Origin of the sequence: Stieleria mannarensis (assembly GCF_014154935.1) — a bacterium.
GTDB classification, from domain to species: domain Bacteria; phylum Planctomycetota; class Planctomycetia; order Pirellulales; family Pirellulaceae; genus Stieleria; species Stieleria mannarensis.
Genome location: NZ_JACEHH010000033.1, coordinates 57,672 through 100,635, shown reverse-complemented (window position 1 = coordinate 100,635; position 42,964 = coordinate 57,672). Strand labels below are relative to the sequence as shown.

The following is a 42,964-nucleotide window of genomic DNA, read 5'->3' as shown; positions in this document are numbered from 1 at the left end:
ACTTCACCATCAGAATCATTTTCCAGCAAAATCTTTGCGGAATTCTTCTCGTTGACAAATGTACTTGGCAACTGCACCGTGTAGCTACTGCCGCCAGACCATTTTATTGTAGCTATCGCGCCCTGCTCGGACTCGCCGATTACAAGGCAAAGTAGTGCAAAAACACCAGTGATCATTGGTCAAACTCCTTGGGCAACGCCCAGTTGTTTTTTGCACGGCTGAGGATTCGATTTCCGGAATATGTATCGAAGTCAAATCCAAACATCTCCCCCAAGGTGCTTAGCGGATCTGGGTTGTCGAATCGAAAGCAGCCCTCAGGCACCTGGTTTCCTATCTTCCAATCAAGGACTAAATCCGATTCCCAGATGGATCCGTTTGTGACCGGGCGACTGAACTCAATCCGACTTGGAAGCCATATCCCCTGTTGCTTCTGCCAGGTGTATCTTCCATTGCAAAAGTAGTGCTTGTCAAAAGCAACTTCGGAGTTTTGTACGGTAATATGCACCTCGACGGGCATTCCGCCGTGAGCCCTGCTGAAAACTATCTCGTATTTGTGCGAGCGTTGCGGGTGCCATATTTCGAAGGTCGCCTCAATTTTTCCCGATCCGAGTTCCTTCACGGATGTCAATGTTGCCTTGGCAATGAAGTCTTGCGTTTCGTCTGCCGGCAATCTGACTGAGTCGATCCTTGTTGGAAATAGATAGTCATGAAACGGGTCATGCTTCTTTACCATTGACGTCCGCTGCTTTACAAGCTTCGCACGAGTCGACTCAATCACGGGAGCTTCTAGTCCGGTGGAAAGTTTTACTCGGTTGCCATCGAAGATTTCGTACTGCCATGTTGTCCTGGGGACAACGGCTGGGAAAAGCTCTCCTCTCGGATTGCGAGCAAATGTGTTAGCCGAAGTGTGGTACGACATGGCGTACGTTGTGAATTCTCGGCGTTTGCAAGTAATACTTAGCGCCGGGATAATCACTCCGTCTGTATTTGTTCGAGTTGACGGGGATTCAGTTTTCAAACCCCTTGCCATGCACGCAAATCCATCTCGGGTAATTGCTTCCTGCGATGCTTGGTAGTCAGCGAGTGCGCTGTAAACGATGGATTCTAGGTTTTGGGGGGCATCGCCAAAAGCTATCGACGGGGCTATCAATGCACATAAAATCAACGCTTTGTATTGCACGGCATGACCTCTCTTAATCGCAGCTAAGAAGTGTTGCGATTGTTTGCCTCGATTTCTCGGATCGTACTGGTGAGCCCTGCGACTGAATAGAGTTCGATCACAGCGGCGTGAGCAGTATAGTAACACCCCCCGAGGGCCACGTGTAGCTGAACACGTGTATTTTTGATTTTCATTTGCGCGGCGGAGACAAGCAAAAAGATTGGGGACAGAAAATGATTGGAAAAAGATTGGGGACAGAGCACTTCGCTGAAGCAGCCAACGGTGAACGCATGAGCTGGGGCCGCCAAATTAAGACGCGCTGTTTCGGTGTTTGGGGGCGGCTGATCGAGGATGCGAGGAAGCATCAAAGGGGTCAGGCCCAATACTGTTCGGCACTCTGCTTGCTCCGCACCTTGAGCGGACAGAGTTTGAGTAATCGATGACGGTTCGGGTTGCAGTCGCAAGCAGTGGCTGGCAAGCGGAGCGATTATCGTTTTGGTGACCGCGCAGCATCAATCGCAGGCAACATCAATTGCGATGCTCCCGAATCGAGTTTTATTGGTTGGTTGCAGTGTAACCGTACACCAGAACCAGTTAGCGACGTCTGGTTGACTTGTTGAGGAGGCGGCGACGGGCTCGGCGGGTGCGTTTGCGATCGGCCGCTTGGCGACGCTCGTCCTGACGGTACTCGCGAATCGATTCAGGGTGCTCCGCTTTCCAGGCGTGGGGAGTCATTGCGGACCAGTCTGTCTCGCCGACGAGCGCTCGCCGTAGGACATCGTCCAAGTACGCTCGCACGTCCAAGTTGTTGCGGATCGCACTGCCGATGATCGTTAGCAGGTTCGCCGCTCGCTCTCCCGCCGCCACTGAGCCTTTAAACAGCCAGTTCTTCCTTCCTGTGGCGACACGTTTCATCAACTGCTCGGAATCGTTGTTGTCTAGCGGAATTGTTGCGTCCTCGGTGAACCGGCACAGCGGCTCCCAGTGACGTCGCACATAGCCAGCCGCCACACCGAGATTGCTCTTGGGAAGAACCGACGGTGACTGCATCGCTTCGCTGTCGAGGTACTGCGCGATCTGATCGAGAACATGGCGCGATAAGCTTTGGCGTCGCGCAAGACGCGCTGCATCGTCAAGCCCCTTGATCTGATCCTCTACGTCGTAGAGCATCCGAATCAACGACTCCAACTTCGCCACTTGCACCGGGAATGCAGTGCGACACTCATCGATCTTGCGGCGCGCATGCGCCCAACATGCCGCGAACGTGATTCGCGAGTCACTACGCACGTCAATCTTTTGAAATCCCGACCAGCAGTCTCCTAATATGTTGCCCGTAAAATCACTCAGCACATCATCCGGTCCATCGCGGTGACGACTGACCGTGAAGTCGAACGCCACCACCGGAAGGCGTGAGGCGTAGTAGCCCCACATGTTCGCGTTGATGCTTGGCTTGCCGGACGCGATCGCGTTTTCAAGCACTTCACCGATCCGCTTGCCGCGGGGATGTTCCGATAGGTCAGGCATGGCCTTCGGTGTGATCAACAACACCCCGGTGTCATCACAGCCGACCGTGCGATCGTGCTTCAAAACGCTTCGCAAGTAATCAGCAAGTGGACGCAGCGCGAACTCAACGGCCGTTTCGATGTTCCCCAGCGTGCTGCGACTGGGCGTCCAGCCACTGCCGGCGAACAGATCTTGCTGACGATAAAACGGCAGGTGATAGAAGTATTTCCAGGCCACAACTTCGACTCCAATCGAGGCGTCAAAGCGATCGCCTTCGACCAGACCGGTGGGACGCTCGGGAGTGACGATTCCTTGTGATTTGTCGGACGGGTGAGCGTACTTGGCATACTTGGTCACCCGGACTTTCAGTTCACCGGCGGTGCTTTCGAGCGTCTCGACTTCGTCATAGCCGATCAGGATGAGGCCTTTGCGCTGGGCTTCGGGCAGGTCGACGATCTTTTCGTATCGCGGCAAGTGTTCGGGGAACTTGCGGTCGCTTGGTTCGGGGCGTTTCTTTCTGCGTTTCTTGTTTGCCTCTTCGGCGTCGTCGGCGATCTGCTCGGCCTCGCGGATGGCTTCTTCCAGTGCGCTGACCACCTCGGGCGTGGGCTCTTCGCCGAGATCCAAAAACAACTGGCCTTCGCCATCGACGCGTCGTTCACTCTTGCGCCCGTAGAGTTGCTTGAGCAGCTTTTCGATCTTCAGGTTTAGCTCGATGTTCTTTTCTTCGAGCTTGTCCGACTCGGCCTTAAGCTCCAAAACGCTGTGAGCTTGTTCCTCGATCAGTTTGTCTTTGAGCGACAGTTCTGTGGCTTGTTCGCCGACTTGCGATTGCAGTTCCGAAATCAGCTGATGGCAAGCGTCGAGATCGTTTGGAAGAGGCTTCGAATTCATGATGGCGACATTATAAAACGCACTCCAAATCGCGCAAGACAAAGCGCAAAGAAAACCGGCTCCACGAAGCAATTTTCGTGGAGCCGGTCCGTTTCGATTCGATTCGATTGGCTGATGAGCTACGCTGCCATTCGCTTGCGTCGAGTCTTGGCCGCCTTCAGCGACACTCCGGCAATCCACATGGCCAGTTCGACGTTATCGATCACGATGTGCGATGAGCCGTCATCGGTCTTCGGTATTTCGACGGTGCCCTGTTCGAGCCTTCGATACCAGAGCGTCAGTCCGCCGGTTTCCCACCACAGGGCTTTGATGCGATCGCGTCTGCGATTGACAAACAGGAACAGCGAGCCATCGGTCACGCTGTGATTCATCGCTGTGCTGACGATGCCGGTCAGTCCGTCGAAGCCTTTGCGAAAATCGACCGGTTCGGTGCAAAGATAGATTGGCACACCGGAGGGCAACCCGATCATGGCCGGGCCTCCGGCCGTTGGCCTGGCTGCCGATCCGTGGGGACCTCCACGCGGATTCGAATACCGCCGGGAAGTTCGATGGTGGTGCAGGCAGTCGCCGGGCCGACGTCCCGACCAGGCTCGCCAGCCTGATCGCCGGGCAGGCCAGGAAGACGGATCGGCATAAAATGGACGTTCGGCTCGCCTGACTCTGGCTCGAGGAGTGCTGGCGACTGGCGCAGCTTTTTCTTCCATTGATAGAAAGACGGCTGCGAAACGCCTTCATTTCGACAGAACTGGGCGACTGACATTCGCGAGCGATCAAATCGACGCAACCGTTCCTGCCAAAGCTTGGCAGTTTTGGACCGGGGCATGGGTTTTCTCCGTTTGGTGAAACGAAACAAAACCCACCACGGTAAACCCCGCGCCTACAACGGTTCTGGTGTACGGTTACGTTGCAGTCGCGTCGTAGTGCCGCTTGAGTTTCTCTAAATGAGCGATCAATTCCTCTTCGCTCGCCAGACCCATGAAGTAGTAGCTGATCATCTCAAACGTACGCTTGGTTGGCTTGCGCCCCGTCCAGATGTTGATCAGCAGGCAGGCGATCAATGCACAATAGCACTGAATCTCAATTCCATTCTGGCTGTGGAATATCAAGTGGCTACAGCCCATCAACTGCTTGAAGAATCGAAAAAAGATCTCGATGATCCAGCGTTGAGAATAGATCAATGCGATGATTTCGGCGGGAACATCCAGCATGTTCGTCACGATTCGTAAGATGCCATCGCTGCTCGGTCCCGTCGAAGTCCCGTGGTACTTTCCACGGCTGGTATGGGCGCTACAACGAACGCAGATCAACCGAACAGGATGCCCTGGCCGTTCTCGGTTTCCGCCCTGGTGTCTGCCAAGATCTACAATCTCATCGCTTAAGACTCCTGCGGCGACGGCTTTTTCGGAAAGCACTCGCTGCTCCAGGACATCGTAAACACTGTTGTCGCGAACGCGGCACACATAGCTGCTTTTGGCTTGGACGATCTTGTTGAACAGCGAGAACTTTGCATAACCGCGATCCATGACATACAAACGATCTCGCTGGATCGTCTGCTCGAGCACCGATCGTTCGTCGTGCTGGCCACCTGCGTCGGGCGTCACGTCGATTCGCGTCGGGACGTACCGATCCACCTCGAAGTGCGTATGCAATCGCCACTTGACCAAGTGACTGTTGCTTTGCCCTTTGAAGATCGATGCATCGATCAAGCGAGGCAGGCAAGAGACCAATGAGCCATCGACAAGGGTGATCGTCTGGTTGATGCCGTGCAGGCTCTTTTGGCCATGTACCGACTGTGCGTGCTGGCCGAGCTCGGCAATGACTTCTTTGAGACGGTCGGCGTCGAACACGCGCGAAGCTTCGCTCAGTGAGCCAAGGGATGTTCGTCCGCAACCGAGTCGTTTCTTGACTTTCGCAAGTTCCGTGGCTTGAGGAATTGACCGCAACGCGGTAATCGCCGGATTAAATAGATATAGCAGTACCAGCATGCAGAGTTGGTCGTAGTGCAGGTCTCGATTGCCAGCTTTGTCGCGTTCGCATTGGTCGTCATGAAGTCGCTCCAGCAGAGGAGCGATCATATCGAGATACTTCAGACCTTGAATGTCTTTGCTCTTGAATTTTCGATCTGAGGCATCGGTGGTCGCCTCTTGCTGTGCCTGATCGACCGACAGATCATCTGGAGTACCAGGAGTGACAACTGGTTTCCCACGTTTTGGAACTATTTTGGGCTTGGTTTGCTTGGCGGGCATGACGAATCGTCAGCGACAATGACACTATGGCAGCCGTCCTCTGTGAGCGTGTCCATGGCGCAAACCGCGTGCCAAAATATGCTAAAACTTCGTGCGCAAATCTTGTGCCGAACAGTATTGCCCCCGTCCCCTTTGATTCGCGCGTCCCCTTTGATTCGCGCGTTGCGAAATCTCAACGCCGGAATACAACGCGGCGTGGTAATTTGTCAACACGCCGACCGGTAGGGCCCTGGAATGTCGCCAAATCACGTGTTAATCGGCATCGGCACGACGGTTGCAAATGCGATCGGGCATGAAACTGCCCTCCACCGATCGTGTCGATACGCCGCCCCGCACCCCCGGGATCCTGCTGCCCGGTTCCGTTTCGCTTGGACTGCTGCTGAACAGTTTGCTGCTGACCAGTCTGCTTTCGCTGGCCGGCTGCTCCCCTCCGGCACGGTTTGAAAACGAGTACGGGTCGGTGTTCGCGGCGAACGATTCGGAGGCTGCGATTCCCCGTGGGATGCGGCGGACCAAATACGGCTGGGAAGACGCCTCGTTGTGGCACATCTCGACCGACATTCGTTCGCGATCGATCCAGTCATGGATCGACGGCCAACGACAGCGTGAACCGAGCTGGGTGGTGGCGGTTTTTGAACGGATTCGACGCACACCGCCGTTGATGATCGCCGTGATTCAAATCACCGCGATCGCAGCGATTGTTCACATCAGCAACGTTTATCACGCCGAACATCCCCGTTCTTCAGCTAATAAACCCTCCGCCGGTTTGTCCTGATCTATGATGCAGTGCCTCACCAACTGTCTTCGATCCGCCACTTGCCTCGGACGACCGCTACCGTGACTCGTATCCTCATCACCGCCTTTGAGCCCTATGATCGCTGGAAGGAGAACTCCAGCTGGTTGGCGCTGGTCGATCTGACGAGCTGGTACGACGGTGCGTTGGAGATCGCGACGCGCCGCTACCCGGTCGATTTGCCGAAGCTACGCGAATCGCTGGAAGCCGACTTGGCCCGCAACTACGACTATGCGATCCACCTGGGCCAGTCACCGGGATCGGCCGTGATCAAATTGGAATCGGTCGGATTGAACCTCCGTACCAACGGCGAACCGTTGCTGGTCGATGCGCCGACCGCTTACCGATCAACGCTTGACTTAGACGGTTGTCTGCAACGGCTGACCGGCGCGGGGATTCCGGCCCAGATCTCTCACCACGCCGGCACGTATCTGTGTAACGCGGCGCTGTTTCTCAGTCAGCACTATGGCGAGATGATGGGCCGCCGAACGCAAAGTCTGTTCATCCACTTGCCGCTGACACCGGGGCAAGTCGCCGCCGACGAATCGGCATTGGCCAGCATGAGCACTCCGATGCAAAGCGCGGCGATCGCACTGGTCGCCGAGCACCTGGCCCAATCCGATTCCTAGCAGTCGACCACAGATCTAATTGTGTAGCTGAAAGTGCGTTCGGACAGTCGCCGTGTTCTCCGAACTCGGCGTGCGCAAAAACGCGAAGCGTTGCCCCGCGCCGACCTCGGAGAGGACGGCGACTGTCCAGACGAAGCACTAAAACGAACTTGAATACGTCCCTTGCGATTGCTCTTGGCCCGGTCGTGCGGTCGGCAGATTCTTGTGGCTGAATGGCGTCAATGCGCCGGCGGGAAAGAAGAAGGCCTTGATATCGGGGTGGCGTGAATCAGCCATCGCGCCGACGCGAACGACCGTTCCGTCCGACAATTCAAGCGTATAGTCGCAGTCTTTCATTGCTTTCCTACATGCGTGCTCATGAACACAAACTCACTTGCCCCTCAATCTCACCAACCTTCCGATCGATCGCGGTCGCTTGGCCATTGAAGTAACGCGGCAGTCTGCAACAAGTCCGCACTGAAGTGCCAGGAAATTTAGGAAATGCCAAAATCGTGCGTCCCCCCGACGCGTCGGCAGCTGCGATGTCATGCGAATTTGGCAATCGCAATCGCGCCGATGACACGCTTCCAATCGGGACACGAGCGAACTGTGCCTTAGAAGTTAGCCCATGGGCGGGCCGGCCCGGCGATCAATCGCACGATGTGGCGGTCAACCGTCAAGCCCGTACTCTTTGATCTTCTTGTGCAGCGTGTTGCGATTCATGCCCAGACGCGTGGCTGCTTTGGTTTGCACACCGCCACAGGCACTGAGGACTTGGGCGATTAATTCGCGTTCGACGACATCGACCACGCCGCGATGGACATCCGTCGAGTCGCGACCGACTTGGTCCAGCCCCAGCTGCACGACCGACTTGGTCATGGTCGCAAAGTCGACCGGGCCGGCGGCTTCCAAATCCTCCGCGGGGATCGGTCGCCGATTGATCACGCAGTCGGGCAACAGGTCCACCAATAGCTCGTCGGTTTCCGCCATCACCACGGCACGCTCGACATAGTTTTGAAGCTCGCGCACGTTTCCCGGCCAGTGATAATCCCGCAGCGCTTCCATCGTGCCGGGACCGATGTGCGCGACGTAACGATCGTTCAGTTCGTTGTAGTAGTCCAAAAAATGAGACACCAAGGCCGGGATGTCCTCACGTCGATCGCGCAGCGGCGGAATCTCGATTGGCACCACGTTCAACCGCCAGTAAAGGTCCTCGCGAAAGTGACCGGCGCGAACCTCGCCCATCAGATCGCGGTTGCTGGCCGCGATGATGCGAACATCGGTTCGCAGCGTGGTGGTATCGCCGACACGTTCGAATTCCTTTTCCTGAAGGACGCGGAGCAGTTTGACTTGCAGGGTCAACGAGGTGCTGTTGATTTCATCCAAGAAGATCGTTCCGCCCTGGGCCGCTTCGAATCGCCCCGTGCGATTGCTGACCGCACCGGTAAACGCGCCGCGGACGTGTCCGAACAACTCGCTTTCCAGCAGGCTCTCGCTGAGCGCCCCGCAATTGACTCGGACAAACGGACGGCCGCTGCGATGGCTGAGTTCGTGAACCGCGCTGGCGATCAATTCCTTGCCGACGCCGGTCTCGCCCAGCACCAGCACCGAGGCGTTGCTGACCGCGACACGCCGCGTGATACGATAGACCTCCCGCATCGCCGAGCCATTTCCAATGATTCCCGGCAAGGGAGCATTCTGAAGATTCGTTGCGGAGTCGCCGAGCATCGCCTTGCCGAGCATTGCCATGAAACGTACACGGTGATCCCAGCCCCGACGATTGGAGCCGTCATCACCGCGGGCCTATTGCCTGATTCAGGAAGTCGTAAAGATTCCGCCCGTTCCGCCGACGCATCGGACCGCCCCGATGCCAACGAGCAAAAGTGCTACACCTGCACTGCCGCGAAAGTAGCGTTTTGCGGCGGATCCCGATACCGGGCGTGTCCTAACGAGGCGCCGAATCACCTTGCAGGGCTTCAGCGCCGATGTCACGGAAACGGGCACGGTCGCTGATCGAAAGCGGGGGCAAACGCCGTTTCGACTCGATTTCTGCGAGCACCTCCGAAAACGCCGCCGGACTGCCCGGCAACGCGACCAGGTAGACCGCAGGAGCATTATCACTGACCCACCGATTGGAGGTGGTCTCGTACTCGGTCCGGCGGACACTTTTTTCGTTGGTCTCGGCGTCGCTGTAAAACACGATCGGAATCCGGCCGCCCTTTGGTTGTCGCCGAACGCGATCGACCAGCTCGGCCGGAACCGCGTCGGCAATCCTGATCTTGCTGACCACCATTCGCAAATCGCCGCCGCGCTGAATCTCACGCTCGGCATCGATCGCCGACGTCACCTTCTGTACCGCATAGCCCAACTGATTGAGATTGGATTCCTGACGCAGTGCGACCACCGGCCGTGTTTCCAACAAGATCACCAGCGGACGCGAATCCAGTGACGCCATTTCCGCCAGCGTCTTGCGGACGTAGCTCGACCCGGGAAACGAAAATCCGCTCCCCAGTGCGGACACCAGTTGCGACACACAGCTTGCCGCTTCGTAGCGAACCAGCGGCTCGGGATCGCGAGCGGCGTCGACGAGTTCGGAGAACCCGCCGCCACGGCCGACGAGCAATTCTGCACTCGGGCTGTCCGCGTTGACCGAGTCGGACATCAGCCGCAACGTTCCCACGGCCGCCGGTGTATCGCCGAACTCACGTTGCTGGGCGAGCGTCGCCAGCAATGCCGGAGCGGTCAATTGCCCCGCGTACGAGCGACCGATGACCTGGATTTGCTCGGGATCGCCCCAGTCGACGTCCACCATCACCCGATAGGCCAAGTCGGCCGACAGCACACTGCGGGCTACCCTCGGCGGCAAATCGCCCAGTCGACGAAGCCGCTGGGCGGCGTCATAGGCATTGCGATACCGCAGGAATACCTCGGTGCTGCGATTGGCCTGGACTCCCGTGCGATCGGCATCGACCGACCACATCGTGGCCGGCGTCAGATCGTTGGGGGTTCGCATCGCGACGGCACGCAGTGTCGACAACCGATCGGCCAACACCGCGATGGCATCCAGTTTTTCAAACCCCGCGGGAAACGACGCGGACGCCCGCGCAATTTGAGTTTCCGCTGCGGTCGCATCGTCGGCCAGGGCGGCCGAGATCAACGTGTCGGTTGCCGAGGGTGGGTCCAGGATCCTTAGCGCATCCAGCGCGGCCGATCGCACGCCGGCGTCGCCATACAGGGCGAGCTGATTGAGTGCCTGGCCGCCGCCGTCGCCAAGGGCTTCGAGTACGCCGAGCAACTTGGCACGATGGCGGTCCGAGATCGCCTTGCCCGAACGCCCCTCGCCCGAATCCTCCCGCACGATTGCCGCAACCATCTCTTGGATCGCCGCATCGCCGCCCGCCATCAAGGTTCGATTGGCCGCCAGATTGGCGTCAACGTCCTGGCCGGCCAGCCCAGCGATCGCAGCGCGGAGACGTTCGGTCGACTGCTGTTCCGCCTTGGCCGCGGCCGTCATTTTTTTGATCGCCGACCGGCTGTCGTCGCTCAGCTCGCTGCGCAACGAAATCCGCAGCAACAATTCATTGCCGATCACCGCGGCCGAACGAGCGAGTTCGGATGGGTCGCCGACGCCATTGATCCGCCCCAACCAGCGATCCACCTGGGGCCACGCACCGATCCGGGCCAGAGAGCGAATCGCCTGGGCGCGGTAGGTCCCGCCGCGGCCGGCGGTCGACTCCAACTGGCGGACCAATTCGTCCCTGTCTGACGGTGAATCCGCCGGATCCACCGTGACCGCATCCCCCTGGCCGAACTGTCCCCGCGTCCCGGCAGCGAGGAGTGTCACTGAGGCGAGAAAGACGGAAATCGTCAAAAAGTGAAACCGCATGATGGCCAAACGGGGGAGAAGAGGGGTAAATGGTGGCAAAGGAGACCCGGTCGTATCTTAATCACCGGTCCGAGAAAGTGCGCCGATGCCGCTCGCGTTTGACCGAGATCCATTCAGGTCGCCGTTGAGGTGACCAATCAGGCCTCGCCGGGGGCGTCACGGATGATCTTTTCCAGATCCTGCAGCGTTTGCCATTCAATCGTGCCCTCTTTGAACGATTCTTCGCCCGAATCCTTGAGCATCTGGCGGAGTTGCTGCTTACGTTTTTCCACGCCTTCACGCCACTTTTGATGCAGCTCGGGTTTGGTCAGCCCGGAGTTGGTGGGTCGATTTTTATCGCGAACCCGACTGAGCAGGCGACGATCCAGGTCGCGGGAGTAGCTGACGTACTCCTGGGCAGTCAGCCGAGCCTCGTACTCCAGATCGGCGAGCGTCGCCTGGGTCGCCCCCAGGCCCCTGCCATCGCCCCGTCCGGCTCCAGAGCGAAACGGCAGCGTGAAGGCCCAGGCGATCAGCCCGGTCGAGAACAGGAACGAGCAGACCATGGCATACTTTGCGAAATTGGAGCGTGGCAGTGCGGCGGCCCGATCGGCTTTGCGACGACCGCCGGCTTGAACACCGTGCTGCCGTCCCGTTCGATCACTTTCGCGGCGATTGAATTTCGGCTCCGCCCCCGACTCCGATTGGCGTTTCTGTGACATGGTCTCTTCCCCGTGGGTTGGACGTTTTACTTGGTCAAGATGGTGGGCAAGTTGTTGGCGATCTCCTGGAAGATCCGCACCAAGTCCTCGCCGGTCGCGGCGTGATAGTGTTTGCCGCCACCGATCGCGGCGACTTCACGCATGTCCTGTTGGTTGGCGCCATCGCCGAAGGTCACCGTGTGGATGGTCAACAGGTACTCGTTGACCAGCGATTGAGCCACGTTTTCCGCCCAGGGCGTTTGGTTTTGGTTGCCGTCGGTCATCACGACCATCGTCTTTGCCGCAAACGGTCGTGCCCGACTGTGAATCAGACCTTCGATCCCCTCCTGCATCCCCTTTCCGATCGCAGTGTTGCCGCCGGTGTTGAGCTGGGCGACTTTATCACGCACGACCTGCAGGTCTTTTTCCAGCAAGGTGTCCAGGGTCGCGCTGCTGGAGTAGCTGGCCAACGAAACCTGTTCTTCTTGGCTGGTTTCCTCCAGGACGTCCAAGAATGCGTTGACGGCGACCTCCAGATCCTGCCAGGCGTTGGTCGGCGGGGTGCCCTTGTTGAAGTAGTTCTCGTACATGTACTGCTGGTAGGTCACCGAATCATGGCCGTTGGCGTAGGAGTAGCGCCAGCGTCCGCCGGAATACCATCGATTGAGTTGACCTTGGCTGGCGGCCCAGTCCTTGGCATCGGTGGAGAACGGGTTTTCGTTGTAGTCCCAATCGAAATCGATGTCATCCATCGACCCCGATCGGTCCAAGATCAATGAGATGTCCCGGTCGACCTGCATGGCCACCGAGTCTTGTTGGGTCTCAAACTCGTTGGTGCTTAGCAAACCGGGAATGATCAGCGGGACGTTGCCCGACAACGACCCGTCGAGACGTTTCCCGTGAACGCGGACGGCACTGGCAACGGTCCCGTTTCGGACATCCGAGGTCGGGATTTTGATGAAGTGGTAACGACTGCCATAGCCGCCGTATTGTTGGGTCCGCCCGAATTCGATTTCACCGTCGTTGTCACCGGTGCGCAAACGCAGCGGATCACCGTTGACGGTGTTCAACGCGGCGGTGGCAACAGCCGCATCAACCGCGGCGTCGACCGTTTGCACTTCGCTAAAGGCCCGTCCGGCCGAGCGTGCGGCCGCATCGGTCGCGATCGTCAATTCGGTCCGGGTCAGTTGCATGTGTGCCGCGTTGATCGCGAACGCCGCCAAGATGGCCAGGACGGGCAACACGACTGCGGTGATCGCCATCACCGTCCCCCGGCGACGCTGGAATCGAGTCTGAATCGCGTGTCCGTTTCGAGGGCGATTGACGTTCATGGTGTAACTCATAGAAGTGGGACGAGAACTGAGCAGTGAAGAGAATCGTGGGTGATGTGCAACGCGGGTTACTGTTCGTAGAACCCTTCGTAACGTTCGGTGCGGATGCGGGCGGTGGTTTCGATCGTTGCGTTGGGCAAAAACATCGGGGCGAACAACGCGATCTGATCAAAGTCGACGGTCACGGTCACGACGACGTTCGGCGAGTTTTCGTCGATCGGCTCGACGTCGACCTCGTACCCGCTGGCGGTCATCATGTTCATCACTTGATCCGCGGCGGCTTCGGCTTCGGCGACCGTCGCCCCCGGCACCATCGCTTGGCGTGCGGCAAAGTAGGCCGCATCTTGCGCCAGGTTGCGGATCATGTTCATCCGTGCGAATTCCATGCAGGTAAAGATCAACACGAAGAAGATGTTCGCGCAGATGGCAAACTCCACCGCCGCTGCCCCGCGTCGGCGCCGGCCGGAACGCCGGATCCTTGATCGTCGCTTTCGTGGTGGAGTCGATTTCATGGCTTCGGTCCGCAGCGGATACTTTGGGCAATCATCTGACAAGGGGATTGGATGCATCAATTGATCGGCAGGTTCTTGTACTCTTTCCGCAGCGTCACGTCCGCCGAAAGCTCGATGCCGGCGAACAGGACCGAGGGGATCAATAAGTTGCCATCACAGGGAACGGTGACCGTCGTGGTCACGTTTTCCAAGGTGTCCGCATCGGTGAAATCCGGCGAACTGAAGGTGCACGGGTTGCCGCTGTACTGAATGTTCCGCTCGTCTAAGAACTCTTGCACTCTGGCGATCACATCCGCATTGGTGCGGCCGCGCGCGACGCCTCGGCGGGCGCCCTCATAGGCCGCCAGCGTGATCGACTCTTTCAGGAACAACATCGAACACAGGTCGATCGTCCCGATGGTCAACGCGATCAGTGCCGGCAGGCAGATGGCGAATTCGACGGTGGCGGCGCCTCGGCGCTGCCGTCGCCGCCGTGATCGACACGAATTCTCGGTGCGACGCTTGGAAAGAAACATGACGATAGATTGTGCGTGGACGAACTGGTGGCTTCCCGTTGTCGGAAACCTAGCTCGCAAACCTGTCGCATGTCGGACACTTCGTGTCCTCCCGGATGCAAAAAAAAACGCCTGCCTTGGGTCATCACGTCGCTTCCCCCGCCGCGTGGTGGAAGCGGGTTGAAAAAAATCAACACGATGCTACTCGAGACGACCGGCGCATTACAGACAATCGGTGCGACCGGTCTCTTTCAATCGCTTGACCGCCTCACGCACCCGTTCCTCGGCCGACTTCGGGGCGACCAACGTCGCATCCTCGGTCTGAACCACGATCAAGTCCTCGACGCCGATGGTGACGATCGTGTGTCCCGGCTGGCCAAAGAGGATCGATCCGGACGTGTCGATCCCCAAATGGTCGCCGACGACGGTGTTGCCGTCCGCGTCTGCTTCATGCAATCGCCCCAGTGACTGCCAACTGCCGACATCGTCCCAGCTGAACGGAGCCTCGATCACCGCGACGTTGGCATACGATTCCATCACCGCGTAATCGATCGACGTCCCTTCGATCGCACAGAACTCTTCCTCCAGAACGCTTTCATAGTCCGCTGAACCGATCGCCGCGGCGATTTTTTCGATTCTCGCGTACATCGCCGGCTGGTTGGTCTTGATCGCGTCCAAGATGACCGACGCACGCCACAGGAAGATCCCGCTGTTCCAGTAGTAGTCGCCCGATTGCAGGTACTGCGTCGCGGTCTCCCGATCGGGCTTTTCGCGAAACTGGTCGACCTGGAACGCCTTGATCTCGGTCGCCCCACCGGTAGCGTCGCCACCTTCGATCGCCGGTCCCCGCTGGATGTACCCGAAGGATTCGGCCGGATACGTCGGCCGGATGCCGAAGGTGACGATCCGGGTGGGATCTTCCATCACCAAACGCTCCCCGGCGGCGATCGCACTGCAGAACTGTTCGTCGGTCGCGATCACATGGTCCGACGGCATCACCGCCATGATCGCCTCGGGATCCTGATCGGCGATCAACGCGGCCGCCAAGGCGATGCAGGGCGCGGTGTCGCGTTTGGCCGGCTCGCCGATCAAATTCTCTCGCGGGTGCTCGGGCAGTTGCTCGGCGATCGGATCGACCAAGATTTTGTTGGTCACGATCAACTGACGCTCGGCCGGGACCAGTCCGGCCAATCGATCGCTGGTCGACTGGATCATCGTCCGTTGCCCGGACAGGGCCAACAACTGTTTCGGCCGCAACGTTCGGCTTGCCGGCCAAAACCGCGTTCCACTTCCGCCAGCCATGATCACTGCGTACAACATCTTCGAGTCTTTTTGAATCGTGGAATGGAGTGTCCGCGGCAATCGTAGCGGATCGTCGGCGGCAGGGTTAGCCGCCAACCTAACGGCGAAGCACCACCGGGTCAGGGCGTCTTGCCCCAGAAATCCAACACGCGGACTTTGTCCAGCACCGGCTTCAAGACCTCGACGAACGCCAGGTGTTCGGCATGCGGCAGATAGGCTTCGCGTCCCGCTTCACTGTCAAACGTGACCAGGAAACAGTGGGTGAAGCCGTCATCGTGTTTCTCGGGGCTGTTGTTGGTCGACCATTCAAACGCTTTGATTGCGTCGATCTTCTCCGGCAGCGCCGCGAATGCTTGCTCGACTTTCGCGACTTCTTCACGCGAGGCCGAGTCCTTGAACTTGAAAAACACCGCATGCTGAAGTGGTTTCTCAGGATGCACCTGGTTCGCGTCGCCCCAGTAATCCAGCACGAACACGTCCTTCATATGAGGCCGCAACACATCGCCAAATGCCTTGTGCGCCGGATGGGGCAGGTATTCCTGGCGTCCCGCATCGTCGGCAAACGTCAATAAAAAGCAATGCGTAAATCCGTCGTCCAAGCCTTCGGGGCTGTTGTTGACGCCGTACTGAAAATCGATGATCGAATCGATCTTGGACGGCAATTCCGCAAAGGCATCAACCACTTCCTGGATGTCTTCTTCGCTGGAGGAATCTTTAAACGAAAAGAACACTGCGTGACGCAACATGCCGCTGTCGAGATTATCGGGGTTTTCGGGGTGGGCCGTTTTGGCGGTCGCTTCAGATTCGGACACTTGGGATTCAGTCGCGTCGGAGTCCGCAACGGATTCGGCGGCCGCGGACGGTTCGGCGGTCGCAGCGACCGGCTCCGTTTGGTCCGGACCAGCCGGTTCAGAATCGGCGGGGGCACCACAGCCACAGGCGGCGATCAACAAACCACTGCCGAAGGCAAGTCTTAATCGAAACATCGGAAAAACCTAACTGAATTCAAAGAGTTGGGGGACGACGACGATGCCGGTGTTCGGGCACACAGACGATCGATCAATGGTAGCGAAAGTTGCGGAGGGAATCGATGCTCCGCGACCAGAGCCCGGCGACCAGAGCCCGGCGACCAGAGCCCGGCGACCAAACGCACCGCCGATCACTTCGCCGGCTGAGCGGCCGCCCGCACTTTGGCCTGCCGCGCGAGCAGTTTTTTCTGATAGCGCCCCTGAACCACATCGACGATGATCAACACCGCCAGCACGAAATAGAACGTCGACTTTTCCATCGCCTCGACGTGGTATCCGAACAGTTGGACCTGTGCCAGGTGGCCGCCTTCGCTGACCAACATCACCCCGACGATAAACAGGATGAACAAACCGAGCACCTCGTACATTCGGTTCTTCTTCAAAAACTCGGCGACGTGGTCGGCCAACCAGATCATCAACACGCCGCTCAAGACGATCGCCGTCGCCATGATCGCGAACGATTGGGTCAGCGCCATCGCGCTCAAAATCGAATCGAACGAGAACACCAGGTTCATCGTCACGATCAAGGAAATCGCCTTGGCGACCGAGTTGCCTTTCTCCCCTTTGTCGCCTTCCTCCCCCAGATCGCTGACCGCCAACAGGTGGTAGATCTCTTTGATCGCCGTCCAAAGGATAAACGCGCCGCCACCGATCACGATCAAGCTGTGCCCGGAAACGTGCATCTCGAGCGGATCGGAAATCAGATTGACAAACGGGTCTTCCAACAATTTGATCAGGTTGACGACCACAAACAGCAACACGATCCGGAACACGATCGCCAGCCCGATGCCCCATTTCCGCACCATCGACTGCTTGGATTCTTCCACCCGCTTGCTCTCGATCGAGATGTACAGCAAGTTGTCAAACCCCAGCACCGCTTGCAGCACGATCAACATGCCCAGCGTCAGAATGCCGCCGATGGAGAACAAGCTTTCCTCCGCCGGTTCCACCAGTTCCCCCGTGGCCACCTCCGGCGGCGCCGTCTCGGCCAACATCATCAGGGGCTCGGTCAGCATCCCCAACGAATACGGGTTGCTGAATATCGAACTGACGGTCGAGCAAAGGTCCAAATCGATCATCGGGTCTGCCAAGCGCGGGGGAAGGTTCCGGATTCGCCGCGGACGCCGTACCCGCGCGAGTGAGCACGGGATTATGATGCCACCTGCGATTCCACCTCAACCCCGCCGAATCCTCCCCCCGTCAACCTTCGTCACTTTAACGCTCACGTACTCCCAGGACCCGATCGATGAAGACTCGCCCCTGCAACAGCTCCATGGCCACCCTTGGCCGGGCCGCGACGGCTTCCCTGCTGACACTGTTTCTGTTCGGATTCCCCGTCACCCGAGCCGCCGAACCGAACCACCCGCCGACGAAACAGCACTACGAAATCCGCACCTACTTGCTGGGTAAAGACGGCGACGCCGCTGCGGTCGACCGCTACCTGCAACACGCGTTGATTCCGGCGCTGAATCGAATCGAGATCGGTCCGGTGGGCGTGTTCGCGCCGGCGGAAAACGACACGAACGACCGCGACAGCATCATCGTCGTGATCCCCGCCGACAGTGCCGACAAGCTCGCCGGCCTGCAGACACGACTGCAAAACGACTCCCAATACCTGGCCGACGCCAAACCCTACTTGGAACGCGGCCCCAAGGACGCTCCCTATGCCAGAATCTCAAGTGAATGGCTCGTCGCGATGGACTGCATGCCCACGCTGGATGTCCCCGCGGGCACCCTGGACCACGATGACCGGGTCTACGAACTGCGACTCTACGAAAGCGCCAACGAGCGACTGGGCAACTTGAAAGTCGACATGTTCAACAACGGCGAAGTCCCGATCTTTCTCGATAGCGGCATCGCACCGATCTTCATCGGACAAGCCATCGTCGGGCCCCAGACGCCCAACTTGACCTACCTGACGGTCTACCCCAATGACGACGCTCGGCTGAAAGCCTGGGATGCGTTTCGCGCCCATCCCGACTGGCAAGTCCTGAAGAACGTGGCAAAGTACAAAGGCACCGTCAGCAAGATCGATAAACACATCCTGGTGGCCAAGCCGTATTCCCAGATGTAAATCGCTGTCTATAAAAAAAACCGCCGCATCGCTCAGGCCGAGGATGCGGCGGGTGGTCGGATGTCGTCCTTTCGGGCTGCCGTCGGTAGGATTTCCCGTGACGCGTACCGTAAAGGACGCCGAACGAACGAGATGACGTACCACGAGAAGGAGATCCAGCCTGCGGCGGCCGGCGCCATCAAGCCGCCGCGTTGCTTTCCTTGGCCTTCTTCTCTTTCGCGTTGCGATAGTCGACCACGTCCCAGACCAAGCCGAGCGTGCGGAACAGACGAATCGCTTGCCAAGTGATGTCAAATTCCCACCACTTGTGACCGTGCTTGGCCATCCGCGGGTGGGCATGGTGGTTGTTGTGCCAGCCTTCGCCGTAGGCGATGATCGCGACCAGCCAGTTGTTGCGGCTGTCGTCGGTCGTTTCGTAGTTCTTGTAGCCCCACATGTGTGACGCACTGTTGACCATCCAGGTCGCGTGCAGCACGCCGACCAAGCGGACGAACAGCCCCCAAACCAACAGCGACGCGCCGAACGAGGCACCGCCGAAGTAGTAGCCGACACCGAACAAGATGACACCGCTGGTGATGTGAATCGGCAGGAACAAGTAATCCATGATCCGCATCCCGCGCTGCTTGTACAGGTCCGGTGCCCACTTCTTCAGGTACGCGATGCGATCGCCGTTGTGGGTGTGAAAGGCCAGCCAGAACATGTGGCTCCACCAACTGCCGTCGTGCGGCGAATGGGGGTCACCATCTTGATCGCTGTGCTTGTGGTGCTTGCGGTGGTCGGCGACCCAGTCCAGTGGCGTGCCTTCGCCAGCCAAGGAGCCGATTCCGGCCAACAGATATTTGAACCAGGTTTTGGTTTTCATGCCCGAGTGGGTCAGCAATCGGTGATACCCCAGGCAGATCCCGATGCTGCCGGTCAACCAATGCAATCCCAGCATGACCGCCAAACCGGTCCAGGTGAAGGTTTGCCAGGCGAAGCCCAAGACGACCGCATGGGCCAACCCCAGCCAGCCGATCGCCCACCAGGAAATGTTGGCGAAACGTTTGCGATCGCTCGCCGTTTCCACGTTCGATTCGGGCTTGGTCGCTTTGACCGCTCGCGTGTTGGGGTCGTTCCACGGTTCCGACGCGTTGGGCTCGATCGTGCCCTCGGCACCGGCGAGCTGCTCCGCGTCGGGGAACTCGAGTTGGGTTGCGTTTTCGGGTGACTTCCGTTGCGATTTCCGCGGTGTCTCTACTACGTTCGCCATTTCGACGATTCCTCGATCAGGACATTGCATGGTTGCTGAGCGGCATTCGGTTGCGGCTCGGGATCTGCGGAAGTCTAAGGATTCTTGGCTCCCTGTCTGTCTCGATCGGGGCAAATGAATGTAACGGGCATGTAAAAGATTTCCCCTGCCCCCCGCCAGAACGGCCGTCTGGCCGGTGACCGGGGTGCGACAAGCGCGCTGCGTGCCTCGTCACCGCTACGGTTTCCGCGCGGCGGCCGCTGTTGATGCCGGCCCGCAGGCCACCCGCAGGCCGGCACCCAATGCAATTACTTTCGATCACAAACTGAGCCGTAGGCGCTAGCCCGGGCCTTGGATTGCCGTTGGAGACTTGTAAGGCCCGCGGCTGAGCGCCGTCGGCTCATAAAGATAGGTGCCATTGGGTCTCCGCCAAACGGCGGATTCCAAGAGGGTTTCTGAGGGCAACGGGGGGAATCCGAAGCAGCCGGAAAACTCAACGCAATGCGATCGACCGGAAAGAATTCGCCCTCACGCATGACGATTCAACCGCAGCGAGCGTTTCAAACGGAAGCTCGCCGCAAACGTCGTCCGATGTTTCGACGTACCGGTGAGAGTTTGTTGTTCAACAGACTCGGCGCGGACGAATAGGAGGATCGGTGCGGTGATTTCACTGTGGGAGTGTGATTGCCAGGACCGTTCACTTGCGATTCGGTTTTCAAACGACGGTCGGGTTTCGCGTCACCGCGAGACTTGACCGTTTTTTATTGCTTCCCAGGCGTCGTTTGGAACGGGTTTTGGTAGCCCGGCGTGTCACCGAAACACATGCCCATCGCCCGCGCGCTCTGCACGGCCGATCCGCCGGGATCGACCGTTCGAATCTGATCGACCGCTTCGACGATGGGAACGTGGCAGATGTCGGGCGGATCACTGCAAACCATCTGGCCGAACTTGCCCTCGGTGATCAGCCGCACCGCGTGGGCGCCATATTCGCTAGCCAAAACACGGTCGAAGGTTGTCGGCCCGCCGCCACGTTGCAGGTGGCCCAGAACGACGAATCGGACGTCCTGCTCGATCATCCCCTCCAACCGCTCGGCGACGACCTGACCGATGCCGCCCAACCGGACCTGCATGTTCTGCGACCCGCCTTCGTCCAGCACCAGACCGCCCGCTGGCAGATGCGCCCCTTCGGCGACGACGATCAGCGTGAAGTGTTTGTCCAGTGTGCGGCGTTCCTCGATCTTTGCGATGATGTTTTCGTAGGTCCACGGAATCTCGGGAATCAGGATCACGTCCGCCCCGCCTGCGATCCCGCCATGCAGCGCGATCCATCCGGTGTGCCGCCCCATCACTTCCAGCACCATCACCCGCTGGTGGCTGGCCGCGGTCGTGTGCAGCCGATCGAGCGCGTCGGCACAACACAGCACGGCGCTGTTGAACCCGAAGGTAAAGGCGGTCGCTTTGAGGTCGTTGTCGATGGTTTTCGGAACGCCGACCACCGGAATCCCCGCCTCGTGAAATTGCTGTGCCGTCGAAAGCGATCCGTCACCGCCGACGACAATCAGCCCCTCGATCTTCATCCGCTCGATCGTCTCGGCGACCCGACCGACCAGTTTCGGGTCCAGTTCCACCCGGCCGCTCTCCCCGACCCGGGCGGCGAAACGGCCCTTGTTGGTCGATCCCAGGATCGTCCCGCCCTGGATCAAAATTCCCGCCGTATTCCGCGGGCTGAGCACTTGGTAGCGGATCGGATCGACCAGTCCTTCAAAGCCATCACGAAACCCCACCACGTCGTAACCGAGCCAAAATGCCGTCTTGGTCGTCGCCCGGATCACGGCGTTCAGCCCCGGACAGTCGCCGCCGGAGGTCAAAATTCCGATCCGCGGGCGATCTCCCAATCGCTCGCGCCCGTAAATGTGAACCTCGCCGTTTTCAGTGATTTCAACAGACATCGTGGTCGTGCTCCCGCTGCCAATCGTTTTTCAATGAATTTCGCACCTGCAATCCGCCCCGCAATGTGGGGATCGGACCGTGGCCGAGGCCGCGAACGTAGACGCCGCCGACTCGATCCGACAGTCCAAAAAATATTTCCTGAATCCCTTTCTACTTGGTTCTGCCAACACGCCGAACTATGATGAAAACGGCAAGAGGAACGATTTGCGATCATCCCCTGGGGAGGTTCGGGCCGCGAATCCACACGCCTTTTTCCTCTGGCCCGGTTTCATCCACCCCAATCGACGCCCTCGCGGCGTCAGGCGGGGTGCTGAAGGTATCCCCATTTCATGGTCGCATCTGGGCGTCAATCTCATCACCCCTGCGGCTCAAATCGCACAAGGAACTTCGAACGTGTCCCATCGCACCCAATCAATCGCTGCCCGTCTTGTTTCTCGTCGCCTGTTCACCGGCATTGTCTCACTGGGCGTTGCCTCACTGGGCGTTGCCTCACTGGGCGTTGCCTCACTGGGCGTTGCCTTCAGCGCCGGTTGGGCGGTCGCCGATGCACCGGCCGAGGACGATGCCGTCCAAGCGGAACTGTTTGCCGCGATCGATGACGGAAAAATCGACGTCAAATTTATTCCGCTGAACACCTCCAAAGCCAACGTCATCGTCAACAACCTGACCGGTAAGCCGATGACGCTGCGTCTGCCCGCCGCGTTCGCCGGTGTCCCGATCAACCGTCAAGGCATGATGGGTGGCATGGGCGGAATGGGTGGCATGGGCGGCGGCATGGGAGGCATGGGCGGCGGCATGGGCGGTGGCGGTGGCCAAGCCATGGGCGGCGGCATGGGTGGCGGCATGGGAGGCATGGGCGGCGGCATGGGAGGCATGGGCGGCGGTGGCATGGGCGGATTCATGCGAATTCCCCCGCAACGCCAACAAAAACTCGCCGTGACGACCGTTTGCCTGGAACACGGACGCCCCGACCCGACCCCGAAAATGGCCTACAAGATCGTCCCGCTGGACTTCGTCACCAAAGATGACCGCGTGCACGTGCTGTGCGAAGCCCTGGGCAACCGCCAAGTCGCACAGAACACCGCACAAGCCGCCGCGTGGAACCTGATGGACAAACTGTCCTGGGAAAAACTTGCCGCCAAGAACCGCGTGGAAAGCAAGTACACCGGCAACGTCCGCTGGTTCTCGCCGATCGAAATCCAGTCGGCCATCGCGGTCGTCCGTGAAGCGACCCGAATCGCCCAGGCACGCAGCGAATCCGATTCATCAGAGTCGACCGAATCGGAGTCGCCCGATTCGCTCTCCAGCGACAGCTGAACGTTGCCTGACGCGAATGATGGCCCCAGCGACACCAAGTTAAAACGGAAGCCATCAAGCAAAAGGTGACACTCTCCCTGGCAGAGTGTCGTGCGGTTTTCGAGAATTCACCCTCCCTGGCTGGGAGGGGCATAGGCACCAAGTTAAGGACTTCACCCTCCCTGAAAAGGGAGGGTCGAGCGCAGCGAGGGGAGGGTTGATTCGCGGTGTTTAAGTGCCTCCGAGCCACAGGCAAACCCTCCCCGCGTCGTCGCTCACTCCTCCGCGACCCTCCCAATGGGAGGATGAAGGCGTGAACGCCTGATAGATGAGAGGTTAACAACCGCTCGACCTCTTCGAGGGCAGACTCTCTGTGGCTCGGCTGCACTCGGCCCCCCATCATCAACGGCTGACCGCTCCGGCGGATCAGCCGTTTTTTTTGCGGCGTTTTTATCGCACCGCGTCACAAACTGCACTGGCACGTGAAAATGTGCCGGTTGTATTGAATATCGAGCGGTTGACGTGCCGATGATCCCCTGTGATGGATGCCCGAAAGTGAATTGTGCGCATGGAGGCGCACTGCAATGGTCATATTCTCGCTCAAGCTGATCAACAACGTCCGGAAAGCGATTGCGGGTCGACGCTACCCGCACCAATTGGCCGGCGGAGTTGCATTGGGCGTGCTGCTGGGAATCATCCCGCACGGCAACCTGTTGGCGCTGATCGTTTTGCTGACCTTGGTGTGCTTCAAGGTCAATCACGCCCTGATGGGTGTGGTTGCGATCGCGGCCTCGTTCCTGGCGACACGTCTGGATTCGTACTCGCATCTGGTCGGCGAGCACCTGCTGACACACCCGACGGGCAACGAGTGGGCCAGGCAGGCGTGGGCGTTACCGGTGGTCCCCTGGACCGACCTGAACAACACCGTCGTGCTGGGCAGCTTTGTGATCGGAACCGTTTCGGTGCTGCCCATTTTCGCGCTCTGTTTGCCCCTGTTCCGCTTGCTCGCACCGGCGACACCGCCCGAGGAATCGCTGACCGAGGAATCCGACGCCCCGCTGGAAGCCTCCGCGACGTCGGCGTCCATCGCTGGCACAAAGCGTCGCGACGAACAACATGATCTGTCCACACACCAGCGGTCGTCCGCCGCGGAGGTGGCTGAAACCGACAAAACGCCCGACTCGGCAGCGCTGCTGATCGACCAACAGGATGCGGTCCCGCCGCCACGGTTCGCCGCCGCCGGCCCCGACACGACGGCTCCGCGACGCCCCCGTCCGTCGACCGATCCGATCGACGACCTGCTTGCCACCGAACCGATCTTCATCCCGATCGAAACAGCTCATCAACACATGGCGCATCAGCACCGCGACGACGCGGCGACCGACAATGCGTCCATCGGCGCCGATAGCGACACGGGGAACAAACTCCCGTCCAACGAACAAATGGTTTCCGTCGAGACTCGGATCGACGTGATTCGAATGAAAGACTTCCGCGACGACGAAGCAAAGCCCGACGGGTCCGAAGGTGACGCCGCCGATCGCGCGAGCAAACCACCGACCGACGAAGCGCTCAATTACTTGCTTCGCCAATTGCGTCACTCTCAGGAAAGGAAAGCGGCAGGATGATTCGCTGGCGATTTGTAGTAACAAGACTGTTGATCGTTGCGGCTGTGCTGGTGCTGTTCGGCGTCGGCATGGGCCCGGTCGCCAAATACGTGACCGTCCAAGGCTTGCAGGCCGCGACGGGTGCGAAGGTGGAGATCGCGGCGGCGCACGTCAAACTGTTCCCACCGACGATTCGGTACGAAGACTTTCGCATCGCCGATCCACGTGATGACAAACAGATGCGCGATGCTTTTCGCGCCGACACGATCGAATTGGCGATCGACGGCGATGCGATCCTGCACCGCCGCTGGGTCGCCCGCGAGGGCAGCATCACGGGGTTGCAAATCGGTGCCAAACGAGACACCAGCGGACACCTGGATCGGCCTTTCGAAGAAGAAACCTCGCCGAGCATGTCCGACAAACCGGGTGTGCTGGCCGGTCTACTCGGCGGCATCACCGATCAACTAGGCGACCAGGCCGAACAGGCGGCCAAAGATCTAGAAACGGTGCGCCGCAGCGAAGCGATCAAAGCCCGATGGGAACGTGAATACGACTCGCTGGCAAAGCGTGCCGCCGCACTGGAACAAAAGGTCCGCGATTTCAAATCCAACGCACGAGACATCGAAAACCCACTTCGCGATTGGGACAAGATCGGCAAGACCGTCTCTTTGGCCGATGAAACACGCGCCGAACTGAAGTCCATCCTCGCCGCACTCGACGCCGTCCCGGATCAATTCCGAGCCGACGTCGCCTCGTTGCAACAAGCCAAACAGATCGACCTGGACCGCATCGATCAATACATCCCCGGCGATCTCAACGAATCGGAAAACTTCGGCATCGACCTGATTAGTGAAGCGGTGCAAAACCAGATCGCCACCATCCGTGACTACTGGGAAGGCGGACGAACGTTGGCCAACTACACGATCGTCGCGCCGGAAACCGAACGCGGCCGAGGGATCGACATCGACTTGCTCGGCAGCACGCGACAACCGAGCGTCCTGGTTCGCCGCTGCAAAGTCCAAGGGCTGATGCGGGCCGATGGCAATGCCTACTCACTGACCGGGACCGTCGAAAACCTGACGCCGGATCCACAGTTGCTGGCCGAACCGCTGCGGGCACAATTGCAACTCGACGGCCCCCAAGTCGTCAACGTCGACTACATCCGCGACCGACGCAACCGGTCGGACATCGATCGGTTGACGTTGCACTGGCCACAATCCGACGCACCGGATGTCCGCCTGGGCGACGACGGCCGCGCGATGGTGACGCTCAGCGGAGGCCGACGCGAAATCTGGGTTCAAATGCGCAGCGAAGGCGACCAGGTCCAAGGCCGCTTGGTCAGCAAACAAACCGGCGTCCGATTGGATCTGGATGTCGATTCAAAATACGAAACACTCTCGGCCACCCAAGCCTTGCGTGAAAGCCTGGCCGCCGTCGACACCGTCACCATCGACGCCGGATTCGAAGGCCGATGGGAACGCTTGACCATGAACATGGACACCAACCTGGGTGACATCCTCCGCGACGCCGCCGATACCGCCATCAAGCAACAACTCGCCGCGTCGAAACAACAGATGAAACAAAAACTGCAGCAGACGTTCGATCAAGAACAAGCCAAACTGGTCGGCTGGTTCAATCAACAACAGGTCGCGGCACAGTCGTTGACCGCCAAGGCCGATGGACTGCTGGAGGACCTGGGCAAACAACTGCTCGACGGCGTCGACTCCTCCGAAGTCACGATCGGACGCATGAATGACTTCCTCAACGGCCGGTTCCGTTGAGATGGATTCCGAAGCCCGGACACGGACCCGAGAGTCGCTGCACCAAATCAACAACGATCTCTCGATCGCTTCGATGACCCTGGAACTGATCTCGATCAAGCTGCAACGCGGCGGCGACCATCCGCTCCAGGACGACCTGCTACAATCCTGCGGCACCGCCCTGGATGCGGTCAAACGAGCCGGCAAAACCGCCAACCAGACGCTCCACGATCTCCGCTAGTGGTCGCGTTGACGATGCAGTCGCAGTGTCGCCGTGTTCGCCGAACTCGGCGCGGGGAAAGCTCCGCTTTCTCGAAGGCGCCGAGTTCGGAGAACACGGCGACGGTCTAACCGATCTCGACGCCGGACCGAATTAGCCGGCGCTAAATTCCCCCTTCACAACGCCCAAGACTCCGAAGCCAACTCGTTTTTGATAGACTATGATGTGAGCCAATGTTGTTCATCACTCCAACCCATTGAACGACCAACATGTCGCTGACCAGTACGAATCCGGTGAAAGAACTCGGCGCACCCGATCAAGCGAGTCGACTGTACATCGTCGATGACGAAACCGAACTGCTCGCGACCCTGGCCGAATCTTTGCGGGCCCTGGGGTTTTCGCCCCAAACCTTCGACCGCCCCGAGGATCTGCTGCAGGCCACTTCGGAAAACGAAGTCGGCTGCGTGATCACCGACCTTCGCATGCCCGGAATCGGCGGCGTAGAACTGCTCAAACGGCTCAACCAGCGCGGCACCTGTCTGTCCGTCATCCTACTGACGGCCTTTGCCGACGTGCCGACCGCCGTCGATGCGATGAAACTCGGAGCCGTCAGCGTCGTCGAAAAACCCTTCGAACTGCAGGCGCTGGCGGACGAAATCCACGCCGCCATGCGATCGAGTGAACAGGCGTACACAGATCGACGGGAACTTCGCTCGGCCCGGCAACTCCTGGATCATCTCACCGACGAGGAGAAAGCCGTCCTCGACCTGGCCATCGAAGGCCGCCCCAACCGCGAAATCGCCCAGCAGCTGGAAATCAGCCCACGGACGGTCGACCGCCGCCGCCACTCAGCCCTGCGAAAGCTCAAGGCCGATTCGGTCGCCGAATACGCCGTCCTGAAAACACGCGCCAGGAGGGGTTGATCCCCGCCCCGATTAACGACAGCTTTCCGCCGATCCAGAGAGCGGAAAAAAGTCGGCGCGCCGCGCTTGAGACTTAACTCGTCATCGCTCAACGAGTTACCGCTGCAGGTCCGCATTGGCGGTCCCAAAACTGCAAAATCTGCGGTTGACCGCACCGGCCAGAGGCGTACTCTAAGGCTACCGATCGAGTCGAATCGACGCGAAACAGGTGGCCGCGGGGTAACCGCCCCCGGAACGTAAACCATTGCTATCTTTTGGTTTGCGGAAAAGGAGGCCCTGGTAAACCGCTCCGGCACCGCGCCGTCGTTTCGATCTCCCTATCTTCCGCGAGTTCGCCTCGCGTGGGGTTCACGCGGTCAGCTTGCGGCCACGGGCTGACGATCGTTGATGGCACGGAGTCCTCCGCAATGTCATCTCCGAAAACCTCACGGACCGGGTACACGACGTGCCCGGTCGCGAACGCTCGCGAAGGTAGACCTGCTACACCCGCTCGGCCACACGCAGTTTCGCGCTCCGGGACCGCGCGTTCTCCGCGACCTCTTCCTCACTGGGCCGCAACGGTTTTTTGGTCAACACACGCCAGCGATCGTCGTCGCGAAACGCGTTCTTGACGATCCGATCCTCCAGCGAATGAAAACTGATCACGGCAAGCCGTCCGCCCGGTGACAACCACTGCGGCGCTTGCTGCAGGGTGCGTGACAGGATGTCCAACTCCTCATTGACGGCGATCCGCAACGCCTGGAACGTCCGCGTCGCGGGATGAATGTCGTGGTGCTTGCCACGCGGGACACAGCGGCGACAGATCTCGACCAGTTCGGCAACCGTCCGCACCGGCTCGCGACGCTTCGCCCGAGCGACGATCTCCCTAGCGATCCGTCGACTGAATCGCTCTTCACCGAACTGATAGATCGCATCGGCGATCGCTTTTTCGTTGTTCCTGGCCAGCCACTCACTGGCCGGGACGCCGTTCTCCGGATCGAACCGCAAATCGAGCGGACCGTCGTGCTGGAAACTGAATCCGCGATCGCGATCGGCCAACTGGTCACTCGACAGACCGAGGTCCAAGACCATCGCATCGGCATGCTCCAGCCCGCTGGCCTGGAGCGCCGCGGCGGTCTTTTCATAGCTGCCCAAGAACACCGACAACCGATCCACCGCGGGTTCGGATTCGACGCGGGCGAGCACCGCCGGATCGCGATCAAGCCCGATCACCAAGCCACCCTCGCCGACCACATCCAACAACAGACGCGAATGACCACCGGCCCCGTAGGTCCCATCGACCACCACGTTCGGCGAACACTCGCGGACCCACTGAACGATCTCCGCGGGCATCACCGAAACATGACAGGGACGGTTGTCGCTTGGCTCAGTCACGTCGGTCCGGCGGCTAGGGGAAGTCTGATAAGTGCAATCGTAGCTACCTTCGCCAGAAGGTGGACGTCCAATGCTTTCCACGCTCTGGCGAGCGTAGCTACGTCAATCGGGCGCTATCCGACCTACGCGTTGACCGAGCAGTGCAGGGCGGCTTCCATGTTCGCGGCGACTTCCTTCAATCGTGCCAAGTCGCCGCCGCCGACTTCCGCGGCGCACCAGCCCTTGAAACCGATCTCTCGCAGCGCCGCTTCGATTCCCGGCCAATCAACGTCGCCCTCGGTGATCTTGGTGAACTTGTTCTCCGCGCGCGAGAAGCCTTTGATGTCCAGCTTCTTGATCCGCGGCCCCAGGTCGCGCACCCACTGGGCAATGTCGCCGTATTTCCAGTGGTTGCCCAGGTCGAATTGCAACCCGACCAAAGGCGAATCGAACTGATCGATGTACTTTGCCAGTGGCTCGACCGATTGATCGCTGCCGCCGGCGTGGTCGTACAGAAAATGATTCCAGACGTTTTCGACCAAGATCGCGACGTTGTGTTTTTCGGCGGTCGGCAGGGCGGCACGAATGTTGTCGCTGGAGCGTTGGTAGACCTCTTCGTGCGTGCCGTCTTTGCCGTGCCCGACGACCAACAAGCAGGAATCGCCGCCGACCGCAGCGGTCTCTTCGATTCCGCGTTTCAGTTTCTCCAGGGCTTGGGCGCGAACCTCCGGGTCCGGATCGCTGTGGCGAATGTTCCAGTGCGTGCCGCCCACGCTGCCGTCGACGATCAGCCCGGCTGCTTCGGACGCCTTGTTGATCTCATCGACATCGATCCCCGGAACGTTGACCTCCACGCCTTCAAACCCGGCCTCCTTGGCCGCTTTAAACTTCTCCTCAAGCGAACCCTTGACGCCGATCATGCCGATCTTCAGCGTCTTGCGGATCCAATCGTGCCCGTCGCCGGATTCGGCACGCAGGGAAGTCCATGGGTTTGTCGCGGAAAGCCCGACCGCACCGAGTGCGCCCATGGCTTGAAGTGCAGTTCGTCGTCGCATCTCGATTGTCCTTGTGGTGGGGTGGAGGCAGGTGGGGGCGGTGGGATGGGCTTTTCGTGGTCTAGCGTGGCTTGGTTTTTCAGTGGGCTCAGCAGTCGCCATCCTCTCTGAGGACGGCGCGGGTCAAAGCTTTGCTTTTTCCCACGCGCCGCGTTCGGAGAACACGGCGACAATCCGAACGCATCGACAGGCTAGAAGCCTATCCCGCAATATCTCAGCTTGTTGCTGACTCAATTCTACTCGGCTTTCTTCGCCAGGCTACGCAAATGCAATTCGGTCAGCTGATCTTGGTCGACCGCGCCGGGGGCTTCGGTCATCAGGTCGGATGCTTTCTGTGTCTTGGGAAACGCGATCACTTCGCGGATGTTTTCCAGTCCGGCCAACAGCATCACCCAGCGGTCGACCCCCAAGGCGATCCCGCCGTGGGGCGGTGCACCGAACCGCAGCGCGTTGAGCAGGAACCCGAACCGGTCTTCGGCGGTCTTCTCATCGATCCCCAGCAACCCGAACACCTTCGATTGAGTCTGCTGGTCGTGGATCCGGATCGTCCCCCCACCGGCTTCGCTGCCGTTGATGACCAAGTCATACGCTTGGGCGCGACATCCCGCCGGGTCGCTATCGAGCTTGTCCAGGTCGCTTTCCAGCGGCGCGGTGAAGGGGTGGTGCATCGCCACCCAGCGACCGGATTCCTCGTCACGCTCGAACATTGGAAACTCGGTCACCCAGCTGCAGTGCAACTGTTCCGAATCGTACAACTTCAGTTCCGCACCGAGCCGTTTTCGCAGCGCGTACAAGCCCTTGCAGGTGACTTCCCAGCTATCGGCCAGGAACATCAACAAGTCACCGGGTTCTCCGGCCATCAAGCTCTTGATCTCTGCCAGGTGCTCGGCGTCAAAGTTTTTGGCCACCGGACTCCACAGCGAACCGTCTTCTTCGACGCGGAACCAGGCGAGTCCCTTGGCGCCGAAGTCCTTGACGAATTCGGTCAGCTCATCGATCTGGCGGCGCGAGTACTTTTCCGCGGCCCCTTCGGCGCGGATGCCGCGGACGAAGTTGCCAGCGTCGGCGGTGGCCCGGAACACACGGAACTCGGTCTTCTTCGCAACCGAAGTCACGTCGACGATTTCCATGCCGAATCGCAAGTCCGGTGCGTCGTGTCCGAACCGACGCATGGCCTCGTCATAGGTCATCCGCGGCAGCGGCAATTGAACGTCTTTGCCGAGCACGTTCTTGGCGGTTTGTGCGACCAGCCCGTCGATCAAGCCCATGATGTCGTCGGCGTCGACGAAGGACATTTCCAGGTCCAACTGGGTGAATTCGGGCTGGCGATCGGCACGCAGGTCTTCATCACGGAAACACTTGGCGACTTGCACGTAGCGATCGAATCCGGCGACCATCAAGATCTGCTTGTACAGCTGCGGGGATTGCGGCAGCGCGTAGAAATTGCCGGGATGGACGCGGCTGGGGACCAGATAATCGCGGGCGCCTTCGGGGGTGCTGCGTCCCAGGATCGGCGTCTCGACGTCGATGAAATCGTGCTCGGCGAAGTAGTCCCGCATCTCCTTGATGATCGTGCTGCGCAGCACCAGCGCCCGCTGCATCTCGGGGCGTCGCAGGTCCAGGAACCGGTACTTCAGCCGCAGATCCTCACCGGGCAGATCCGACTGGCCCGGCGTGAAGGGCGGCGTCTGGCAGGCGTTCAGCACTTTTAATTCGGGGCAACGGACCTCGATCGCCCCGGTCGCCAGTTTGTCGTTGGTCTTGCCTTCCAAGCGGTCGGCGACTTTGCCGCGGACCAGAATCACGCTTTCGGCGGGCACATGTCCGGCCGCGTCGATCTGAGCCTGATCCGCCTCGGGCGGCCCGATCACGACCTGAGTCAATCCGTAACGGTCACGCAAGTCGATGAACACGGCGCCGCCGTGGTCGCGTTTATTTTCGACCCACCCACAAAGAGTGACTTCGGTTCCGACGTGTTCTTTGCGGAGTTCTCCGCAGTTGTGGGTGCGTAGCACGGGTCTTACTAGTTCGGGGGGGAGAGGAAAGGGGAATATCAGTCGATCACGAAGGCGGGATTCTAAACGGTGGCGGGCGAATTGCTTAGGGGCCCCTGGGCGGGACACAGCGAGGGACCGAAAAATCCAACAAAAAACGCCCCGATCGCAGAGCGACCGGGGCGTGTCATTCGTGGTATTCAGACCGCGAGACGGATCAATATTCCGCGGGCCCTGTCTGGGCGATCTCCTCGGCCTCCTCCGTATCGACTTGCTTGGGAGCCTTGAAACCGAATAGCAGAATCAGATACAGCACCGCCATCGTCGCCGGAACCAGGGCCGTCACGCGGATTGCCATCCGGCTGCCGTGCAGCGTCGCCTCGGCGACCGGCTCGGCATCGACCGATGCATACTCCTTGTTCGCCTGCCACCATTCCATTTGGGCACGCAATCCCGCGAACTCCTCTTCGCCGATGCGATCGCCGGCGATTTCCACGTCCGACGTGATCGATTCGCCGTTGTCCGCCAACATCCCGGCCTTGGCACCGTCGATCCCGGTGATCGCGGGAAATACCAGGAACTTGTTTTCATTGGGTGCCTTGACCCGCTCGAACGTCTCCGGGGCGTTCTCCTGGATGTACTGCGAGGCAAAGTAATCTTGCTTGTAGCCGATCCCCGGACCGCCCAGCAAACCGGCCGACGTCATCCCGATGAATCCCATCAACGCCATCGCGACGGTCGCACTCTGCGGGAACCGCTCCCCGACGACACCCAACATGGTCGGCCACAAGAACGTTTTTCCCAACGCGTACACGGTGGCGGCGAAGAACATGAACGGCACGCTGTCGCCGATGCTGATTAAGTACAACCCACACGCACCGATGCAGGCGCTGATCAGCAACAGCCCCAACGACGAGATTTTGTGGACGATAGGGCCGGCAAAGAACCGCAGTCCCGTCATCAACAACGACGTGTAAATGAACAACGTGGTACCCAAAAACGCACTGTTCAGGATGCCGCCGGTGATCTTGTTGATCCAGCTGTCGGTCCCCAATTCCACGTAGCCGACACAGGCGTGAGCCAACAACAAGATCACGAAGAACGGGCCGATCAAGTTGGCAAACATCCCGCCATAGGAAATCGTCCCCTGCTGGGCGTCGGTCTGCGGAAACGCCTCTTTGACCGAGATGAAACCGTACATCGCGACGGGAATCAGATATGTCGCCAACAACAATTCCCACCCGACGCTGCCTTTCAGGAAGACGATCAATCCCCCCAGCACCAGCCCGGCGGGCCAACCGGCGTGCAGGATGTTCAGGTAGTGGGTCTTTTGTTCCGGATAGATCGCCGCGGTCAGCGGGTTGATCACCGCCTCGCAAATCCCATTTCCGACCGCAAAAATAAACGCCGACCAGAACAAAATGTTGTACACGGCGTCCTTACCGGCGGCGTTGAACACCGGGGTGGCAGAAAACAGCATGATGGCCGAGATCAGGTGACAAGCCATCGCGATGACCAGCAACGTCTTGTAGCCGACGAAATCGACCAGCAAACCGGCAAACAGAATCACCAGACCAAACCCCAGCAGCCCCCCGCCAGTGATCTGGCCGAGTTCGGTCATGGTAAATCCGTATTGCTTGGACCAGATATCCAGCAATCCGGCGCGGACCGCAAAACCGATCCCTGCGGCGATCAGGGTCAAAAACCCTGCGGTAAGTAGCTTTTTACGGTTTTCCATCTTCAGTATCAGTTCGGGGGGAAACGAGAATCGGGAGGCGGTCGGGATGCTGCCACTAACGGCCGCCCAAGTCAAGCAATTACGGCATTAAATGTGCAGATGCCAAACGTAATCCCCGCAGCCCCCCCTCGCCACTGGCACCCCCGCTAGACTCCACGTAGAAGTGAAAAATTGTTCAAAAAGACGCTCCTTGACTTCCTGGCTAATCTGCAACAATCCCTACCGTCCCCTCTTTCCTTCACCACAAACGAGACCCTCCCATGCGATTGTTCCTCTCCGCCGTCCTCTGCCTCGGAGCCCTCAGCACGATGACCCACGCCGACAAAGCCGCCACGGGCGACGCGAAGCACGACCACGAGTGCGCCCTGAATTTCAAAATGAACGACATCGACGGCAAACAGGTCGACCTGGAGGATTACGAAGGAAACGTGGTCCTGATCGTCAACACCGCCAGCCAGTGCGGATTGACGCCCCAGTACGCGGGCCTGGAAGAGCTATACGGCAAGTACAAGAGCAAAGGCTTCGTCGTGCTCGGATTCCCCTGCAACCAATTCGGCAGCCAAGAACCGGGGACGGAAGCGGAGATCAAACAATTCTGCAACTCCCGCTACAACGTCTCGTTCCCGATGTTCAGCAAGATCAAGGTCAACGGTGACGATGCCACGCCGCTGTACAAGTACCTGACCAGCAAAGATGTCCAGCCGGCCGGCAAGGGCAGCGTCAGCTGGAACTTCGAAAAGTTCCTGGTCGACCGCGAAGGCAACCTGATCCACCGATTCGCCCCCCGCACCAAACCCAGCGACCCGGAACTGGTCAAAGCGATCGAAGCCCAACTGTAGGCTCCACGCGACGCCGACGCGCTGGTGTCTAGCCTTTAAGGCGACTCCCCTGGATCCGTACGACGTCCCTTCCGGGTCGTCGTCCGCGGTCTCTCCGCGACGGCCCGAAAGGGCCACCGGACCTCGATCGCCCGACGCCGAGGCCGGCGAAAGCCGAGACACCCGCACCGGCCCTCTTGCGCACGCTTGCCGCGGTCGTTATCGTTTTTACTGACGAAGTCTCGCCCCCGAACGTGGGACGTGCATCAATGCGGGACGAAACCCTGAACAACCACCCTCTACTCGGAGAAAGCTCGCGATGGCTTACTCACTACCCGAACTCCCCTACGCTCTGGACGCCCTGGAACCCCACATCGACGCCAAGACGATGGAGATCCACCACGGCAAGCACCACAACGCCTACGTGACCAAAGTCAACGCGGCGATCGAAGGCACGGACCTGGAATCGAAGTCCATCGAAGACCTGATCGCGAACCTGGCCAGCGTGCCGGCCGACAAGCAGGGCGCGGTGCGAAACAACGGCGGCGGTCACGCCAACCACTCGCTGTTCTGGACCGTGATGGGCCCGGGCAAGGGCGGCAGCCCCAGCGGTGACCTGGCCGCAGCGATCGATTCCACCTTCGGCAGCCTGGACGCGATGAAGGAACAATTCAACAACGCCGCCGCGACCCGCTTCGGCAGCGGCTGGGCGTGGCTGTACGTCGACGGCGGAACGCTGAAGGTCGGCAGCACGGCCAACCAAGACAGCCCGCTGATGGGCGCCGACATCGCCGGGATCAGCGGCACGCCGATCCTGGGTCTGGACGTTTGGGAGCACGCCTACTACCTGAACTATCAAAACCGGCGCCCCGACTACATCAGCGCCTTCTGGAACGTCGTCGACTGGGACGCCGTCGCCGCCCGCTTCGCCGCAGCCAAGTAGCAACGGCCTCCAGCCGACCAACCCTCCTGCGATGGAGCCCTCCTGCGATGGAGGTCGTGCGGTTTTTGAAATCACCCTCCTGGCAGGAGGGTCGAGCGCAGCGAGGGGAGGTCGAACGGTGAAGTGCCGGACAAAATTTTGTCCTATGGTCACATCGAATCGCGGATCAACCCTCCCCGCGTCGTCGCTCACTCCTCCGCGACCCTCCCAAGGGGAGGGTGAAGTCGCAAACGCCTGTTAAATCAGAGGTTAAAAACCGCACGAACTCCGTGCGGGAGGGTCGAGTGCAGCGAGGGGCACCGGCGACTCCCTTTCTCCTTGCGTCTGCTTTCCTCGTTCCAAGGCTCGGAACGTCGATTGTGGTACTGAGCGACTTTTTGGTTAGTACCACTGCTTCACGATGCTGCAGAATTCATTCCGCAGCACTTGCCCAAAGGGCAGACACATCCATAGCCTGGGGTCAGGGAACGAGCGCAGCGGAGTGACCGCAACCCCAGGAAAGAAAGCCCACCTCCCCCCTTTCGATCGGCCCACCGATAGCAGCGCGAACCCACGGATGGAAAACAGCCCTACATCCGTGGGTACGCGCTGCCTTCGGTGGGTCATTTCTTTTCCCCGATCCAGCAATCACGCAAGCCAGACCGCCAACGTCACGCCGACGACAACGTTAATCCCCTGCATCAACGAGTAATAAACGCCCGCTCGGTTCGGTGGAAGCAAGAACTGCAGCAACGGCATCGCCGGCAATTGAAGCCGAAGCGAATAAAGCCCTTGCTCGGTGAACGAACGCTCGACGCTGACGGGATTGAGACCGGCCGCGATCGGCCAGCCGCCCACTTCATTCCGGCCGACGACCGGAGGCCCCCCGCGTGCCCACTCGACGGCCAGCCCGAGCGACTTCACGTTGGGGACAAGAAAGAGCAGAAAGATGGGAACGAAAAAAAGGGCGACCGAAGGGATCGACGTCAGCTTTGAATGATTCCGCCTGTTCTCCACGGCTGCGCCCCACGTCTCGATAAAGCATCCAGATCATCAACAAAATGTCTCCGCTATAATGGTAACAGACGATACTCCCCCAAGACCTCACACGAGGCGAGAGCGACATGCAAGCGGAACTAAAAAAAATGCTCACCGCGCAGCCCTTTGTTCCGTTCACAGTCGTCATGAGCGATGGGACGCATGTCACGGTCAAGCACCCCGAGACCGCACTGCTGACCAAACACTGGCTGTACGTCACCACCGACGGCGGTGAAACGACGGAGCATTTGTATTTGCTGCACGTGACCCGCATCCAACGCAGCGAAAAGGCGGCGTAGGGTGCTTTTCGGGCCGTGTAAGATGTGACGGGTCCATTCGGAATGCGAACGACGTTCGCTGGAGCGCTGAGCAACGACCAACATTCCAAGGCGCCCGAAAACCACTCTCGCTCCCTTCTCCCCCAGCAGCGAAGGCGAGTGGTGCTCGCCTTCGCTGCTGGGGGAGAAGGGCTGGGGATGAGGGGCAAGCAGGCGGTGCCGACGAATCGCGGAGGGCTGCATGAACCAAACAGGTCGAGGGGCTCGCAAAGCAATCCCACGCGACAGCGATGATTAACAGGGTCGCACGAACGAGCTTGATTCGGATGCTTGACAGATGTTGCGCATCGCCGCTGGCGAAATTAATTGTCTCGTCCTAGACACGTCATCTCGCCTGACACGGTCGCCATCTGTTGTGAGGCCTTGAAGCTGCATGCCCAGCATCGGGAGCACTAGACGTCATTTCCAGGTCGTCACGCACAGTCTTACAGACGACCGCCCGGAAGGGCCGTCGTACCTGCGCGAGCGGTGCCTCAGTTGCCCGGCAGGCCGGGGAACTGCATGTTCTGCAATCCCGGCGGCATGGCGGCCGGATTGGGTGCGGCGGCGTCGGGGCTTTCGAACAGCTCTTCGCGACTGATTCGCAGCTTGGAATACGTCGCTTCGGGGATCACGTAGTACCAATCGGCGAAGCGTTCGTTCAGAGCCTGGCTGGTCAAACGAGCCTGCTGGAGTTTCTCCTTGCGGTCTTCCAGCTTGCGTTCGTTCTCCTTGGTGATCTTCTCTTGCACCGCGGCTAATCGCTCCAGCTTCTCCTCTTCCGTTTCTTCGACTTCACTGGCCGCCGGTCCGGGCGTTTCAGCAGAATCGGACTTTCCAGCAGGCCCCAGCTTTCCAACAGGCTCCGCCGTTTCGCTTTCGGCCGCTTCAGTGGCACTGCCTTCGTCGCCTTCCTCGAGGGATGCTTCCGAAGCTTGCTCGTCTGACTCGGCAGCTGCGTTGACTTCTTCTTGGGCTTCACCGACGGTGGTCGATTCACCTTCGCCGCTGGCGTCGGTCTGGCCGCTGGCGGGCTCGGCATCGTCGGCGGATTCGCCGTCACCGGAGTCCGCAGGTTCGGCTGGCTCGCTCGCCTCTGCTTCGCCGTCCTTCTTGACGGGTTCTTCAGTAGCGGGCTCATCCTTCGCGGGTTCTTCCGATTTCGCGTCTCCCTTCTCGCCGTCAGCCGCCTCCTCACCCGAAGCCTCTTCGGTCGCGGCTTCCGCGTCGCCTTGCTTCATTTCCGGCTCGGCGGTCTCGGTCTCGGTCTCGGTCTCGGGCGTGCTCAATTCCTGCGGCATTTCAACATCCGCCGGCGGCGCCGGCTTGTCGATCGCGTCCAACTCTTCGAGCGTCTGGGGGATCGGTTTCAGTTCGGGCACCGGGAACTTGGATTCATCGACGACCGTGCTGACCATCAAGTAGCGGTTGACACCACCGGCCGACTCTTCTTCATCGCCAGGCTGACTCTCGCTTTCGTCTTTGCCGTCGTCAGCAATCCCGCTGATGTTGCCGAACCGCAGGATGTACTTGACGCCTTCTTTGGTCGTGGCGGTCAGCTCCCCGTTGGCGGACAGGATTTCGATTTCGCGGTTGGGGCCCAGCGGGACGGGGATAAACCCGCGTCCGGCCAGCTGCGTCGCAGCTTCTTGATCGGCGGCAAAGTCCTTGTCGGCCTTCAGGTTGGCGCTGATGCCTTCGGGCTTGCGGTTGACGTCGACAAATTTCAAATCGTCCAGTGCGTTGGCCAGGTCATTCAACTTTTGCGAATTGAGTTCCTTGTCCGGATCAATTTCGACCGGCGTCGGCTCGGCCAGCGGATTGGTTTTGTCGTATTCCTTCAATGCCGCCAGCGTCCAGGTCGAACCGTCTTTAGCCAATTCGACGTCGTAGTTCTTCGTCAACGAAACGCCTTGCAAACCCAGCGACGCGTTGTAGTCCTTCAATTCGACGTTCTCGATATCGATGCTGCTCAGTTGCAGCAGGTCCTCTTCGATCCACTCTTCGAAATTGGTGGACAACGGCGAGTCATCCAGCTTGACGACGTAGACCGGATCTTGTCCCGGTTTCCGCACGTAAACCTGTCCTTCTTGCCCTTTGACTTCGTTTCCGACGATCAAGGAGGCGATCACCTTCTGCGAGCTGTCCTTGAACGTGACCAGTCGCCCGACGCCTTCGTCACCCGGATCCAAATCCTCCAGCTTGGGTTCAACCACACCCATTCCGGCGTGGTCTTCGGGGTTGTCGGTGGGCACGTCCAAGACGTCCAACCCGACCAGAGCGTTGGCGGCGTCACGCATCTGTTCGATCGCGTCGGCCGGGTAACCGCCCTTGGACGGAATCGTCCACAGTCCCGACTCGGCGTCCTTGCGGACTTCAAAGTTCTTCAGCTCACCTTGGCCTTCATTGAAGGTGACAATTTTCAAACTGGCGGCGGTCAGCGGATCCTTGAACTCGGTAAACAGCGGCGTGCCGACGACGCTGCCGATATTCCCCCCGTCATCGTTGTTCGACGAAGGCCAGGAGACGATCGCAGCGATCAGTGCCACGACGGCAGCGACGCCCCAGAAAATTCCGGTCTTTTGTGTTTCGTTCACCGTCAAATCTCTCGTAACGGACTTGTTGACGTTGTGGGGAAAGTGAAAAGGCGTGCCGGCGAATCAGCCGCCGGCGTAAGGTTCAAACTATTTCAGTCGCGCCTTGCTGATGTTCTCGCGTTCCCGCAATCGGCGTGACGCGAACACGACGACGCCGACGATCAGCGGCGGGATGCAGGGCAGCGCGACGGCATAGGCCTTGACCTTGTTTTGAATCGCGGTGACCTGCTGGTCGGATTCCCGTTGGATCTTGGCGATGTTCCGCTCGGCTTCGCGTTCGAACTTCTCGCGTTTGACCGCCAGTGCCCGCTGCAACCGTTCGGACTTGGTCTGAAACTCGATCGACTTGGCATCGATCAGCGGCCGCGGAATGCTGCCGTCCTTGCTTTTCTTTTGCAGCTCGGCGACTTCCTCACGCAGCTCCTTGAGCTGTTCATCGCGAGCTTCTTCGGCTTCACGAATCGCTTCTTCGCTCTGCCGCTGAAACTCCTTTCGCTTGGCGCGGACGTCGCTACTGGCTTCTTCCTTGACCGCATCGATCATCTTCAAACTGGCAAAGATCGGCTCATGTTTTCGAACGTCGATGAAATCCGTTTCGCCGGTCAACCAATCGATCGTGTTCAACAAGAACGTGACGTTTTGGAATTGGAAACGCAGATCGGTCGCCTGATTGGGATCGGCCCGGATCTGCAAGAATACCGGCAGCATCAAGTCCGTGTCGGCGACATAAGCGACGCGGATCGGGTTGTCGCTCGCCTCCTGGTCGCCTTCGGATGTCTCGTCACCTTCGGTCGCCGGTTTGCCTTCGATGGTCATTGCCAACACCTGGTTGGGTGCCACACCTTCGATCGCCCCGGACAAGCCTTCCATTCCGGTCTGCATCATCTGCACGATCTTGGTGACCGGCAGCGTGCCGCTGACCATTCCGGTGGCCAGCATCGGCGTGTGGGTGAGCGTCGCGTCGTCGGCCGGCTGAATCGTTCCGGCATAGAGCGCCAACACCTGGCGCAGCCCATCGGTGATCGGGCTGGCCGAACTGAGCGCCTGGCCGGGTTCGACCCCCGGTGCATTTTCATCGATGAACGCCCAAAACGGATCGACGTTCATGTCCAGGTTCGGGTAGGGATTGAAATCCTGCCAGACGATGTCGCTGTTGTAGTACTGCACGCCCGGGGATCCTTGGCTTTTCAGCTGCAAGATGTCCCACAGTTCGCGAATGTCACCCTTGGGCTGCTGACCGCCGCCACCCATGCCGAACATACCGCCGGCCTGTTGCTTCGGATCTCCCGTCGCGGTGAGATCTTGCCGCGCGTACGGCAACGGGTCTTCAAAGACTGCGGTGGGGACGCCGGCCTTGATCGCTTCAAGCAGGCGTTCGAATTGCGGCGGTGCGAGCGAGGACGGCTGGACGACGAACAAGGCATCGTAGACGCCGCCCCCGATCGGGGCTTCCAGGCTGACCTCTTCGACTTCGTACTGCTTGCTCAACTCGTCGACCAAGGGGTGTTTTTCGATCCGTCGCATTTGCATGCCGGCCATCGACATGCCGCCCATCAATTGAGCGTCGGTGCGGACGATCCCGACTCGTTTACGTTCGCCGCGGGCGACAGTGTTGATCGAGCGGACCAGTTCGTATTCGACCGGGATCCCGTATTCAAAGATCGGCACGACGACTTTTTCCAACCCGGCGCGGAACGCCGCGCCCATGATGATCCGTTTCTGCTGATACGATCCCTGCTCGCGAACCATCCGCGTGACCGGCTCGATCCCGAATCGATCGGCCGCCTCGGCGGCTTCGTCGCTGAACAAGTCGATTTCGTCAAACAAGTTGACTTCGATCGTCCGCCCGCTGGCCGCCGCTTCGCTTTGAAACTCTTTCAACAAGTTGACCAGCTCGTAGCGAGTCCGGGCGTACATCTCGGGGATGTCTTTGCTGATGTAGGCATCGATCTTGATCGGTCGATCGGATTCCAAATTCTTGATCAACTTGGTCGTCGCCGGTGCCAGCGAACTGACTTGGCCTTCAGTCATGTCGTGACGAACGACGTCACGGTTGCGGAACAGAACGACCGCGCTGGCGGTGACCACCAACAGGGCGATCACGCGGCCCAGGTAGTGATAAGCCATCGTGTTGCCGTCTTTGCCGCCGGTCCAGTGACGGCGACCGATCAGCACCATACACATGTAAAGGGCGACGACGGTGACCAGCACAAAGTAGATCACCGACGAGGTGCTGATGACGCCGCGGCCGAAATCATCGAACGGCCGCGCGATGCCGCTTTCCTCGATCAATTCCGCCCAATTGATCCCGAACACGGCTTCGCCGCTGCCGACGACCGAGTCGGCCAGCGAAGCAAACGCCAGCGGTGCGTTGAACAGCGCCCCCAAGATAAATCCGACCGTCAGGTTGCCGGTCAAGAACGATGCGACCATCCCGATCGCGATCATCGTGACTCCGACAAACCAGTACCCGATGTACGTGGTGAAGATCAGCCCGGTGTCCAGTCCGCCGTCGGTCAGAATCGTCAGCGTGACAAAGGTGCTCAGCTGGGAGAACAACAGCGACGCGGTGAAGATCGCCGCGGCGGCCATGTACTTGCCGATCACGATGTCAAAGTCGTCGGCCGGCAGCGTCAGCAGCAATTCGTCCGTCCCGGCACGCTTTTCCTCGGCCCAAATGCTCATCGTGATCGCCGGAATGAAGACCAGCATGATCAACGGGTACCAGTAGTTCAGCTGGTCCAGTGTCGCCAGGTTCTGGTTGAAGAATTCGTAAGGCCAGAACGCGGCGACCGACGTCAGAAAAACGAAGATGCACAGAAACACATATCCGGTCGGGTTACTGAAGTAACCGACGAAGTTGCGTTTCATGACCGCAAAGGCGGCGCGTTTGGTTCCGGCGACCAAACCGAAAACGGCCAACACGATGCACAGAAAAATGGCATCCATGACGACCAGGTTCAACAACGCGGCGATGTTGGGGTTCATAACAAATCGGGCGGAGAAGGGTGGGGGTAGGGTCCGAGTGGGATAGGCTTCTAGCCTGTCGGGTCATTGTGGGATCGGCTTCCAGGCTCGTCATTCATCGCGGATGAAGCTTTCGGCCGCACGGGTTCTGTGCCGGCCGACGACAGGCTGGAAGCCTATCCCACAGGTGATTTACGCGTCGAACTGCGTCAGTTGGTGGAACGCTTGATCCAAGTCGTCATTGCCGTGCTCGCGCAAACCGTTGACGTCGCCGTCATAGACCAGGCGGCCTTCGTTGATCATCACGACGCGATTGGCCATCGCTTCGACCTCTTGCAAAATGTGGGTCGACAGCAAAATCGTTTTCGTCTCGGCCAGCTTTCGCATCGTCTTGCGGACGCCACGGATCTGATTGGGGTCCAACCCCGCGGTGGGCTCGTCCAAAATCAACACATCCGGATCGTGCAGCAGCGCCTGGCTCATCCCGACCCGCTGTTTGAAACCCTTGGACAGCTTGCTGATCGGTTTGTACATCACCGAGGACAGGTCACAGATTTCGACGACCGCTTCGACGCGATCCCGTTTCTTGGCCCCGACCAACCCGCGTGCCTCGGCAAAGAAATCCAACATGCCCGAGGGGGTCATTTCCATGTACAACGGCCCGCTTTCGGGCA

36 protein-coding genes (1 of these 36 running past the window's edge) are annotated in these 42,964 nt (G+C 59.5%); 11 read left to right on the top strand and 25 right to left on the bottom strand.

Annotated elements, in window-relative coordinates; translation table 11 throughout:
* Window positions 1-172 precede the first annotated feature (172 nt).
* The 5 genes from H1B37_RS21500 to H1B37_RS21485 all read right to left on the bottom strand — a co-directional run bounded on the left by H1B37_RS21500 (window position 173) and on the right by H1B37_RS21485 (window position 5,802).
* A complete protein-coding gene (locus H1B37_RS21500) occupies window positions 173-1,180 on the bottom strand; it encodes a hypothetical protein (protein ID WP_182868717.1) in 1,008 nt (335 codons plus the stop codon).
* A 573-nt stretch (window positions 1,181-1,753) separates the two neighbouring features.
* Window positions 1,754-3,556 (bottom strand): IS66 family transposase, encoded by a 1,803-nt coding sequence (locus H1B37_RS21495; RefSeq protein ID WP_182868715.1) that lies wholly within the window; start codon window positions 3,554-3,556, stop codon window positions 1,754-1,756.
* 119 nt (window positions 3,557-3,675) lie between these two features.
* Window positions 3,676-4,026 carry an IS66 family insertion sequence element accessory protein TnpB gene (tnpB, locus tag H1B37_RS21490; RefSeq protein WP_182868714.1) on the bottom strand — a complete coding sequence of 117 codons (351 nt, stop codon included), beginning with the start codon at window positions 4,024-4,026 and terminating at the stop codon, window positions 3,676-3,678.
* Window positions 4,023-4,379 (bottom strand): IS66 family insertion sequence element accessory protein TnpA, encoded by a 357-nt coding sequence (tnpA, locus tag H1B37_RS34785; RefSeq protein ID WP_436298656.1) that lies wholly within the window; start codon window positions 4,377-4,379, stop codon window positions 4,023-4,025. The genes tnpB and tnpA overlap by 4 nt, the downstream gene beginning before the upstream one ends.
* A gap of 76 nt (window positions 4,380-4,455) precedes the next feature.
* Window positions 4,456-5,802: an IS4 family transposase gene (locus tag H1B37_RS21485; RefSeq protein WP_182868712.1), complete on the bottom strand. Its 1,347-nt coding sequence runs from the start codon at window positions 5,800-5,802 to the stop codon at window positions 4,456-4,458.
* A 292-nt stretch (window positions 5,803-6,094) separates the two neighbouring features.
* Here H1B37_RS21485 and H1B37_RS21480 point away from each other — a divergent pair, with 292 nt between their 5' ends.
* Both H1B37_RS21480 and H1B37_RS21475 read left to right on the top strand, forming a co-directional pair.
* A complete protein-coding gene (locus tag H1B37_RS21480; RefSeq protein ID WP_182868710.1) occupies window positions 6,095-6,577 on the top strand; it encodes a hypothetical protein in 483 nt (160 codons plus the stop codon).
* Window positions 6,578-6,639: 62 nt separating this feature from the next.
* On the top strand, window positions 6,640-7,224 hold the full coding sequence (locus tag H1B37_RS21475; protein ID WP_182868708.1) for a pyroglutamyl-peptidase I: 585 nt from the start codon (window positions 6,640-6,642) through the stop codon (window positions 7,222-7,224).
* A gap of 138 nt (window positions 7,225-7,362) precedes the next feature.
* Here H1B37_RS21475 and H1B37_RS21470 read toward each other — a convergent pair whose 3' ends face one another.
* The 10 genes from H1B37_RS21470 to H1B37_RS21425 form a co-directional block, all read right to left on the bottom strand.
* Window positions 7,363-7,560, bottom strand: a complete 198-nt coding sequence (locus H1B37_RS21470; protein ID WP_182868706.1) for a hypothetical protein — start codon at window positions 7,558-7,560, stop codon at window positions 7,363-7,365.
* 312 nt (window positions 7,561-7,872) lie between these two features.
* On the bottom strand, window positions 7,873-8,862 hold the full coding sequence (locus tag H1B37_RS21465) for a sigma-54 interaction domain-containing protein (protein WP_436298659.1): 990 nt from the start codon (window positions 8,860-8,862) through the stop codon (window positions 7,873-7,875).
* Window positions 8,863-9,148: 286 nt separating this feature from the next.
* Entirely contained in the window at window positions 9,149-11,089 is a 1,941-nt protein-coding gene (locus tag H1B37_RS21460) for a hypothetical protein (protein WP_182868702.1), read from the bottom strand.
* A 137-nt stretch (window positions 11,090-11,226) separates the two neighbouring features.
* Window positions 11,227-11,790 (bottom strand): hypothetical protein, encoded by a 564-nt coding sequence (locus H1B37_RS21455; RefSeq protein ID WP_182868700.1) that lies wholly within the window; start codon window positions 11,788-11,790, stop codon window positions 11,227-11,229.
* Between the two features lie 26 nt (window positions 11,791-11,816).
* Window positions 11,817-13,100 (bottom strand): vWA domain-containing protein, encoded by a 1,284-nt coding sequence (locus H1B37_RS21450; protein WP_286177995.1) that lies wholly within the window; start codon window positions 13,098-13,100, stop codon window positions 11,817-11,819.
* Window positions 13,101-13,168: 68 nt separating this feature from the next.
* Entirely contained in the window at window positions 13,169-13,669 is a 501-nt protein-coding gene (locus tag H1B37_RS21445; protein WP_286177994.1) for a TadE/TadG family type IV pilus assembly protein, read from the bottom strand.
* Window positions 13,669-14,127 (bottom strand): TadE family protein, encoded by a 459-nt coding sequence (locus H1B37_RS21440; protein ID WP_182868698.1) that lies wholly within the window; start codon window positions 14,125-14,127, stop codon window positions 13,669-13,671. Before H1B37_RS21440 ends, H1B37_RS21445 begins: the two co-directional genes overlap by 1 nt.
* A gap of 201 nt (window positions 14,128-14,328) precedes the next feature.
* Window positions 14,329-15,426: a mannose-1-phosphate guanylyltransferase gene (locus H1B37_RS21435; protein WP_182868697.1), complete on the bottom strand. Its 1,098-nt coding sequence runs from the start codon at window positions 15,424-15,426 to the stop codon at window positions 14,329-14,331.
* A 101-nt stretch (window positions 15,427-15,527) separates the two neighbouring features.
* On the bottom strand, window positions 15,528-16,394 hold the full coding sequence (locus tag H1B37_RS33990; protein ID WP_286177992.1) for a Dabb family protein: 867 nt from the start codon (window positions 16,392-16,394) through the stop codon (window positions 15,528-15,530).
* A 173-nt stretch (window positions 16,395-16,567) separates the two neighbouring features.
* Window positions 16,568-17,515, bottom strand: coding sequence for a TerC family protein (locus H1B37_RS21425; RefSeq protein ID WP_286177991.1), 948 nt, complete (start codon window positions 17,513-17,515; stop codon window positions 16,568-16,570).
* Between the two features lie 194 nt (window positions 17,516-17,709).
* Between H1B37_RS21425 and H1B37_RS21420 the strand changes: the two genes are divergently transcribed.
* Window positions 17,710-18,510 (top strand): NIPSNAP family protein, encoded by an 801-nt coding sequence (locus H1B37_RS21420; protein WP_182868696.1) that lies wholly within the window; start codon window positions 17,710-17,712, stop codon window positions 18,508-18,510.
* A 178-nt stretch (window positions 18,511-18,688) separates the two neighbouring features.
* On the opposite strand, the gene H1B37_RS21415 is transcribed toward H1B37_RS21420, so the two are convergent.
* Both H1B37_RS21415 and H1B37_RS21410 read right to left on the bottom strand, forming a co-directional pair.
* On the bottom strand, window positions 18,689-19,759 hold the full coding sequence (locus H1B37_RS21415; RefSeq protein WP_182868695.1) for an acyl-CoA desaturase: 1,071 nt from the start codon (window positions 19,757-19,759) through the stop codon (window positions 18,689-18,691).
* Window positions 19,760-20,499: 740 nt separating this feature from the next.
* Window positions 20,500-21,687: a 6-phosphofructokinase gene (locus H1B37_RS21410; protein ID WP_182868694.1), complete on the bottom strand. Its 1,188-nt coding sequence runs from the start codon at window positions 21,685-21,687 to the stop codon at window positions 20,500-20,502.
* A gap of 394 nt (window positions 21,688-22,081) precedes the next feature.
* Between H1B37_RS21410 and H1B37_RS33985 the strand changes: the two genes are divergently transcribed.
* From H1B37_RS33985 to H1B37_RS21385, 5 genes are all read left to right on the top strand, one after another.
* On the top strand, window positions 22,082-23,005 hold the full coding sequence (locus tag H1B37_RS33985) for a hypothetical protein (protein ID WP_353620882.1): 924 nt from the start codon (window positions 22,082-22,084) through the stop codon (window positions 23,003-23,005).
* A gap of 563 nt (window positions 23,006-23,568) precedes the next feature.
* On the top strand, window positions 23,569-24,609 hold the full coding sequence (locus H1B37_RS21400) for a TIGR03546 family protein (protein ID WP_182868693.1): 1,041 nt from the start codon (window positions 23,569-23,571) through the stop codon (window positions 24,607-24,609).
* Complete coding sequence (locus H1B37_RS21395; protein ID WP_182868692.1) at window positions 24,606-26,369, top strand: TIGR03545 family protein; 1,764 nt, start codon at window positions 24,606-24,608, stop codon at window positions 26,367-26,369. The genes H1B37_RS21400 and H1B37_RS21395 overlap by 4 nt, the downstream gene beginning before the upstream one ends.
* Window positions 26,341-26,589 (top strand): hypothetical protein, encoded by a 249-nt coding sequence (locus tag H1B37_RS21390; protein WP_182868691.1) that lies wholly within the window; start codon window positions 26,341-26,343, stop codon window positions 26,587-26,589. Before H1B37_RS21395 ends, H1B37_RS21390 begins: the two co-directional genes overlap by 29 nt.
* A 248-nt stretch (window positions 26,590-26,837) precedes the next feature.
* The gene (locus tag H1B37_RS21385) at window positions 26,838-27,491 is read left to right on the top strand and encodes a response regulator transcription factor (protein WP_182868689.1); all 654 of its coding nucleotides are present in this window, start codon (window positions 26,838-26,840) and stop codon (window positions 27,489-27,491) included.
* Window positions 27,492-27,971: 480 nt separating this feature from the next.
* Here H1B37_RS21385 and rsmH read toward each other — a convergent pair whose 3' ends face one another.
* The 4 genes from rsmH to H1B37_RS21365 form a co-directional block, all read right to left on the bottom strand.
* Window positions 27,972-28,865, bottom strand: a complete 894-nt coding sequence (rsmH, locus tag H1B37_RS21380; RefSeq protein WP_353620881.1) for a 16S rRNA (cytosine(1402)-N(4))-methyltransferase RsmH — start codon at window positions 28,863-28,865, stop codon at window positions 27,972-27,974.
* A gap of 122 nt (window positions 28,866-28,987) precedes the next feature.
* The gene (locus tag H1B37_RS21375; RefSeq protein ID WP_182868688.1) at window positions 28,988-29,899 is read right to left on the bottom strand and encodes a sugar phosphate isomerase/epimerase family protein; all 912 of its coding nucleotides are present in this window, start codon (window positions 29,897-29,899) and stop codon (window positions 28,988-28,990) included.
* Window positions 29,900-30,135: 236 nt separating this feature from the next.
* A complete protein-coding gene (gene aspS, locus H1B37_RS21370) occupies window positions 30,136-31,914 on the bottom strand; it encodes an aspartate--tRNA ligase (protein WP_182868686.1) in 1,779 nt (592 codons plus the stop codon).
* Window positions 31,915-32,110: 196 nt separating this feature from the next.
* Window positions 32,111-33,631, bottom strand: a complete 1,521-nt coding sequence (locus H1B37_RS21365) for an MFS transporter (RefSeq protein ID WP_182868685.1) — start codon at window positions 33,629-33,631, stop codon at window positions 32,111-32,113.
* 260 nt (window positions 33,632-33,891) lie between these two features.
* Between H1B37_RS21365 and H1B37_RS21360 the strand changes: the two genes are divergently transcribed.
* Together H1B37_RS21360 and H1B37_RS21355 are read left to right on the top strand one after the other, a co-directional pair.
* Window positions 33,892-34,470, top strand: a complete 579-nt coding sequence (locus tag H1B37_RS21360; RefSeq protein ID WP_182868683.1) for a glutathione peroxidase — start codon at window positions 33,892-33,894, stop codon at window positions 34,468-34,470.
* Between the two features lie 298 nt (window positions 34,471-34,768).
* Complete coding sequence (locus H1B37_RS21355) at window positions 34,769-35,392, top strand: superoxide dismutase (protein WP_182868682.1); 624 nt, start codon at window positions 34,769-34,771, stop codon at window positions 35,390-35,392.
* Between the two features lie 627 nt (window positions 35,393-36,019).
* On the opposite strand, the gene H1B37_RS21350 is transcribed toward H1B37_RS21355, so the two are convergent.
* Window positions 36,020-36,388 carry a hypothetical protein gene (locus H1B37_RS21350; protein WP_182868680.1) on the bottom strand — a complete coding sequence of 123 codons (369 nt, stop codon included), beginning with the start codon at window positions 36,386-36,388 and terminating at the stop codon, window positions 36,020-36,022.
* A gap of 107 nt (window positions 36,389-36,495) precedes the next feature.
* On the opposite strand from H1B37_RS21350, the gene H1B37_RS21345 reads away from it, so the two are divergent.
* Complete coding sequence (locus tag H1B37_RS21345) at window positions 36,496-36,708, top strand: hypothetical protein (protein WP_182868679.1); 213 nt, start codon at window positions 36,496-36,498, stop codon at window positions 36,706-36,708.
* A gap of 512 nt (window positions 36,709-37,220) precedes the next feature.
* On the opposite strand, the gene H1B37_RS21340 is transcribed toward H1B37_RS21345, so the two are convergent.
* The 3 genes from H1B37_RS21340 to H1B37_RS21330 form a co-directional block, all read right to left on the bottom strand.
* On the bottom strand, window positions 37,221-39,323 hold the full coding sequence (locus H1B37_RS21340; RefSeq protein ID WP_182868677.1) for a DUF4340 domain-containing protein: 2,103 nt from the start codon (window positions 39,321-39,323) through the stop codon (window positions 37,221-37,223).
* 87 nt (window positions 39,324-39,410) lie between these two features.
* Window positions 39,411-42,311 carry a Gldg family protein gene (locus H1B37_RS21335; protein WP_182868676.1) on the bottom strand — a complete coding sequence of 967 codons (2,901 nt, stop codon included), beginning with the start codon at window positions 42,309-42,311 and terminating at the stop codon, window positions 39,411-39,413.
* Between the two features lie 171 nt (window positions 42,312-42,482).
* Window positions 42,483-42,964: the 3' portion of an ABC transporter ATP-binding protein gene (locus H1B37_RS21330; RefSeq protein WP_286177989.1), read on the bottom strand. Its footprint extends 262 nt past the window's final position; only the last 482 of its 744 coding nucleotides appear in the window; its start codon lies beyond the right edge, outside the window — the gene reads right to left on this strand; its stop codon occupies window positions 42,483-42,485.

Bases quoted from the DNA above. Each gene is read 5' to 3' on its own strand.
- H1B37_RS21460 (WP_182868702.1), bottom strand. From the start codon at position 11,089: ATGCGGTTTCACTTTTTGACGATTTCCGTCTTTCTCGCCTCAGTGACA.
- H1B37_RS21485 (WP_182868712.1), bottom strand. From the start codon at position 5,802: ATGCCCGCCAAGCAAACCAAGCCCAAAATAGTTCCAAAACGTGGGAAA.
- H1B37_RS21420 (WP_182868696.1), top strand. From the start codon at position 17,710: ATGGCCACCCTTGGCCGGGCCGCGACGGCTTCCCTGCTGACACTGTTT.
- H1B37_RS21495 (WP_182868715.1), bottom strand. From the start codon at position 3,556: ATGAATTCGAAGCCTCTTCCAAACGATCTCGACGCTTGCCATCAGCTG.
- H1B37_RS21345 (WP_182868679.1), top strand. From the start codon at position 36,496: ATGCAAGCGGAACTAAAAAAAATGCTCACCGCGCAGCCCTTTGTTCCG.
- H1B37_RS21355 (WP_182868682.1), top strand. From the start codon at position 34,769: ATGGCTTACTCACTACCCGAACTCCCCTACGCTCTGGACGCCCTGGAA.
- H1B37_RS21445 (WP_286177994.1), bottom strand. From the start codon at position 13,669: ATGCATCCAATCCCCTTGTCAGATGATTGCCCAAAGTATCCGCTGCGG.
- H1B37_RS21455 (WP_182868700.1), bottom strand. From the start codon at position 11,790: ATGTCACAGAAACGCCAATCGGAGTCGGGGGCGGAGCCGAAATTCAAT.
- H1B37_RS21480 (WP_182868710.1), top strand. From the start codon at position 6,095: ATGAAACTGCCCTCCACCGATCGTGTCGATACGCCGCCCCGCACCCCC.
- H1B37_RS21435 (WP_182868697.1), bottom strand. From the start codon at position 15,426: ATGTTGTACGCAGTGATCATGGCTGGCGGAAGTGGAACGCGGTTTTGG.
- H1B37_RS21365 (WP_182868685.1), bottom strand. From the start codon at position 33,631: ATGGAAAACCGTAAAAAGCTACTTACCGCAGGGTTTTTGACCCTGATC.
- H1B37_RS21470 (WP_182868706.1), bottom strand. From the start codon at position 7,560: ATGAAAGACTGCGACTATACGCTTGAATTGTCGGACGGAACGGTCGTT.
- H1B37_RS21375 (WP_182868688.1), bottom strand. From the start codon at position 29,899: ATGCGACGACGAACTGCACTTCAAGCCATGGGCGCACTCGGTGCGGTC.
- H1B37_RS21385 (WP_182868689.1), top strand. From the start codon at position 26,838: ATGTCGCTGACCAGTACGAATCCGGTGAAAGAACTCGGCGCACCCGAT.
- H1B37_RS21450 (WP_286177995.1), bottom strand. From the start codon at position 13,100: ATGAACGTCAATCGCCCTCGAAACGGACACGCGATTCAGACTCGATTC.
- H1B37_RS21440 (WP_182868698.1), bottom strand. From the start codon at position 14,127: ATGTTTCTTTCCAAGCGTCGCACCGAGAATTCGTGTCGATCACGGCGG.
- H1B37_RS21415 (WP_182868695.1), bottom strand. From the start codon at position 19,759: ATGGCGAACGTAGTAGAGACACCGCGGAAATCGCAACGGAAGTCACCC.
- H1B37_RS21395 (WP_182868692.1), top strand. From the start codon at position 24,606: ATGATTCGCTGGCGATTTGTAGTAACAAGACTGTTGATCGTTGCGGCT.
- H1B37_RS33990 (WP_286177992.1), bottom strand. From the start codon at position 16,394: ATGTTTCGATTAAGACTTGCCTTCGGCAGTGGTTTGTTGATCGCCGCC.
- H1B37_RS21335 (WP_182868676.1), bottom strand. From the start codon at position 42,311: ATGAACCCCAACATCGCCGCGTTGTTGAACCTGGTCGTCATGGATGCC.
- H1B37_RS21390 (WP_182868691.1), top strand. From the start codon at position 26,341: ATGACTTCCTCAACGGCCGGTTCCGTTGAGATGGATTCCGAAGCCCGG.
- H1B37_RS21410 (WP_182868694.1), bottom strand. From the start codon at position 21,687: ATGTCTGTTGAAATCACTGAAAACGGCGAGGTTCACATTTACGGGCGC.
- H1B37_RS21425 (WP_286177991.1), bottom strand. From the start codon at position 17,515: ATGATCGATTTGGACCTTTGCTCGACCGTCAGTTCGATATTCAGCAAC.
- H1B37_RS21400 (WP_182868693.1), top strand. From the start codon at position 23,569: ATGGTCATATTCTCGCTCAAGCTGATCAACAACGTCCGGAAAGCGATT.
- H1B37_RS21360 (WP_182868683.1), top strand. From the start codon at position 33,892: ATGCGATTGTTCCTCTCCGCCGTCCTCTGCCTCGGAGCCCTCAGCACG.
- tnpA (WP_436298656.1), bottom strand. From the start codon at position 4,379: ATGCCCCGGTCCAAAACTGCCAAGCTTTGGCAGGAACGGTTGCGTCGA.
- tnpB (WP_182868714.1), bottom strand. From the start codon at position 4,026: ATGATCGGGTTGCCCTCCGGTGTGCCAATCTATCTTTGCACCGAACCG.
- H1B37_RS21465 (WP_436298659.1), bottom strand. From the start codon at position 8,862: ATGCGGGAGGTCTATCGTATCACGCGGCGTGTCGCGGTCAGCAACGCC.